This window comes from Pseudoalteromonas sp. 31A1 (assembly GCF_011378815.1).
GTDB classification, from domain to species: Bacteria; Pseudomonadota; Gammaproteobacteria; order Enterobacterales; family Alteromonadaceae; genus Pseudoalteromonas; species Pseudoalteromonas arctica.
Genome location: NZ_WTKY01000002.1, coordinates 77270 through 134940 on the forward strand (window position 1 = coordinate 77270; position 57671 = coordinate 134940).

General features: G+C 38.5%; 54 protein-coding genes (2 of these 54 running past the window's edge). 22 read left to right on the forward strand and 32 right to left on the reverse strand.

The window, feature by feature from the left end:
* Positions 1-218: the 5' portion of a hypothetical protein gene (locus GQR52_RS02795; RefSeq protein WP_165727373.1), read on the reverse strand. 586 nt of this gene lie to the left of the window's left edge; only the first 218 of its 804 coding nucleotides appear in the window; the start codon lies at positions 216-218; the stop codon falls past the left edge of the window.
* 187 nt (positions 219-405) lie between these two features.
* On the opposite strand from GQR52_RS02795, the gene icd reads away from it, so the two are divergent.
* Entirely contained in the window at positions 406-1659 is a 1254-nt protein-coding gene (gene icd, locus GQR52_RS02800) for an NADP-dependent isocitrate dehydrogenase (RefSeq protein WP_165727374.1), read from the forward strand.
* A 12-nt stretch (positions 1660-1671) separates the two neighbouring features.
* Here icd and GQR52_RS02805 read toward each other — a convergent pair whose 3' ends face one another.
* From GQR52_RS02805 to GQR52_RS02830, 6 genes are all read right to left on the reverse strand, one after another.
* The gene (locus GQR52_RS02805) at positions 1672-2103 is read right to left on the reverse strand and encodes a hypothetical protein (RefSeq protein ID WP_165727375.1); all 432 of its coding nucleotides are present in this window, start codon (positions 2101-2103) and stop codon (positions 1672-1674) included.
* A 418-nt stretch (positions 2104-2521) separates the two neighbouring features.
* The gene (locus tag GQR52_RS02810; RefSeq protein ID WP_165727376.1) at positions 2522-2728 is read right to left on the reverse strand and encodes a hypothetical protein; all 207 of its coding nucleotides are present in this window, start codon (positions 2726-2728) and stop codon (positions 2522-2524) included.
* Positions 2729-2757: 29 nt separating this feature from the next.
* Positions 2758-3207 (reverse strand): GNAT family N-acetyltransferase, encoded by a 450-nt coding sequence (locus tag GQR52_RS02815; protein WP_165727377.1) that lies wholly within the window; start codon positions 3205-3207, stop codon positions 2758-2760.
* Positions 3191-3640 (reverse strand): hypothetical protein, encoded by a 450-nt coding sequence (locus GQR52_RS02820; protein ID WP_101163613.1) that lies wholly within the window; start codon positions 3638-3640, stop codon positions 3191-3193. Before GQR52_RS02820 ends, GQR52_RS02815 begins: the two co-directional genes overlap by 17 nt.
* Positions 3641-3727: 87 nt before the next feature.
* Positions 3728-4060 carry a hypothetical protein gene (locus GQR52_RS02825; RefSeq protein WP_139016249.1) on the reverse strand — a complete coding sequence of 111 codons (333 nt, stop codon included), beginning with the start codon at positions 4058-4060 and terminating at the stop codon, positions 3728-3730.
* Between the two features lie 306 nt (positions 4061-4366).
* Positions 4367-5314 carry a LysR family transcriptional regulator gene (locus GQR52_RS02830; protein WP_101216732.1) on the reverse strand — a complete coding sequence of 316 codons (948 nt, stop codon included), beginning with the start codon at positions 5312-5314 and terminating at the stop codon, positions 4367-4369.
* A gap of 428 nt (positions 5315-5742) precedes the next feature.
* Between GQR52_RS02830 and aceK the strand changes: the two genes are divergently transcribed.
* The 3 genes from aceK (at position 5743) to GQR52_RS02845 (ending at position 8856) form a co-directional block, all read left to right on the forward strand.
* Positions 5743-7515 (forward strand): bifunctional isocitrate dehydrogenase kinase/phosphatase, encoded by a 1773-nt coding sequence (aceK, locus tag GQR52_RS02835; protein WP_165727378.1) that lies wholly within the window; start codon positions 5743-5745, stop codon positions 7513-7515.
* A gap of 64 nt (positions 7516-7579) precedes the next feature.
* Positions 7580-8542 (forward strand): zinc-binding dehydrogenase, encoded by a 963-nt coding sequence (locus GQR52_RS02840; protein ID WP_165727379.1) that lies wholly within the window; start codon positions 7580-7582, stop codon positions 8540-8542.
* Positions 8543-8604: 62 nt separating this feature from the next.
* Positions 8605-8856, forward strand: a complete 252-nt coding sequence (locus GQR52_RS02845; RefSeq protein WP_007582532.1) for a DUF2999 family protein — start codon at positions 8605-8607, stop codon at positions 8854-8856.
* 81 nt (positions 8857-8937) lie between these two features.
* Here GQR52_RS02845 and GQR52_RS02850 read toward each other — a convergent pair whose 3' ends face one another.
* The gene (locus GQR52_RS02850) at positions 8938-9438 is read right to left on the reverse strand and encodes a fasciclin domain-containing protein (protein WP_165727380.1); all 501 of its coding nucleotides are present in this window, start codon (positions 9436-9438) and stop codon (positions 8938-8940) included.
* Positions 9439-9621: 183 nt separating this feature from the next.
* On the opposite strand from GQR52_RS02850, the gene lepB reads away from it, so the two are divergent.
* A complete protein-coding gene (gene lepB / locus GQR52_RS02855) occupies positions 9622-10272 on the forward strand; it encodes a signal peptidase I (RefSeq protein ID WP_165727381.1) in 651 nt (216 codons plus the stop codon).
* 81 nt (positions 10273-10353) lie between these two features.
* Here lepB and GQR52_RS02860 read toward each other — a convergent pair whose 3' ends face one another.
* Positions 10354-11001, reverse strand: coding sequence for a bifunctional 4-hydroxy-2-oxoglutarate aldolase/2-dehydro-3-deoxy-phosphogluconate aldolase (locus GQR52_RS02860; protein ID WP_165727382.1), 648 nt, complete (start codon positions 10999-11001; stop codon positions 10354-10356).
* Positions 11002-11122: 121 nt separating this feature from the next.
* Positions 11123-13144, reverse strand: a complete 2022-nt coding sequence (gene metG / locus GQR52_RS02865) for a methionine--tRNA ligase (protein WP_007582537.1) — start codon at positions 13142-13144, stop codon at positions 11123-11125.
* A gap of 187 nt (positions 13145-13331) precedes the next feature.
* Between metG and apbC the strand changes: the two genes are divergently transcribed.
* Both apbC and dcd read left to right on the forward strand, forming a co-directional pair.
* On the forward strand, positions 13332-14408 hold the full coding sequence (gene apbC / locus GQR52_RS02870; RefSeq protein ID WP_165727383.1) for an iron-sulfur cluster carrier protein ApbC: 1077 nt from the start codon (positions 13332-13334) through the stop codon (positions 14406-14408).
* Between the two features lie 6 nt (positions 14409-14414).
* Positions 14415-14999 carry a dCTP deaminase gene (gene dcd / locus GQR52_RS02875; RefSeq protein ID WP_010554233.1) on the forward strand — a complete coding sequence of 195 codons (585 nt, stop codon included), beginning with the start codon at positions 14415-14417 and terminating at the stop codon, positions 14997-14999.
* A gap of 229 nt (positions 15000-15228) precedes the next feature.
* Here dcd and GQR52_RS02880 read toward each other — a convergent pair whose 3' ends face one another.
* On the reverse strand, positions 15229-16152 hold the full coding sequence (locus GQR52_RS02880; RefSeq protein ID WP_165727384.1) for a helix-turn-helix domain-containing protein: 924 nt from the start codon (positions 16150-16152) through the stop codon (positions 15229-15231).
* 99 nt (positions 16153-16251) lie between these two features.
* Between GQR52_RS02880 and GQR52_RS02885 the strand changes: the two genes are divergently transcribed.
* The gene (locus tag GQR52_RS02885) at positions 16252-16815 is read left to right on the forward strand and encodes a cysteine hydrolase family protein (protein ID WP_024592527.1); all 564 of its coding nucleotides are present in this window, start codon (positions 16252-16254) and stop codon (positions 16813-16815) included.
* A gap of 48 nt (positions 16816-16863) precedes the next feature.
* Here the strand turns inward: GQR52_RS02885 and GQR52_RS02890 are convergent, their stop codons facing one another.
* Together GQR52_RS02890 and GQR52_RS02895 are read right to left on the reverse strand one after the other, a co-directional pair.
* On the reverse strand, positions 16864-17646 hold the full coding sequence (locus tag GQR52_RS02890) for a CLCA_X family protein (protein ID WP_165727525.1): 783 nt from the start codon (positions 17644-17646) through the stop codon (positions 16864-16866).
* Positions 17647-17670: 24 nt separating this feature from the next.
* Positions 17671-18267, reverse strand: coding sequence for a tRNA-uridine aminocarboxypropyltransferase (locus GQR52_RS02895; protein WP_024590433.1), 597 nt, complete (start codon positions 18265-18267; stop codon positions 17671-17673).
* A gap of 137 nt (positions 18268-18404) precedes the next feature.
* On the opposite strand from GQR52_RS02895, the gene GQR52_RS02900 reads away from it, so the two are divergent.
* Positions 18405-18749 carry an Hpt domain-containing protein gene (locus GQR52_RS02900; protein ID WP_007582543.1) on the forward strand — a complete coding sequence of 115 codons (345 nt, stop codon included), beginning with the start codon at positions 18405-18407 and terminating at the stop codon, positions 18747-18749.
* 367 nt (positions 18750-19116) lie between these two features.
* Positions 19117-20334 (forward strand): pyridoxal phosphate-dependent aminotransferase, encoded by a 1218-nt coding sequence (locus tag GQR52_RS02905; RefSeq protein WP_010554238.1) that lies wholly within the window; start codon positions 19117-19119, stop codon positions 20332-20334.
* Positions 20335-20582: 248 nt separating this feature from the next.
* Here the strand turns inward: GQR52_RS02905 and GQR52_RS02910 are convergent, their stop codons facing one another.
* The 5 genes from GQR52_RS02910 to GQR52_RS02930 form a co-directional block, all read right to left on the reverse strand.
* On the reverse strand, positions 20583-21854 hold the full coding sequence (locus GQR52_RS02910) for an IS4 family transposase (protein WP_165727385.1): 1272 nt from the start codon (positions 21852-21854) through the stop codon (positions 20583-20585).
* A gap of 272 nt (positions 21855-22126) precedes the next feature.
* Positions 22127-22594 carry a glycine zipper 2TM domain-containing protein gene (locus GQR52_RS02915; RefSeq protein WP_165727386.1) on the reverse strand — a complete coding sequence of 156 codons (468 nt, stop codon included), beginning with the start codon at positions 22592-22594 and terminating at the stop codon, positions 22127-22129.
* Positions 22595-22772: 178 nt separating this feature from the next.
* The gene (gene lpoB, locus GQR52_RS02920; RefSeq protein WP_007375407.1) at positions 22773-23393 is read right to left on the reverse strand and encodes a penicillin-binding protein activator LpoB; all 621 of its coding nucleotides are present in this window, start codon (positions 23391-23393) and stop codon (positions 22773-22775) included.
* A gap of 11 nt (positions 23394-23404) precedes the next feature.
* The gene (locus GQR52_RS02925) at positions 23405-23830 is read right to left on the reverse strand and encodes a YcfL family protein (protein ID WP_007582549.1); all 426 of its coding nucleotides are present in this window, start codon (positions 23828-23830) and stop codon (positions 23405-23407) included.
* 8 nt (positions 23831-23838) lie between these two features.
* Positions 23839-25203: an adenine DNA methylase gene (locus GQR52_RS02930; RefSeq protein WP_165727387.1), complete on the reverse strand. Its 1365-nt coding sequence runs from the start codon at positions 25201-25203 to the stop codon at positions 23839-23841.
* A gap of 511 nt (positions 25204-25714) precedes the next feature.
* On the opposite strand from GQR52_RS02930, the gene GQR52_RS02935 reads away from it, so the two are divergent.
* Positions 25715-26584, forward strand: coding sequence for a DMT family transporter (locus GQR52_RS02935; protein WP_165727388.1), 870 nt, complete (start codon positions 25715-25717; stop codon positions 26582-26584).
* Positions 26585-26607: 23 nt separating this feature from the next.
* Here the strand turns inward: GQR52_RS02935 and GQR52_RS02940 are convergent, their stop codons facing one another.
* The 7 genes from GQR52_RS02940 to GQR52_RS02970 all read right to left on the reverse strand — a co-directional run bounded on the left by GQR52_RS02940 (position 26608) and on the right by GQR52_RS02970 (position 33262).
* Positions 26608-27294, reverse strand: coding sequence for a M15 family metallopeptidase (locus tag GQR52_RS02940; RefSeq protein ID WP_165727389.1), 687 nt, complete (start codon positions 27292-27294; stop codon positions 26608-26610).
* Positions 27294-28424: a succinyl-diaminopimelate desuccinylase gene (dapE, locus tag GQR52_RS02945; protein ID WP_165727390.1), complete on the reverse strand. Its 1131-nt coding sequence runs from the start codon at positions 28422-28424 to the stop codon at positions 27294-27296. The genes GQR52_RS02940 and dapE overlap by 1 nt, the downstream gene beginning before the upstream one ends.
* Positions 28424-28768 carry an ArsC family reductase gene (locus GQR52_RS02950; protein ID WP_165727391.1) on the reverse strand — a complete coding sequence of 115 codons (345 nt, stop codon included), beginning with the start codon at positions 28766-28768 and terminating at the stop codon, positions 28424-28426. Before GQR52_RS02950 ends, dapE begins: the two co-directional genes overlap by 1 nt.
* 4 nt (positions 28769-28772) lie before the next feature.
* Positions 28773-29270, reverse strand: a complete 498-nt coding sequence (locus GQR52_RS02955) for a PTS glucose transporter subunit IIA (RefSeq protein ID WP_165727392.1) — start codon at positions 29268-29270, stop codon at positions 28773-28775.
* 3 nt (positions 29271-29273) lie between these two features.
* Positions 29274-29660, reverse strand: coding sequence for an ACT domain-containing protein (locus GQR52_RS02960; protein WP_007582563.1), 387 nt, complete (start codon positions 29658-29660; stop codon positions 29274-29276).
* 226 nt (positions 29661-29886) lie between these two features.
* A complete protein-coding gene (pta, locus tag GQR52_RS02965; RefSeq protein ID WP_165727393.1) occupies positions 29887-32046 on the reverse strand; it encodes a phosphate acetyltransferase in 2160 nt (719 codons plus the stop codon).
* A gap of 1 nt (position 32047) precedes the next feature.
* Positions 32048-33262, reverse strand: a complete 1215-nt coding sequence (locus GQR52_RS02970) for an acetate kinase (RefSeq protein ID WP_165727394.1) — start codon at positions 33260-33262, stop codon at positions 32048-32050.
* A gap of 284 nt (positions 33263-33546) precedes the next feature.
* Here GQR52_RS02970 and yfbV point away from each other — a divergent pair, with 284 nt between their 5' ends.
* Complete coding sequence (gene yfbV / locus GQR52_RS02975) at positions 33547-33993, forward strand: terminus macrodomain insulation protein YfbV (RefSeq protein ID WP_007582569.1); 447 nt, start codon at positions 33547-33549, stop codon at positions 33991-33993.
* On the opposite strand, the gene GQR52_RS02980 is transcribed toward yfbV, so the two are convergent.
* The 3 genes from GQR52_RS02980 to xthA are packed head-to-tail and all read right to left on the reverse strand — an operon-like array spanning position 33990 to position 36261.
* Positions 33990-34805 (reverse strand): putative RNA methyltransferase, encoded by an 816-nt coding sequence (locus GQR52_RS02980; protein WP_165727395.1) that lies wholly within the window; start codon positions 34803-34805, stop codon positions 33990-33992. The genes yfbV and GQR52_RS02980 overlap by 4 nt on opposite strands.
* Complete coding sequence (locus tag GQR52_RS02985; RefSeq protein WP_165727396.1) at positions 34802-35449, reverse strand: energy-coupling factor ABC transporter permease; 648 nt, start codon at positions 35447-35449, stop codon at positions 34802-34804. The genes GQR52_RS02980 and GQR52_RS02985 overlap by 4 nt, the downstream gene beginning before the upstream one ends.
* A gap of 5 nt (positions 35450-35454) precedes the next feature.
* On the reverse strand, positions 35455-36261 hold the full coding sequence (gene xthA, locus GQR52_RS02990) for an exodeoxyribonuclease III (RefSeq protein ID WP_165727397.1): 807 nt from the start codon (positions 36259-36261) through the stop codon (positions 35455-35457).
* A 240-nt stretch (positions 36262-36501) separates the two neighbouring features.
* Here xthA and GQR52_RS02995 point away from each other — a divergent pair, with 240 nt between their 5' ends.
* The 4 genes from GQR52_RS02995 to rluB all read left to right on the forward strand — a co-directional run bounded on the left by GQR52_RS02995 (position 36502) and on the right by rluB (position 39296).
* Positions 36502-36933 (forward strand): hypothetical protein, encoded by a 432-nt coding sequence (locus tag GQR52_RS02995; protein WP_007582577.1) that lies wholly within the window; start codon positions 36502-36504, stop codon positions 36931-36933.
* Between the two features lie 230 nt (positions 36934-37163).
* The gene (locus GQR52_RS03000; RefSeq protein ID WP_165721507.1) at positions 37164-37685 is read left to right on the forward strand and encodes an EF-hand domain-containing protein; all 522 of its coding nucleotides are present in this window, start codon (positions 37164-37166) and stop codon (positions 37683-37685) included.
* A gap of 151 nt (positions 37686-37836) precedes the next feature.
* Positions 37837-38427, forward strand: coding sequence for an SMC-Scp complex subunit ScpB (gene scpB / locus GQR52_RS03005; RefSeq protein ID WP_024590449.1), 591 nt, complete (start codon positions 37837-37839; stop codon positions 38425-38427).
* Entirely contained in the window at positions 38424-39296 is an 873-nt protein-coding gene (gene rluB / locus GQR52_RS03010; protein WP_007582584.1) for a 23S rRNA pseudouridine(2605) synthase RluB, read from the forward strand. Before scpB ends, rluB begins: the two co-directional genes overlap by 4 nt.
* 83 nt (positions 39297-39379) lie before the next feature.
* On the opposite strand, the gene GQR52_RS03015 is transcribed toward rluB, so the two are convergent.
* Entirely contained in the window at positions 39380-40126 is a 747-nt protein-coding gene (locus GQR52_RS03015) for a YciK family oxidoreductase (RefSeq protein WP_165727398.1), read from the reverse strand.
* Between the two features lie 206 nt (positions 40127-40332).
* On the opposite strand from GQR52_RS03015, the gene GQR52_RS03020 reads away from it, so the two are divergent.
* Both GQR52_RS03020 and sohB read left to right on the forward strand, forming a co-directional pair.
* Entirely contained in the window at positions 40333-42762 is a 2430-nt protein-coding gene (locus tag GQR52_RS03020) for a VolA/Pla-1 family phospholipase (RefSeq protein WP_165727399.1), read from the forward strand.
* A 100-nt stretch (positions 42763-42862) separates the two neighbouring features.
* The gene (sohB, locus tag GQR52_RS03025; protein ID WP_165727400.1) at positions 42863-43879 is read left to right on the forward strand and encodes a protease SohB; all 1017 of its coding nucleotides are present in this window, start codon (positions 42863-42865) and stop codon (positions 43877-43879) included.
* A gap of 96 nt (positions 43880-43975) precedes the next feature.
* Here sohB and GQR52_RS03030 read toward each other — a convergent pair whose 3' ends face one another.
* Entirely contained in the window at positions 43976-45310 is a 1335-nt protein-coding gene (locus tag GQR52_RS03030; RefSeq protein WP_007582590.1) for a dicarboxylate/amino acid:cation symporter, read from the reverse strand.
* 193 nt (positions 45311-45503) lie between these two features.
* Between GQR52_RS03030 and GQR52_RS03035 the strand changes: the two genes are divergently transcribed.
* Positions 45504-48827 (forward strand): hypothetical protein, encoded by a 3324-nt coding sequence (locus GQR52_RS03035; protein WP_165727401.1) that lies wholly within the window; start codon positions 45504-45506, stop codon positions 48825-48827.
* Positions 48828-49075: 248 nt separating this feature from the next.
* Complete coding sequence (topA, locus tag GQR52_RS03040; RefSeq protein WP_165727402.1) at positions 49076-51784, forward strand: type I DNA topoisomerase; 2709 nt, start codon at positions 49076-49078, stop codon at positions 51782-51784.
* Positions 51785-52100: 316 nt separating this feature from the next.
* Here topA and GQR52_RS03045 read toward each other — a convergent pair whose 3' ends face one another.
* On the reverse strand, positions 52101-52343 hold the full coding sequence (locus tag GQR52_RS03045) for a hypothetical protein (RefSeq protein WP_007582596.1): 243 nt from the start codon (positions 52341-52343) through the stop codon (positions 52101-52103).
* Positions 52344-52582: 239 nt separating this feature from the next.
* Here GQR52_RS03045 and GQR52_RS03050 point away from each other — a divergent pair, with 239 nt between their 5' ends.
* Positions 52583-53128, forward strand: a complete 546-nt coding sequence (locus GQR52_RS03050; RefSeq protein ID WP_007582598.1) for a TIGR00645 family protein — start codon at positions 52583-52585, stop codon at positions 53126-53128.
* Between the two features lie 92 nt (positions 53129-53220).
* Here GQR52_RS03050 and GQR52_RS03055 read toward each other — a convergent pair whose 3' ends face one another.
* Positions 53221-54843, reverse strand: coding sequence for an alpha-glucosidase family protein (locus GQR52_RS03055; RefSeq protein WP_165727403.1), 1623 nt, complete (start codon positions 54841-54843; stop codon positions 53221-53223).
* A 662-nt stretch (positions 54844-55505) separates the two neighbouring features.
* Between GQR52_RS03055 and GQR52_RS03060 the strand changes: the two genes are divergently transcribed.
* Positions 55506-57671: the 5' portion of a TonB-dependent receptor gene (locus GQR52_RS03060; protein WP_165727404.1), read on the forward strand. The gene runs 618 nt beyond the window's last position; the window shows 2166 of its 2784 coding nt (coding positions 1-2166); its start codon is at positions 55506-55508; its stop codon lies off the right edge, out of view.

A 57671-nucleotide genomic window follows, 5' to 3' on the forward strand; every position in this document is an offset into this window, starting at 1 on the left:
GGCTCAAAAGCAAAGTATTGCGGTTTTAAATAAATAGGCAATGTGGTTTGTTTTAAAGGTCCCAGTGTATTTTGTGTTTTTTCAGCACTTTGATTAACCCATGTAGACACCGTATTTTGAGCATTACTTGAGAGCGAGCTAAGGTTATGTATGACTACTTCAACGGCTAATGCGTTAAAAGAGCTGATTAATAGTAGCAGTACAAAAAAGAATTTCATTAAAATGCTCCACTGTAATTTAATAACTGGTACGAAAATTCTAATATACAAGACCAACTAAATGGATAAATAATCACGCCTAATTCTTTATTTTTTAAAATGATAGTAACTATAAAAGTACAAATACAGACACTCCTAGCTAAGCATGGTTTAATCAATTAATCGTTATTTTAAGTTAGGTTTAGCCATGACGTATCAGCATATTCAAGTTCCTGAGCACGGCCAAAATATCACTATTGATGCACAAGGACACTGGCAAATACCGTTAGAACCTATCATTGCTTTTATTGATGGCGATGGCGTGGGGCTAGATGTTATGCCGGTAATGCGCCATGTTGTTGATAGTGCAATTGAACATTGTTATAAAAGCGCACGGAAAATTCATTGGATGCAGGTTTATAATGGCGAGCAGGCCGCAAAGCTGTATGACGGTGATTGGTTTCCACAAGAAACAATTAACGCGGTACGTGCCTGTAAAATTGCCATAAAAGGGCCGTTAACCACACCGCTGGGTGGTGGCTTTCGATCTCTTAATGTTGCACTCAGGCAAGAAATGGATTTGTTTGTAAATATGCGCACTATAAAAGGCTTTAGTGCGCTCCCTTCTCCTTTAAAAAACCCTTTTTTAACAAACATAACAGTGCTTCGTGATAGCAGCGAAGACGTGTACTCAGGTATTGAGTGGCAAGCAGGCAGTGTAGAAAGCGAAAAAATGCTCGATTTTTTATGTGAGGAAATGGGCGTAACCCGCCTAAGGTTTTCACAAGAGTGCGGAATTGGTATTAAAAATATATCTAAAGAAGGCTCTGAGCGACTAATGTGTTTTGCAATTAACTATGCACTTAAAAACGATAGTGAATCATTAACGCTAGTACACAAAGGTAATGTACTTAAATTTACCGATGGGGCATTTAAGCGTTGGGGGTTTGCACTTGCACAAAACGAGTTTAATGCCACTGCACATGAAAATGGGCGTTGGTTGCAAATAGAGCGAGCACACCAATCGCCCTTAATTATTAAAGAAGTCATAGCTGACAACATGCTGCAACAATGTTTAATGCATCCAGAGCAATTTGATGTAGTGGTGACGACTAATCAAAATGGTGACTTTTTAGCGGATATGCTCAGTGCACAAGTTGGTGGTGTTGGCATAATGCCTGCTGCAAATTTAAATAACGATGTCGCATTTTTTGAGCCTACACACGGCACGTTTGAACGTATAGCAGGGCAAAATAAAGCAAACCCCAGCAGTAGTATTTTAAGTGCGGTATTAATGCTTAAATTTATGGGGTGGGACGAAGCCGCATTACTCATAGAAAATGCGTTAGAGCAAACATTTAAAAGCGGTGAAGTAACCTTTGATTTAGCGCAAGAGCAGAGCGATAACTCAACAACCTTAACTTGTACTGGCTTTGCAAAGAAGGTTATCGAGCACTTTTAAATACATCCATTATTAAGCTGCTGAGGCAGTTTTTATTCTGTGCATACAAGGGCGGTTGGTTAACTGCGCTGCACGATGGTAAATCTCGTGTGCTTGGGGTTCATCGCACTGTGTACCACTAAGCGTATCCATTAACGCAACAACAATAATTGCAGGAACCTGGCAGCAATACTCGTCTAAAACGGCTTCCGTAGTTTGTGCATCAACATGGCAAAGTGGATGATTTTTAAGTTGGTATGCATTTAATAATGTATCAACTTCTAATACATCATCTGGTTGATGCTTTGTTTTACGGCATTTACAACCAAACTCGTCAACTAAAGTAGCTAACGCTTGGTAAGTTTCAGTGGTGTTAGCCTTAGTGCATAACTGCTCTTCAATGAACTGATGCAAGTTAACATCGATGAATAATCCGTCTTGGCGTGTGAAAGAAGTTGTTGTCATAATAATTACTCTTAGTTTGTTGGCTTAACTTCACTCTAGCGCTAAGTGTATTATTAATAAAATTGTTGTTTTCAATAACTGATATTGATTTTATCAATAGTAAGTTTTAAAACTAAATAAAAAATAGAAAACATATCTAAATAATACTAATTAATTTGGTGCAATGCGGTGAAAGTGTGCACAAAACTGGAACAAGGGGAGGAGTTGAGGAATAAAGAAGGAATTTTAGTTAATTGTTTTTATTGAATTTTAATTATTTTATGAAGTTGGTACTAAGCTTGCTAATAATACGCTGTAGGTAGATTCCTATATCGACGATTTCCAAAAGCGCCACGGTATTTTCCCAAAGTTGAATACCGTGGCGCTTTTTTATTTTTCGCGTGTATTTTATTTAGCCGTCACAATAGCAATAACAATGTTAAATTTTAATAAAGTAGGGAACAGCCACTAAAATAGCGCCTACAATCAACAGCATGCTAACACTGGTCATAAAGTACGGAAAAACCAATAATGACAAACCAATACAAAGTGGCACTACGGCTTTTTTTCTTCGCCCGTAAGTAAGGTAGCCAATACCTATGCCGCCAAACAAAACACTCCACGCAATTATTGATGCACTATCCATTTATAAATTACCTATTTTGAAATACTGATTTAAATTACGACCGACATAGCCAGTTTTTCAATACCATGTGAAGGAGTCCATCTTTTGAATTCCACGAAACCATGCTTTTTATATAAACTTATTGCAGGAGTATTAGCAACTGCAGTCTCAACTCTTGCATGAGATAAATCACCGATTGCTAGAACATAATTTATTAGCTTACTTGCGATACCTTTTTTAAAATAGCTAGGATCAACGGTTAAACTACAAATATCTAAACACTCGTTGTTTGTATCTACTTCAATAACAGCTACTAAACATTCATTTTCGCTGTAGCCATAAAAGGTTGTTTCTGATTTTTTAATATCTTCAGTATTACGTGTTAAAGGAGGGAAGTTATGCGCGCCGATCAGTTTAGCCTCAATAGCATAGGATTTTTGAAAGACAGCAAAAATTTTATTTGCAGTATCGTTATTCTTATTATTAAGTTTGTTTATCATTGTCTTCTTTTTTAGAAAATAAAGCATGAATACCATATGCCGTAATAAAACCTCCGGCACTAATTGTGAAAAAAAGAAATAAATAAAACTTTTTCGGGTTATTTTCTAAAGATGCCACTGCCGGCTCATTGTATCTCTTATAAATAACACCACTTTCGTAATTAAAATAGCTGCGCAAAAGAATAAACAAACCTAGAACAATACACAGGAGCGCTTTACTTGTTTTCTTAGTGTTCTTTTTAGCTATTACTATTTGTTGCGCAGCTTTTGGCTCAGTACGACTTGGTTTAGCTAATTCATCTTTAAGGCGTTTGTAGTTCTCTGGATATTTATGTGAGTCAATACTTTCAATTGCTTCGTTTAATTCACTAAGTGAATAAGCAGAGTAATCAATATTTATAATAATCTTCCTTAAAAGGCTCTTAAATAACACTTACACAGCAAGGTTTTTAAATTGTTGTTATTTAATGGTATTTTTATAATCCGATTAAGTTTATTTTAATGTAGCAAAGACTTGAGGTTAGTCACTTTTACTTTCATATTTAAACTCGAATGAAACTATTGCAGCCAATATACCTCCAGTCGCTAATATAGCAGCGCTAAATAACATCTCCCATAATAATTTTTTCAACAGTAGAGTCTGATGAATATTTGTAAATATTACGCTCCAAGTTTGTTCAAAGTTGTATAAATTAACAACTTCATGAACATCATATAAAAAAGTACCTAACCCATTCAAAAAGTATGCAAGAGCTATATAAACAAAAAGTCGTGCAGTAAATAAGAGGGTTTTTAAATTATCAGTTTCAACTTTAGAGAAAGGAAGAAAGCTAATTTTGGTGACCTTGCTCATTATAAGTGAACACTTCAAATATAGGTATTGGTACATAAAATTCCATTTTTTAATATGTCTTAGGTTATTGATAACGAGTATCTAAAGTTATTGACTTTATATTACTAATTAAGAATAACGCAGTACCTATTTTGATTCAATTCTTCAGCGAACATTGTATTTGAGTTCTAGCTTTTTCATTAGGTAGTTTTTAACTCAATGTATTTAAAATGCTAACCAAGCTATTAGCTCAAAATAAGATGATTCAGTACATAGCACAGGCACTCTCATTAGGCTCTTGAGTACTAATCAAAGGTTTGCTCTTAATTACCTATCTGCAATCGTTTTAGCAAACGCTAATAATTCACGCCTTAACCATTGGTGTGCAGGCGCGTGGTGTAGTAGCGGGCTCCATATCATTTTTACCTCAATAGGCACTATTTGAAATGGCACAGGGCTGATTACTAAATCAGTATGAGAAGTTAATAACTTAGCTTGCCTGCGCGGTAGGGTGGCAATAAGTTGCTCTGATTGGCAAAGCAGGCTTGCGACCATGTAGTGGCGAGTAAAAACACGTATTTTACGGGTTTGCTCTAGTTGCCAAAGCGCTTCGTCTACCCAGCCTAATTTTTGCTTACCTGATTTATTAGTAACAGCGGCCTCTGGTCCCCAGCCTGCACGGTTTACCCAAATATGTTCTTTTTGTAAGTAGTCGTCTAACCCTGAATGTTGTAAAAATGTATTTTTAGGATGCGTTAAACAACAGTAGTTATCGCGCCAAACACTGGCCTGATGAAACGAGCGAGGGAGACCGTTAAAGCGGTTTATAGCTAAATCTATAGTGCCTTTTTCCATGTCTTGTAGGTTTACGTCGCTTGGGCTCAATACATCAAAATTAATACCGGGGTTTTTACTAAGCTGCGCCGTTATAAAAGGGGCTATTAAGGTCGACTCTATATAGTCGTTTGCCATTATTCTAAAGGTAACTTCAGCGGTTGTAGGGTTAAACTGCTCACTAGGCTGCGTAATAGCTTCAGCCATTTTTAATAGGGCCTCAACTTCAGGCTTTAATGCAAGTGCCTTTGCCGTTGGCGTCATAGAGCCTGCGGCACGCACAAGTAGCGGGTCGTCAAATAAATCGCGCAAACGTTTTAGCGCATTACTCATAGCCGGTTGCGTAAGAGCAAGTTTATTTGCAGCTTTTGACACACTTTTTTCATCTATTAACACATTTAAATAAACGAGAAGGTTAAGATCGACATTTCTTATATTCATATGGGCGTGTTGGCCTTTCAGGGTTGAAATTTGTTCAATCTAGGGGCGATTTAATCGCGGCGCGAGGTTTGCCACCTAGTGGGCTAAGTAAAAATCGAGCAAAGCTTCCGCGTCCTGCTCACGCCCCTTACCTACATCCATGTAGGCAACAAAGAGTTAATTGTCCCTAGAAAGAACCCTATGGGCAGTGTGTATTTGGCCTTTATATAGCGTTAAAGTACATTTATGGGGAGTCACAACACTACATGTACTTTGCCTTGCTTAAAAACCAAATACACGGCTGCAAAATTAACCTCGAAAGGTCAATACGCCCAATAAATTCTATTTATATGCTTTATTAATTATCTAAATTAAAGCCTGCTTGCTAAGGTGTAAACCATTAATAAAAAATAACCGCCATAACTGGCATCAATATAAGTGCTGTATTTATGCAAAATAAGCTAACAAATCAATCTAATAATGCGCTACAACACGTTGTAGCCAGTAAGCTTGCACGATCTGTTTTTGCTGGATTTGAGGCGATGTTTTCGCAATTTTTAAATATTACACTGGGTGCACAAAGCCGGTTTGAGCAACGACAGTATCACAGTGTACAAAGTGCTATGCGTGAACGTTTACAGGTGTATGAGCGCGAAGTTAAAAACGTGAGTGAAGCCGTCAGAGTTATTGCTTATGCTGAACTTACTTGCCCGCAAACGTGGCAGTTAGCTAAAAATATTTATGGCGATATGGTAGAAAATCACGAAAATAAACCTATTGCGCATACCTTTTTTAACTCAACGTTTGGCGCAATTTGGGACGATAAAAAAATTCGTACTGTGCATTTGTTTGTATTAAAAGCAAAGTATCGTAGTGAGCCACGCTCTTATGAAAGCTTAGTGAGCAGGGTATCGCTACATAATGGGTTTAATAACGCCGTTAAAACGCTTATCACTAATCAAGTATTTAGAGTGCCGTTTAGTCATTTAGAACGCGATGTAGCCACATTACAAAGTACGTTAATGCAAGGCTCTAAGCAGCAATGCAAACAGGTGTACGAACTTATAAATTTAAACGATGGGTATATTGAATACGCCAACTCATTATTTTTTAGAAACAAAGCCTGTTATTTAATTGGGCGCTGCATTGCTAAAAATGGCGACAATATGCCTTTTGCTATCGCTATTTTAAATACCGATGAGGGACTAAAGCTTGATGCTGTAATGATGGGCGCCGATCAATTAAGTTTATTATTTGGTTTTGCACGCACCTATTTTATGGTTGATACCGATAAGCCCGCTCGTTATGTAGATTACTTAAGTGTGTTAATGCCACATAAACAACGCTTTGAGTTATTTAACGCCATTGGTTTTATAAAGCACGCCAAAACTGAGTTTTATCGACACAAGGTTGATACGACTAAAAATAGTCCAGCCAACTTTAAGTATGTTACAGCACCAGGGACGCCAGGTATGGTAATGCTGGTATTTACTATTGAAGGGCTAGATTACGTTTATAAAGTAATTAAAGACAAATTTAGTGCGCCAAAAACAGCCACCAAAGCACAAGTGAAAGAAAAGTATAACTTTGTAAAACAAGCCGATAGGGTTGGTCGTTTGGTAGACACACACGAATTTAGATATTTAGCGTTTGATTTAAGCCGTTTTAGCGACGAGCTGCTTGAGCAGATGAAAAGCCAAATTGGTAGCAGTATGGTTATATCGGGCAAGGCACTTATTTTAAAGCACGTTTACGTTGAGCGTAAAATGACCCCACTTAATTTGTATATTAACCAATGCGATAACAAAACCTTAGAAAGAGTGATGCATGATTACGGTAAAGCAATTAAAGAGTTAGTCGGCGCTAATATATTTCCGGGCGACATGCTAATGAAAAATTTTGGCGTAACGCGATGGGGGCGAGTGGTATTTTACGACTTTGACGAAATTTGCCCACTGACCGATTGCAACTTTAGAGAGGTGCCACAAACCCAAAATGCACTTGAAGAGCTAAGTAGTCACTCGTATTTTGATATAGCCGAAAATGATATATTTCCGAGCCAATTTAAGGTGTTTTTTAGTGCTAACGAACTTGCGTTTAACTATTTTAATAACGAGCACAGTCATTTGTTTTTAGCGCCATTTTGGCAAGGCTGCCAGCAACAAATACATAATGGCTATCTACCCGATGTTTATCCTTATAAACAAAGTTGGCGATTTTGAGGTTGTTTGAATCTGTGTTCATCCCCATCTATATGTTATTACAGTTTTTAAACTTGGAGCAACAATGAAATATATTTCTCATGAAGATGGTAATCTTGCATTTAGTGAAACCGAAAAACCGGTTTTAAAGAGCCATGAAGTACTTGTTAAAGTTGCAGCAATAGGTGTAAACCGTGCAGATAGCATGCAGCGTCAAGGAAAATACCCGGCTCCTGCGGGAGATAGTCCAATTTTAGGTTTAGAATGCGCTGGTGTAGTTAGTGATATTGGCGGTAAAGTTGATAGAGTTTGGCTTAATAAACGTGTTTTTACCTTGTGCTCAGGCGGCGCTTACAGTGAATATGTAGCCGTTGATGCAAAGCAGCTTATGGAATTACCCGATGATGTAACAATGGCAGAGGGGGCTGCAATAAGCGAAGTGTACCTAACAGCATTTGGCGCTTTATTTGAGCTTGGTAAATTGCAAAAAGGGCAAACAGCACTTATTCATGCAGGTGCTAGTGGTGTGGGCGGTGCAGCAATTCAAATGGCTAAAAGCGCAGGTGCAACCGTTGTTATTACTGCCGGTACGGATGATAAATGCCAACACGCAAAGGAACTCGGTGCCGATCATGCAATTAACTACAAAACCACTGACTTTGTAGAATATATGAAAGCAAATGAGTTAACAGCGAATGCAATTGTAGATCCTGTTTCGGGGAGTTACTTAAATAAAAATGCCGCTATTGCAGCGATGGATTGCCAAATTGTAATGCTTGCATTTTTAGATGGACGTTTTGCAGAAGTTGATTTTGCCGCGCTTTTACGCAAACGTATTTCGTTTCATGCCTCAACGCTTAGAAATCGTAGTATTGAGTTTAAACGCCAGGTGCGCGACGACTTTGTAGCGCGTTTTTACAATGATATTGCCACTAAAAAGTACGACTTTAACCTGTATAAAACATTGCCTTGGAGCGACGCAAACGAAGCTCATGCTATTTTAGAGCGTAATGAAAATGCTGGTAAAGTTGTTTTACTTGTAGAGTAACTCTTTAATTTTAGGGTTTAGCCCATATACTAAGCCCTATAAAAAACACTTAAGGTTTAATAATGAATCCAATACTAGCAATACTTAAAGAGCACAATGTAAGCGACGAAAAAGTAAAAGCATTGTTTGAAGCGTTTACTCAAAACCCAATGATGGCAATGGCGCTTGTTCAAGAGCTTGGTATTCCGCCAGAAAAACTACAGCAACTAATGGCAGTCGTAATGACTCAACCGCACCTTATTAAAGAAGCGACTGACGAACTTGGTTTAGATTTTGAAAAAGTAAAAGAAGCGAAAGAAAAACTAAATCAATAATTTTTTATGTGATGAAACAAAAATAAATAAAAGAGCATAAGTATTTACTTATGCTTTTTTATTTGACTTATTCTTTTATGACTACTCTTTTGGAAGTAGTACGGTGTCGATAACATGAATTACGCCGTTGCTTGCTTTTACATCAGCTTTTACAACTTTAGCATCATTTATCATTACGCCCATGCTGTCGGCTTTAACCATAACTGATTGGCCTTGTAGTGTTTTCGCACTGTCTACCTTCATTACATCGGCTCCCATCACTTTTCCAGACACTACGTGATAAGTTAATACCGCCGTTAGCTTGTCTTTGTTTTCAGGCTTGAGTAGCATTTCAACAGTGCCTTCAGGTAATTTAGAAAATGCAGCATCTGTTGGTGCAAAAATAGTAAATGGTCCTTTACCTTGCAGTGTTTCAACTAAACCTGCGGCTTTAACAGCAGCAACAAGAGTAGTGAACGAACCATTTTCAACGGCTACTTCAACAACGTCTTTTTTCATACCATGATGATCAGCATAAGCCATTGTAGTAAATCCAAGGCTTGCAGTTGTAAACAATAATGCAGTAGTAATTTTCTTAAACATTTTATTTTCCTTTAAGTTAATACCCGTTGGTTTCGTTAAATGTTACGACGCTCTAAATTTAATCGATCAATTAAAATTAGTAGTCAACATGTTTTGTTACATCATTGATTGAACTGCAGCTAGTTAGCAAAGTCATATAAATAGTTACTCAATTAAAGACTTGTTCAATTGAAGGGAATAGGCATGAAATTAGTTTATAAGTTTTGGAAAAATAACCGCTCTCTTATCGTATTTATTGCACTGATGAGCGTATTTAGAAGCGCTGTTGCCGATTGGTACGAAGTGCCAACAGGCTCAATGAAACCGACAATTCAAGAAGGTGACAGAATACTTACCGATAAAATGGCCTACGATATTCGCGTCCCATTTACGCACATAAAATTACTTAAATTAGCGGATCCACAAGCTGGTGATATTATTGTTTTTGACTCACAAGCTGCCGATAACCGTTTAATTAAACGTGTAATTGGTGTGCCAGGAGACACCGTTGCGCTTGAAAATAATGAGCTCATTATTAATGGTAAAAAACTTAATTATGCAGATCAGCGAAGCAACATAGACTCGCTTGATAAAATTGAAAATTTAAACGGATTAGAGCATTCGATAAGAGTGGCAAATATTCCTTCACGTTTATCGGGGTTTGATGCAATTACAATTCCTGATGATTATTACTTAGCAATGGGCGATAACCGCGACAATAGCGCTGACTCGCGTGTAATAGGTTTAATTCCGCGTAACGAGTTATTAGGAAAAGCAGAACGCGTTATAGTGTCACTTGATTACGATAATTATTACCTACCAAGAAAAGATCGCGTATTGAAAAAGCTGAATTAATTAGTAGTAATTAATTTTGTATAGCGCCCAATCAAATTTTATGAGCACACATTTGGCTATTTTATAAATAAAATAAACTGCCTATTTAGGCAGTTTACTTATATAGTTTTTTACAAGCTTGGTAAGGTGGCTACGCTCTTGTTCGGTATTTAATACCTTACAAAAATCGCCACTTACTGCCGCGCCACAAGCACCTGCTTCAAACCATTGTGATAAATTATCTAAATTCACACCACCAACAGGTATTAATTGTGCTTCTGAAAATGGACCTGTTAATGCTTTAAAGTAACCAACGCCCATACTGCCCGCAGGAAATACCTTAATAATATCTGCCTTATATTCAATTGCATTTGCTACATCGGTAGGTGTTAGCGCGCCCATTAATACCGGCAACCCGTGCTGGTGGGCAAGTTCGACAACCGATTTGTTGGTATTTGGCGTTACAATAAACTGCGCGCCTGCATCAATTGCTTGCTGAGCAAGGGTGGTGTTAATTATTGTGCCTGCACCAATAAGTGCGTTTTTATGAGCTGCGCGTGCTTTTGTTATTTCTTGCTCAAAGCCAGGCGTGTTTGAAGTGATTTCGAGTGCGTTTATGCCTGCATTAACTAAGCAATCAATTAATGGAGCTACGTCGCTTTGTTGTTTTAAGCGTAAGATTGCGAGTAACTTATATTGCTTGATTAGCGCACTGGTATTTAGTCTTTGGGTATCAAGGTTGCTGGTCATGGTTGTTGATCTAAAAAATATTTTAATACACTGATATTATTTAAATAATGCTTATAAAGCAAATAGGGAAGCCCATAAAAAAACCGCTGATGTATCAGCGGTTTTTATTGTATGAGTAATATTACATTACGCGCATACCAGGCTCTGAGCCGTCATCTGGGTTAAGAATATAAATTTCTTTTCCGCCAGGACCTGCTGCTAATACCATGCCCTCAGACATACCAAAGCGCATTTTACGAGGCTTAAGGTTAGCGACCATAACGGTTAACTTACCTTCGAGGTCCTCTGGTGCGTAAGCTGATTTAATACCTGCAAACACTTGGCGAGTTTCGCCGCCTAAATCAAGTGTTAGCTTAAGTAGTTTATCAGCGCCTTCTACGTGCTCTGCTTTAGCGATTTTAGCTACGCGTAAGTCTACTTTTGCAAAGTCATCAAATTCTATTTCGTCGCTAATCGGCTCTTTTGCAAGTGGGCTGTTAGGGTCAATAGTTACTTTTGGCGCTAAGCTTTCTTTAGATTCTTCAACCATTTTATTTACTTTATCCATTTCAACACGCTGCATTAACGGTTTAAATTTATTGATAGGGTGGCTTACGAGAGCATTTTGAACGCCGTCCCATGCAAGGTCGTCATTTAAAAATGCTTGTACGTTGTCGGCCATTTCTGGTAGCACTGGTTTTAAGTAAGTAATTAAAACGCGGAACAAGTTAAGACCAAGAGAACACACTTCGTGTGCTTCTTGTTGCTTAGTTTCGTCTTTAATTAATACCCAAGGTGCTGCGCCATCAATAAATTGGTTTGCTTTGTCGGCAAGCGCCATTATTTCGCGAATTGCGCGGCTGTAATCGCGGTTCTCATAGTGTGTTGTAATGCTAGGTGCAGCCGCTTGAAACTCTGCTAACAGCTCTGGTTGCATAATAGTGCTGCTTAGCTTGCCATCAAACTTTTTAGTAATAAAGCCAGCACAACGGCTCGCTATGTTTACTACTTTACCTACTAGGTCTGAATTTACGCGTTGTGCAAAGTCTTCTAGGTTTAAATCAAGATCAACAATACCGCTGCTTAATTTTGCTGCGTAGTAGTAACGTAAGTACTCTGGGTTTAAGTTATCTAAATAAGTACGCGCTTTAATAAACGTACCCTTTGATTTAGACATTTTTTCGCCATTTACAGTAACAAAACCATGAGCGAATACGTTAGTTGGCTTTCTAAAATTAGCGCCTTCTAACATTGCTGGCCAAAATAAGCTGTGGAAATAAATGATGTCTTTACCAATAAAGTGATAAAGCTCAGCGTCTGAACCTTCAGCCCAAAACTCATCAAAGTTGATGCCTTTTTTATCACATAGGTTTTTAAAGCTCGCCATGTAACCAATAGGTGCATCTAACCAAACGTAAAAATATTTGCCCGGTGCATTTGGAATTTCAAAACCAAAGTAAGGCGCATCACGGCTAATATCCCACTGCTGCAGGCCATCGGTAAACCATTCGTCTAGCTTGTTAGCCATTTCTTGTTGAATAGTGCCCGAGTGTAACCACTCTTTTAGCATGCCTTCAAATGCTGGCAGGTCAAAAAAGTAATGTTCAGAATCTTTAAGTACAGGCTCTGCACCTGACATTACAGAACGCGGATTAATGAGTTCGGTAGGGCTGTATGTAGCACCACACGAATCACAACTGTCGCCGTTTTGGTTTTCAGATTTACACGTTGGGCAAGTACCAGTTACAAAACGATCGGGTAAGAAAATACCTTTTTCTGGATCGAATAATTGCGAAATAGTGTGCTTTTTAATATGACCGGCATCGTTTAGGCGGTTATAAATAAGTTCGCTTAATTCTTTGTTTTCTTGGCTGTGCGTGCTGTGGTAGTTATCAAATTTGATATTAAAGTCAGCAAAGTCGCGTTGACGCTCTATGCTCACTTGTTTTACCATTTCTTCAGGCGTGATCCCTTGCTTTTGCGCATTAAGCATAATTGGCGTGCCGTGGGCATCGTCTGCGCAAACATAATAAGCTTCGTGGCCCTGTAGTTTTTGAAAACGTGACCAAATATCAGTTTGAATATATTCCAATAAATGACCTAAGTGAGTAGGGCCATTTGCATAAGGTAATGCGCTGGTAATCAGGATCTTTCGCTGCGTCATAATCATTCCGAATTGAGGATAAAACGCCGTTTTTATTATACAAACGGCAATTATCATTAATTTATCTACAAGCTATTTGCTTAGAGTGCACACAGCTTATGGATTTTTATTAATTGACTGGTGTTAATGCCCTGAATGTTACATAATTCCGTGGCACTTTTCATCAAAGAAACGCTATTTAATTGCTATGTTTGGACTGTCGAAACTATTCTCTTCTAAATCGGTGCAAAAACAACCGATTATTACTGCCTTAGCGGCATATCGCAGTGCGGCTTTTGCCGTGGGTATTGACGAAAGCTTCATTAATACTATTACTCAAAATGACGATAAATCACTACAAATCAAATTAACTCTGCCATTTGCTGGGCAATCAGAAATGCCTTTAGTTGAGCAACACGTATGTGAAAGCTTAAATGTGCCTGTAACTATTAGCGCCAAGGTTATCATTAAAGAGGCGGCTAAGTTTAAAGCGATTAAACATATTGTACTTATTGCCTCAGGCAAAGGTGGGGTAGGTAAGTCGACTACTGCTGTTAACTTGGCAGGCGCGCTTAAAAATGAAGGCGCAAAGGTGGGTATTTTAGATGCTGACATTTATGGCCCATCTATCCCAATGCTTTTAGGATTAGTGGGCGCAGAGCCCGTCACTAAAGATAACAAACAGCTACAGCCTTTTGATGCCAATGGCATTAAAGCGCAGTCAATTGGCTTTTTAGTCCCAAGCGATGATGCCACCGTATGGCGCGGGCCAATGGCGTCAGGCGCGCTTAGCCAATTGCTTAACGAGACTGATTGGGGCGAGCTTGATTACTTAATTGTAGATATGCCACCGGGCACTGGTGATATTCAACTTACAATGAGCCAAAAAGTACCAGCGAGCGGCACTGTTATTGTCACTACGCCGCAAGACTTAGCCCTTGCCGATGCGCAAAAAGGCATTGCCATGTTTAATAAAGTAAACGTGCCAGTGCTGGGCTTAATTGAAAACATGAGTTATTACATTTGCAGCCATTGCGGCGAAGCTAACCACGTATTTGGTAAAGACGGCGCACAAAAATTGGCGCACAAGCACGGCGTACCCGTACTTAGCCATATTCCTCTTGCTATAGATATTCGAGAATACTCTGAGCAGGGCAAACTTATTGCTAACGATAACGACGCCGCAATAAGCAAAACATACAGCGCAGCAGCGAGGCTTATAGCCAGCACGCTCTATTATCAACAGCATCACAATCCGATTGAAATTGTGATTACAGAAGATTAATAAATAATGAGACTTTCAGACACACATATTAATGAATACTTAAGCGATGGCCGCATTGTTATTGAGCCTGCACCTACAAGCGATATGATTTCAGGTGTTACTGCCGATTTACGCTTAGGTAATAAATTTAGAACCTTTAATGCGCACAACGCGGCATACGTCGATTTGAGTGGTCCAAAAGATCAGCTAAATAAAGCCATGGAATCAATCATGAGTGAAGAAATAGTGCTGGATGAAGGTGAAGCATTTTTTTTACACCCAGGTGAACTTGCTCTAGCTATTACACACGAAAAAGTAACTCTGCCAGCAGACATAGTAGGGTGGCTAGATGGACGCTCATCGCTTGCGCGTTTAGGTTTAATGGTGCATGTAACTGCGCACCGAATCGACCCAGGCTGGAGCGGTAATATTGTGTTAGAGTTTTACAACTCAGGTAAATTACCACTGGCGCTTCGCCCACTGATGAAAATTGGTGCTATGAGCTTTGAAATGCTATCGGGCCCGTGTGCAAACCCATACAATATTCGTAAAGACGCAAAATATAAAGATCAAAACAGCGCAGTAGCAAGTCGCATTAGTGACGATAAGTAACCACTAAATAAAGCTTTTATTCGTCCATTTTATGAAGCGCATAACCCAGTAGTGCAAAATACTGGTTAAGCGCTTCATTTGCTTTATTAAGTGGGTGCAACAAGTTTGCTAAGTATAAAGATGAAAGCTTTATACCTTTAATTCAATATTTACAATAATAGCCATTTATTTTAATAGTGAAGTGAGAATACAACGGTAATTAATGATTCTTCCCTTTGGTACTATCTATTCAAACAAATCTTTCTTTAAACGCCGTAGGGCTTAATCCGATTATCTTAATAAATACTTTGCGAAAACTGTTTACATCGTCATAGCCAATATTCAGAGCCACTCGCTCAAAACTGTGAGTGGTCGATTCTAATAGCTCACATGCCTTTTGCACTCTTATTTTTTGAATATACTGTATCGGCTTTAATGTTGTGGCATTGGTAAATTGTCGAAGAAATGTTCGCTCGCTCATACAGGCCAAAGCTGCTAGTACAGAAACATTCAGTGTTTTACTATAATTTGCTTGAATGAAATGCTGAACTAGTAATATTTGTTTATTCCCGTGATTAAGTTTTGGCGAAAAACTACCGTAATAGCGTTGTTCTCTTCTACCCGTATCAACGATAAGAAACTTTCCAAGTGTACGCATAACGTGTGGTTTTGTGAATTGAGCCACGATTTCTAGCCCTAGATCAATCCATGACATCAGCCCACCTGCGCTAATAATATCACCGTCATTAATTAGTAAACTTTCAATCTCAAGAGATACTTTAGGGAATGCCTCATGAAATTCATCAGCTAATTGCCAATGTGTTGTAGCAACACGATTATTTAATAAGCCTGTTTTGGCAAGTATAAATGCACCAGCGCAAGCAGAGCATAATATAGTCCCTTTTTGATGAGCCTCGTTGAGGTATTGCAACAACTTGGGTTGAGGCGTGAAGAAATAATCACCATCTAAGTTTGGTGGGAGAATAATAATATCATTTTGGCTCATCCCATCTAAATCTATATCGGGCTGAATGACCTTTACAGAGAACTGAACTTCAAGCTGGCTTTCTATAACTATCCTGTTTGCCAAAAAAAATAACTCTTTAAAGCCTTGTACTGCACTTTGTAGGGCGTTGGGGTAGTCGATAATTGTGATCTGAACATGCTTTGTCATTTTTAAACTGATTTATGGCTATTTCGCCATCGGTGTAATGAGTTGATGTTTTGCATAATAGTCTCAACAGATAACCTAAACAACATAAGAGAGATTATTATGTCTAACATAGCATTACTACTTATTGATTTACAAAACGATTATTACTCTACATTCGAAGGAGCTAAATGGCCTCTGTCTGGAACTGAAAAAGCCTCAGAAAATGCAGCAATACTACTAGCTCAATTTCGTGATAATGGTATGCCTGTAGTTCATGTTCGTCATGAGTTTCCTTCTGACGAGGCTCCGTTCTTTGTGCCTAACTCTGATGGTGCGAAAATCCATCCTACGGTTACTCCAATTGAAGGTGAGCCGGTCGTTTTAAAGCATCAAATAAATAGTTTTCGCGATACAGATTTACAAAGAGTACTAGAAGAGCTCAACGTTGAAAGGTTGATTATTGTTGGTGCTATGAGCCATATGTGTATTGATGCTGTCACTCGTGCTGCAGTAGATTTTGGCTATGAATGTCATGTAGCACATGATGCTTGTGCTACATTAGATCTTGAATTTAATGGGGTGGTAGTATCTGCACATAATGTTCATCATGCATTTATGGCTGCATTGAGCTTTGGTTATTGTAATGTTCAGAGCACAGACAAATTACTAGATTTAGTTCGCTAACCATTAGTACAGGTAATGGTTTAGCTAAGCATCACTTTAAGAGCTGATTTAATCCATTTTATGAAGCGCATAACCCAGTAGTTCAAAGTACTGGTTAAGCGCTTCATTTGCTTTATTAATATGCCCAATATTTGGGTATATTAAATTACTACTTTGTAAGCCCCCCACTAAAAAGCTATTTTTTATATTTGAATGCTGCTCAATACAGGCTTCAAAACACCGTGCTGCAAGCTCTTCTGGCATGCTCATATAATTCATATTGTGGGCTTTATCGTGTTCTATACACGTTTGTACAAAGTTATTTGCATCAACGCCGTGCTCATCTAAAAATACATGTTTATAAAAACTGTTCAAAGCATTATTAAGTGGATGCGATAAATTAGGCGTGTTTGAAAGCCATAATTTTGAGGCAAAACCAAATCGTGGTTTTGCTGCAAATAAATGCTCGCTTATATGATGGTCAAACGCATGAAACCATTCGTGAGCAAGTGCACCACCGCCTGCATTTTTTGCAAGGGCAAGCGTTTGAGAAGCTGCATTATAATGCGCTTGTACACCTTTTTGACCGCCATGCCCAAATGCAAAATTAAGTTTGCCACGAAGACCAATAGCTTTGGGCGGTAAATGCAGTATTTGTGCAAGGTCGGCCAGTGCATCGTAAATTAAATTAGCGCTAATGTAGCGCTCTTCTTTAGTTACCCATTTACCGACGACCATTGATCTAAAGCCAAAGGTATCTCTTATATCGCTAAAGTCGACTTGGTCGTCAAAGCGATAGTCGGGGCCTTGGCGAGTAAAGCCACGTTTTAGCCTGTTAGGGTAGTTACGCATTGCAAGTTTCATATAGTAACGAATTTAATCTAAGTAACGTGCTTTTACGTGCTCGGGCATGTGTTGGGTTTGTTTTTGTATTAATTCATCAAGCACATTATAAAGTGGTGCAGGATTTAGCTGCTCTATTAAAAACAAACTATGCGCTACAGCTTCAAGTGTGGATAGGCTGTCAGCCCTAGGGGCTTTACGAATAGCATAACGATTTTTAGGTAACTGTTTAAAACTGACCGTTTTGAATTGATTTAGCAATGTGGTGAGCTGCAAAATTTTGTAGGCTTTTTTCCATGTACCATCAACCACGATTAAATGGGTGATGTTTTTTATATTAGATTGCTCAGCGCTATCGTCTAAATTAATAGCGTTTTCGTTAGGGTAGAGCAAAACAGTTGAGCTTACGGGCAGTGATTTAAGAATAGAAAAGTCGTCATTATTTTCGCCTTTGACTATTTGGCAATCAGTTAGACACAAATTGAGTAGTTTAGCGGTATTTTTTGCTATTTTTTCTTCGCTTGGGTGCTGTAGAATAATAACCTTAACTTTGTTGTTTATATTTGTAATTGCGCTGCAAATACAGGTGTTAAGTGCAAAGTTACAATGATTACAAAGTGTGCGTGCCATTTAATAAACTTTTTGTTGCCAGTATGATCCTCGCAATTATACATTTATGAGGTAATTAAGTTGGTTTTTTTTACGCATCAATATAAAGTAGTACTATTAAACTGTAATTTACATGGATTGTTTTAAGGGCTTAAAATATGACAGAAATAAATATTGATACATCAGCATTAGAGAGTATGGAATCGTTATTGGGTGAGCAGTTTGCTGATACACTTGATTTTTGCTGCTCGGAGTTTGAGCGTTTAGGCTCTGAAGTTTTAGCAACCATTGGAAAAGACAGAGAAGCGGCGATTCGTCATTCTCATAGCTTAAAATCTAACGCTGCTCAGTTTGGTGCTTCAAGCCTTGCTGAAGTATCTCGCGTTATTGAACAAAATTTAAACCTAGATAACTTAGCTGAAGCCATCGACGCATCTAATAGCTTAATGGCTCAAGTAACAGGCTCTCAAGCTAAGCTAAATGAATGGTTAGCATCTCGTTAATTATTGAAACTGAAACGTGAATTTATTTCAGTATTAAGCGTTTAAATAGGCTGGCATTTTACGCCTTTACTAGGTTAGTCTAAAGACTCACTAGGGCGTGTTGATCTTTCGGGATTGAATTTGCAACGAGTGTTTGGTTTTTAGGTTAGGCAGAGCCTATGCAGTGTGGTTTTCCCACATAAATAGGCGATAACAACACATAAAATCCAAACACGCATTGCCCAGAGGGTTCTTCCTAGGGGCTATTTTCTCTTTGTTACTCAATTTTTACTTAGCCCACTAGGTTACAAATCTCGCGCCGCGATTAAATCGCCCCTAGGTTGAACAAATTTAATCCATAAAGTCAATACGCCCTAAAGAGGTAAAAATGTCTGATATTAAAAAGAGTCACAAATTAGAAGGTGTATGTTATGACATTCGTGGGCCGGTTTTAGCGCAAGCTAAAAAAATGGAAGACGAAGGTCAAAAAGTATTAAAATTGAATATAGGTAATCCGGCTGCTTTTGGTTTTGATATGCCAGAAGATATGCACCGAGATATTATCCGCAACTTATATTCAGCCCAAGGTTACTGTGACTCTAAAGGCCTCTATTCTGCCCGCGTGGCTATTTATCAACACTATCAACAACGTGGATTACATAATTTAGATGTAGATAACATTTATATTGGTAATGGCGTAAGCGAACTTATTCAGATGATCACCCAAGCGCTATTAAATAATGGCGACGAAGTGCTTATTCCTGCTCCAGATTATCCACTTTGGACTGCTTCGGTCACGTTATCGGGTGGTAATCCCGTGCATTATTTATGTGATGAAGAGCAAGATTGGTTTCCGGACATTGCAGATATAAAAAGTAAAATCACGTCTAAAACTAAAGCTCTGGTATTAATTAATCCTAATAATCCTACTGGTGCGGTTTACAGTGATGATTTGTTAATGCAATTAATTGATATAGCGCGTGAACATAAACTGCTGTTATTGAGCGATGAGATTTACGAAAAGATTTTATACGATGGTATAACGCATACTTCAATCGGCTCACTTTGCGACGATGTGCCTATTATTACTTTTAATGGTTTAGCAAAAACATACCGTGCAGCGGGGCTGAGAATGGGGTGGATGGTTCTAAGCGGTCGTACCTCGGTAATGGATGATTTACGCAAAGGCCTAGAAATACTTTCATCTATGCGTTTGTGCGCCAATGTACCTGCGCAGTATGCGATTCAACAAGCACTTGGCGGCGTGCAATCAATTGATAGTCTAATAAACCCGGGTGGGCGCTTATATGAGCAGCGTGATATTGCATGGCGTGGATTAAATGATATTGAAGGCATTAGTTGTAAAAAACCTAAAGGCGCACTCTATGCGTTTGCCAAAGTAGATACAGCACTTTTTAACGTCAAAGATGATGAAAAGATGATGTACGATTTGCTAAAAGCCGAAAAAATATTACTTGTGCATGGCAGGGCGTTTAATTGGCCAGATCCTGATCATTTTAGGTTGGTCTTTTTACCAAGCAAAGATGATTTATCGGATGCGATGTTAAAAATGAAGCGCTTTTTTAAAGATTATCGCCAAGTATAGTTATTAAAAAATAATAAAAAAACGAGCCAAATTTGGCTCGTTTTTTACTTTAGTCATGAATATATTAACAGGGCGTGTTGATCTTTGTGGATTGAAATTTGTTCAATCTAGGGGCGATTAAATCGCGACGCGAGGTTTGTAACCTAGTGGGCTAAGTAAAAACCGAGCAAAGCTTCCGCGTCCTGCTCACGCCCCTTACCTACATCCATGTCATAGGTAGGTACTTAAGAAAAATATTTAGTACAGCCTTAAAAATTTGGCTCTACCCCATATTGCAATACTCCTGTTTTTCGATCGCGTTTGGGGTGCGCCCTAGCTGCATTTTTCCTCAGAAAGTCAAATGCTCCATTAACTGCATTTAACAATCCTTTCCTATGCTTCCTAATAATCGCTGTTAATATGCCAATCCACCAAACACCCGTTGTTTTTGCTACTGTCATTGTAGACATTTCAGTTTTGAATATCTTTTCAATACAGCCAGTTAAAAACCTTTTAAGCGTGGTTACTATTAAACTTACATAAATTAGCGCCTCTTGTAAGGTTGCGTTTGATGTTTGAAAGCCGCGTAAATTATTATAAGACTTACACTCCTTAAAAAGTAATTCAACCTGCCAGCGTAACCTATATAATTTGCCTATTTCAGTCGCTGTAAATTCATCAATAGATAAATTAGTGACTAAAAATGTATATTGTTTTTCTTTTTTTGACCAATACCCAACGACTCTTGTTAGCTTGTTTTTTATGCTAACATTCATATCAATAAGATCATTTTTAGGTAATTCGGGGAGCAATTCACATAACTTTGGGGAATGACTTCCTGTTAATTCCTGACCATTTTGCTTAAAAGCATTATGTACTCTTACTGCTTTTAATCCCTTCGCTCTTAATACGTAAAATCCTCCTGCTTTATCTAATTCATGAATATAACTACCTGAATAATACCCTCTATCAGCAAGTAACAACTGTCCTTTCAACTCTTTAAATGTTGGAAGTTCTTCACGTTCAGAGTAACTGTCTGGTGTTATAGCTGCTTTTTCAAAGCAACCTTGCGTTAAATTTAAAGTCGCATGCAATTCAATCGCTGCTGGACACGTATTTGAAAATCGCCCAGGAAAAACATCTTTTAAAGAACGATGAAGCATAATAGAGCTACCGTCCTGAATTAAAATATTCTCAAACTTGAACAAATCTTTTTTCGTGTACTTAAGCGCATCATTTATCCAACAATTAAAAACTCTATTTGTTACCTCTCGCATTAGTTCAGCTAGTTCAGGTTTAACTAACTGGTTATGAAAAGGCTTATACTTAATAGACTGCCCTGTTAGCTGATTATAAACTCTTAATATTTCGGATAAATAGATCGTTTTTTTATCCCCAAGCGCAGCAACAAGACTAACAACCATATGAAATGCGGTAATATTTCTTTCTCTTTTAGTAAATGCTACTTGTTTACCAAGTCGGTTCAGTTTTTTTTCACTTAGGATACTTTTTAACTTATTAATAAAAATGTTAGCATTCATTTGAAGCTCTTTTCTTGATTCTGTGGTTTGTGTGGTAACAACCATTTGATCATGAATTGAGCTTCAACTCAATTTCTTAAGATCTTACCTATGACATCCATGTAGGCAACAAAGAGTTAATTGCCGCTAGGCAGAACCCTTCGGGCAGCGCATGTTTGGCATTTATGCTGCGTTATCGCCTATTTATAGGGAACAACCACAGTTCATAGGCTCTGCCTTGTCTAAATACCAAACATTCTGCTGCAAATTCAACCACCAAAGTTCAGCACGTCCTAGTACGCTTTATCTACACGCACTGTGTTGTCGTTCAAGTACACTAATCTTACGTTATCGCCTTTGCTAAAACGCATTGATTGGTCCTGATCTTGAACAACCATAAACTGGTCGCCATTTTCAACTTGTATTAATAACTCTACAAAGTAATTTTGCTGATAATGACTTTGCTGCTGCCTATTATGTGCAACACTGCCGCCAATTACCGAACCTAATATTGTTGCTACTGTGCGGCCGCTACCACCACCAAACTGGTTGCCTACTACGCCACCGAGTAATGCACCGCCGAAGGTTTTCCAGCCGTTATTTTTGTCTTGAATGATTTCTTGTTCGGTAATATTGCGTACCGATTTTACGTCACCAAATAAAACTTGCTGCACAGGGACTGCTTTATTGCGCTCGTATTTAGCAAACGTAGGCGCGCTTATTGTAAGTAAAGCGCACATAATTACAGCAATTGCTTTCATAACTTGCTCCTTTTATACCAACCTGCATAAAACTTTGATCAATTTAACGAATTAAATTGTGCTATAACGTCGTTAAAAATTTTTTATTTAGAACAACTAAATACAAAAATTTTTGCCTAGTACTAGCGTAATTTTCTTAACGTTAAATAGACCCCATATATAAGCAGATTGGTATTAGCTACCAGCCAAAGGTTGATTTTTCTTTCGTTTTACGAATTTCAGTTTCGTCTGCCCATTCAACTAGGCCGCTTTCCATATCCATTAAACGCATCGTAAATTTATAGTATACGTCTGATTTGTCGGCATTTGATTTAACGATGCTTGATAAGTTTCCGTATAACATATATTGCGCGCCAATTTGTTTACCAAATGCAACGGCTGTTGCAGGGTTAACAAGGGCATCTTCGTTTTGAAACGTTAATTGCTCACGTACTGACTCAACACGGGTCATATCTACAAAACGGAACTTACCGCTGCGTAGCATTTGTGTTGAGATTGAATCGGTGATTGATTCTGTATCAATGTGCTCGCTGGTTTTATTTTTAATACGCTCAACAAATACTACAGGGCGTTTATTAGCGGTCATTGTGCCAACAACAGGTGAGCTGAGTAATGAGTCGGTCATTTGGCTCGCTACTTTTTGTAAGTCGGTAGAACCAAAATTAATATCGGTTGTTTCTACTGCTTGTGCATCGCCATAACTTACTACGGCTTTATTAGCACAGCCACTTAATACTAAAGCGCTCAAGCCAACTAAAGCGTAAGTTGATGCTGTTTTAAATTTGTTACTGATGATCATGGTTGTTTCCTTTAATCTTTAAATTCTTGTGATTCGGTAGACACTTCTCTTACTGCTAAAGAAAAGGTAACCGCATCAGAGCTAGGTGCTAAGCCCGGTAATTGTGTTTTTGCAAAACCAAATAAGGTAAGTGCTTGCCAAGGTGAATGATTGCCTTTAATAACAAAGCCGTCTTTATCAAACCAATTAAATTGATACTGCAAATACTGTGATTTTTTATACTGGCTCGAAAGTGTCACTACTACATCGGTCAACTGGTTGGTTTGACGTGTTTTAACATCAGTAATGGCCAGCTTTTTACCGAGCTCTGGGTTATCTACACGTAATTGCTCATTAAACTGGTTTTTATTTTGTTCAACAGAAATACCCGATGTAACCGGTTTGCTGGAACATGCACTGAGCATTAAGACTGCTAATAATGGCGCTATGTATTTCATGATGGCTCCTAAAGTTGAACTACGTGGTAATTAAAGTAGTTATTAACGGAGGTTAAGTAAATTAACGTTAACCCTTGCTTACTAACGGTAAAATTTATAGGTGCTTGTGTGCCTATATGCAGAGAATGCTCACCTGTATTTAGGCTTTGCCTTGCAACACTTATTTGATTTGGAAGTGTAAGCCAGCTACGTGTATCAGCTTGCTCAGACGCCAAATTATAAATATTAGCAAGTATGTTACCTACATCACCGGCACTGCGAGCAAGTTCTGCACGCACTTTCTCTTTAGCTACTAATCTGAGTACTTGGCGAGCTACTTTTGCAGGTATTTGATCTTCTAATGTTTTTGCTGCAAGTGCTTCAATGTGTACTAATGGGCTCAGCTCTATGCTTTGTGCATCTATGTTTATATTATTAAGGCGGCGCACATAGGCATTATCTTTATACACTGGCATTGCAAGGCTGTAAAAGCGTGCATCGCCGCGTGATGAATAAATTGGTAAGCGCAGTTTAAATTCATCTTGTTTTGGTACTAAGCCTTGTTCAAATAAAACAATTACTTCGCCTTGCGTTGCAGAAATTGTGGGTGCATCACTAAAACGTTTTTTAAATTCACTTAGGTCTTGGTCAAACCCTTGTTTTTTAGCAAGGCGCATTACGTCCTGCTGTAAATAAATATTGTTAGGTTGTATAGCCAGTGCTTTTTTATAATCAATATAAGCATCGTCATACTGTTTAGCACTTTGATAAAGCAAAGCAGATAAATAAAATGTGTAGGCATTTTGAAAGCCATTTTTTACATCTCTGGTTACATTGCCCATGCTAGGGTAGTGCTGCTGCGCTTCTTTAACTGTTGAGTCGCCATCTGTTTTATTTTCGCTTAGTGCATCAACTTGTACTTTATTAGCGCGGCGAATTTCGACCAAAGCGCCTTCTACATCATTTTTATACACGTAGTTAAGTGCTTTATAACTATGAAGCATACTCATTTCGTAAGCCGGTGGCACATAAGTTATGGCTGAGTCGTTAGTAAATAACGCATTGCTTTGCTCAAGCCCCGCACTTACTTGTATTTTGGCGGCTTCACGTTTTTTTTGCATTTGCGTATACACGTTCTCAAATTTACCTTGTGCCTCTTGTGGCATATTGGCTAAGTCGTTTAAGCGAGCTTGCTCAAGTTGGTTGAGTAAGTAGCTGCTGTGCATGGTGCTATTATCGGCAATAAGGGATTGCGCTTCTTCGATATTGTTTTTCTCGATCGCATTTCTTATTGGTGTCATTTGCGTGGCATAGTCATTAAATAGGTCATTAAAGCCCATTGTGCTACACCCACTTAAAATACAACAAAAGCTTAAAATTATACTTAGGCGCACTGCGCACTCCTCTAAATTCACCTGTATACATTAACATATTATTTTTAGCTAAATGTGTGAAATATTGTAAAAAATCGTAGAGTAAAACTGCCTGCTAATAAAGAAATATAAAATGACATTGGTGAACAAAGTGTGAATTTTCTTGTTGGGTAACAATATTGAAATACTTAAGGTACTTTATTGGTCTTATTGAATACAATGATCCCTAAAGCGTAATGATAAATGAATTTTTTAAATGAAGTAATTGATATTCACTAAGTCGTATACGAAAAATACTAAAAGGATATCTTGTGTTGTAGACACCGTATTTTGCAAATGCGGCTAAGATTTTAGTATAAATAATCTAATTTATTAAAACTAAATACTCCCTTTGCACAGTTATACCAATCCTGTTTAAATGTGCTGCTCAGTAAGCGGTTTTATAGGCGCTTATGACAATGTTTTTAGCTTAGTAGGTTAATTAATTAATTGAAATAACGCTGTAATTTGTTTTTATTGCTAAGGAATTTTTTTGAAAGCTACGTTGTACACAATAATTGCTTTAATTGCGTTTGCTGCAAACTCTCTTTTTTGCAGAATGGCTTTAGCCGAAGGCTATATAGATGCTTGGAACTTTACAGTTATTCGCTTACTCAGTGGTGCTGCGTGTTTGGGCATTATAATGGCTATTTATACTCATAATTTAAAACGAAAAGGCACTTTTAACCCCGCTATTTTAAGCGATAAAGGAAGCTGGCGAAGCAGTATAAGCCTATTAGTTTATGCACTTTGTTTTTCGATTGCATACGTAGAGCTGGATACAGGCACCGGTGCACTGATTTTGTTTTCAGCCGTGCAACTCACTATGATTGGCTGGGGTATATATCAAAAAGAGCAGTTGAGTGTGCTTCAGTGGTGCGCGTTTATAGTGGCGCTAGGTGGGTTTGTATATTTAATGCTGCCATCTGCTGCTGTACCTTCATTATTAGGTGCATCACTTATGGCACTCAGTGGTGTGGCATGGGGTATTTACAGTATTCGCGGTAAAGTGTGCGTATCGCCACTGCGTACTACGGGGTTTAACTTTATAAGAAGCTTAGTGGCTATCCCTGTTTTATTACTTGTTGGTATGAGTTATTTAAAAAATATGAGTATTGAAGGGGTGTTACTTGCATGTGCCTCGGGTGCGATAGCGTCTGGAATTGGTTACAGTGTTTGGTATGTGGCTATGCCACTGCTTAAAAGTACACAAGCTGCTGTTGTGCAGCTTTGTGTACCTGTACTTGCAGCCATTGCTGGTGTCTTGTTTTTATCAGAGCAGGTAACAATGGAGTTTGTAATAGCAAGCTCGTTAATATTAGGCGCGGTGCTGGTATTTATCTTAAATAAAAAGAAGGCTTAATATTATTTAAGTTAATTTTCTTTTTAAGGGGGACTCACGTTTGTTACAAAGCGTGTATAAATAGCGGGTAAGTTATCAAGTATTGCCTGCTTGCCCTGTAGTTTACTATTTTTTATGCACTCAAAAAGTACTTGCTCGCTCAGCGTATTCACTAATAATTGTGATTGCTTAATATGGCTTATATGCCAAAGCTCCGGTGCTACGCCGCCTAAATCATGCTGGTAAGGACGATAAAAACCAAATTTAGCTAGGTGAGTATCAAGCCAATTACTTAAAGGCGCAAACGGACCACCTTGCTGATATTCATCAGGTGTTAGCTGCAGCTTATAGTCATCACTCACTGCTGCTTTATCAAACACATCTAAATCGGTCCCTAAGTGATGCCTGCTTGCCCCTGGTAATGCAGAGTAGAGCATGATCGCTATACACTTATCACTATCGCTTAGCTTAGTTAAATCGACAATCTCTTGCTGTTTATTAAAAACAGGGCGAATACCTAAAAACTTATTATCCCAAATAATTGATTGACGATTAAAATCACGAAAACTTGAGGCAATAGTAAGCTCAAATCCTGCTTTTTTGGCTGCACTTTGTAGTTCTAAAAAGTCGCTGGTAATAGCGCTGTGCAAGCGATGATTTTGTATATCAGCTAAATGTGTATCACTTTGGCCAGTAATACACATTATTGGTGTTGGTTGAGTGACATCCATTATGTTAAAAGTTGCTCTAATATTTGCTCGTAAATGTCGGTAAGGGCTATTAAATCATCGGTACTTACGCATTCATCTACTTTATGGATAGTGGCGTTACGTGGTCCAAGTTCAATTACTTTAGCCCCTGTTTGTGCAATAAAACGACCATCTGATGTACCACCCGTGGTTTCTAGATTAGTGGTTAAACCGGTTACTGATTTAATAGCTGTAACAGTGGCATCAACAAGCGGCCCGTGCTCGGTAATAAAAGGTAAGCCATTTACTATCCAACTTAATTCATAATTTAAGTTATGCTTTTGTAGAATGTCATTTACACGCTGTTGGAGTTGCTCATGTGTTACTTGCGTGCTAAATCTAAAGTTAAACTGTACTTCTAGATCACCCGGAATAACATTACCAGCACCTGTGCCGCCATTAATATTCGAAATTTGAAAGCTGGTAGCAGGGAAGTATTCATTTCCGTTATCCCACACAGTTTGGCTAAGCTCAGTAAGGGCAGGCGTTGCTAGATGAATTGGGTTTTGTGCTAAATGTGGGTAGGCGACATGACCTTGTACGCCTTTAACCGTTAGGTAAGCGGTAAGTGAACCTCTTCGGCCATTTTTAACAACATCACCTAATACATCTCGTGATGAGGGTTCGCCTACTAGGCACATATCAATTTTTTCACCGCGTGCTTCTAATGTATCAATTACGCGAGTAGTCCCGTTTACAAACGGGCCTTCTTCGTCAGAAGTAATTAAAAAAGAAATCGAACCTTTATGATCAGGATTTTTAGTAACAAAGCGCTCGGTTGCTACAAGCATTGCAGCTAACGAGCCTTTCATATCGGCAGCGCCACGCCCATGTAATAGGCCATCTTTTATTAATCCTGAAAACGGCGGATGTTGCCAATTTTTTTCAGGACCTGTTGGTACAACGTCGGTGTGACCAGCAAAACAAAAGTGCGGCGATTGTGTGCCTTTTCGAGCCCAAGTATTAAGTGTGTCGGTAAAAAATAATGATTCTATATTAAAACCAACCGCAGCAAGGCGATCGTTTATCATTTGTTGGCAGCCAGCATCTTCGGGCGTTACCGATTCACGTTGGATTAGCGCTTGGGCGAGTTGAATTACGTCATTAGTCATTATTTAAAAATCTCGTCGTATTGGGCTGCTTTAAAACCTAAATGGTAACTGCCATTATTTACCAGTACTGGACGTTTGATCATGGCAGGTTGTTCAACCAACAATGGGATAGCACTTTCTTTAGTTAGACTCTGTTTTTGCTCATCAGTTAATGCGCGATAAGTTGTTCCACGTTTATTAACGATTTGTTCCCAATCGAGCTTGTCTGCAAATTCACTCACCATTTGCTCATTTACACCATCTTTGCGGTAGTCATGAAACGTAAATTCGATGTTGTTATCAGTTAAATGTTTTTTAGCTTTTTTTATCGTATCGCAGTTGCTAATGCCGTATAGAGTGATCATAAATCTAGTTCTTCTTAATAATAGTTAATAGTGTGTCTTCACCCGCATTTACATGCGAGTGCGAGTAATGAAATGTGCCAAGGTTATGGCCGTTTAGTAAAATTAAACTAGCAAGCATTGGAGTATCAAGTTCTCGTAAATCAAAATAAGCAAGGCGTTGACCTTTGCATATTTTGCTACCATTGAGTTGCGCAATATGGGTATGCGTAATTGATTGCGAATCAAAAATAGTTAAGTTAATCAAGACTTTTAGACCATTATTAGCTTGTAGAATAAACTCAGTACCTGCATTTTTTACTTGTAATAAAGTTCCATCAAACGGTGCTAAAATTTTATGACTTGTTAGTTGCACCATAATACCAGGGCCCAGAGTGCCAAAACGAAAAAAAGGTTCTGGATGCTCTTTCAGTTCAATTACTTTACCTGTAAATGGGCTGGTAATATTTATTGCATTAAGAGGCGCTTTATTTTGAGCTAAATAGTCAATTTTTTGAGCTTTCATAAGTTAGTTTACCACCACGTTATAACCCTCTTTTTTTAAAGCGGAAATAGCATTTTCTGCAGTGTGTTTTTTTATGAGAATATAATCAGTATCGTAGGTTGAGATTGAAAAGATAGAAATTTTAGCGCGCGCTAATACCCCTGAAATATTAGCCATAATTCCGGTTAACGAAAAGCCAAGTGGACCTACAACCTCTAAAGCTTGCCAGTCGGGTTCGGTATCCAGGCTTTTTACTTCAAAATCGCTTGGGCATACAATTGAAAGTTCATCATGGGTTTTAGAAATAAAAAACAAAGATTGCTTTAAAAGTGCCGCAGGTATGTCGGCATCTACATCTAAACTGTGTATAGATAAAATGGTGCTGTGTAATTGTAATGTTTGTTTTGACATTAAAAGCCTGCGAACAGCAATATTGATAGCTTTATAGTATAGATTATTGGCTTTAAATTAAAGGTGTAACAACGACTAACTCAGCAGTAAATAAGTAGATAAAAGAAGGGAGTAAAAACTTACCCACAATTTCTGTGGATAAGTATGGGGGTTGCAGGGTATAAATAACCTAACTAGTTAATTATTAAATAAATAATAGCTAGGCTATAAAAAGCACACGTTACGTTTAATGAGTAATTAGCGCTTCTGTTTGAGCTGCCTGAATGGCAGTTAAGGCGATTGTATACACAATATCATCAACTAATGCACCACGGCTTAAATCGTTTACAGGTTTACGCATACCTTGCAGCATAGGGCCAATACTTATCAAGTCGGCACTACGTTGTACTGCTTTATACGTGGTATTACCCGTATTTAAATCTGGGAATATAAATACGGTCGCTTTACCGGCTACAGGGCTGTTAGGTGCTTTTTTAAGTGCTACGTTTTCCATTATAGCTGCATCGTATTGTAGTGGGCCGTCGATAATTAGATCAGGACGTTTTTGTTTTGCTATTTTTGTGGCTTCACGTACTTTTTCAACATCGGCACCTGTACCAGAAGTGCCCGTGCTGTAGCTGATCATGGCAACACGCGGCTCTATGCCAAATGCAGCTGCAGAGTCGGCAGATTGAATCGCTATGTCTGCAAGTTGTTCAGCATTAGGGTCTGGGTTAATCGCACAGTCACCGTAAACTAACACTTGGTCAGGCAGTAGCATAAAAAATACAGATGATACTAGTGATGACCCTGGTGCTGTTTTAATCAATTGCAGTGGTGGGCGAATTGTGTTTGCCGTAGTGTTTACTGCACCCGATACTAAACCGTCTACTTTACCTTGCTCAAGCATCATTGTACCCAGTACGACGTTATCTTGTAGTTGCTCTTGTGCTACTACGGCAGTTAGGCCTTTGCTTTTACGAATTTCGACCATAGGCGCAATATAATCATTAATAATGCTTTGAGGCTCGATAATACTTACATGTTCGTTTAGCTCAATACCTTGCTGCTGTGCAATGCGCATTATTTCTTCGCGATCGCCTAGTAATATAGTTTTAGCAATTCCGCGTTGACCACAAATAGCAGCCGCTTTAATTGTACGAGGTTCATTACCTTCTGGTAGAACCACGGTTTTACCTGCTTTACGCGCTTTAGTGGTAAGTAAGTAACGAAATGCGGGTGGTGATAACTTACGAGTTTTACCTACACTTTTAGCTAGAGTATCTAGCCAGCTTGAATTGATATGCTCTGCGTTGTGATCTTTTACTTTTTCAATACGCTGGTCATCATCATTTGGTACTTCCATATTAAAGTTATGCAGTAGTAATGATGTACGCCACGTGTCTGCATCGGTTGCGAGTATTGGTAAGCCGGTTTGCATGGCTTGCTCACACAAGGCCATAATACGTGGCTCTGGCTCAAAACCACCGGTGAGTAATATAGCACCAAGTTTAGTGCCGTTCATAGCAGATAAGCACGCAGCAACAAGTATGTCAGAGCGATCGCCCGGTGTTACTAATAAAGCGCCTGGCGTAAAATAATTTAAAATATTTGAAACCGTACGAGCACAAAAAGTAATACGGCGCAGACGACGATGAAGCATATCGCCTTCGTTAATAATCGTGGCTTTTAAGTATGCGCTTAAGTCTTTTACGCGCGGCGCTACTAAGTCAAAATCCCACGGGATTGCACCAAGTAACATAAACGGATTTTTTTTAAAAATAGGCAGGGAGGCTAAACGATTTAACTCGTTTTCAAGCTCTTCAGGTTTATAGGCATCGACTAAATCGGCGCGTGCACGACCTTCTTCATCAAGTGGCGCATTTACTTTATTAAAAATACAGCCCAGTACGCGAGGATGATCGATACCACCGTAGTTACCTGCTGCAATTTCAAGGCGGTCTTCTATTTGAGTAATGGTGTAATTACCTGGGGTAAGTACAAATACAATTTCGGCGCCGAGTGTTTGCGCAATTTCGCGGTTTACACGCCCAGCATAAGGTTGGCGACGAGTAGGTACCATACCTTCAATAATAGCGACTTCGTTATCGTTTATTTTACTTTCAAAGCGTTCAACAATTTCCTCTAGGAGGTCATCACCTTTACCGTCGCCAATCATTTGCTCAGCATAATCAAGTGCAAAAGGCATTGGTGGGTTGATAGGTGAGCCTTGAGTAACTATTTGCGTTGATTTTTCAGGGCCTGTTTCACCAGAACGTGGCTGAGCTATTGGTTTAAAAAAGTTAACTTTAACTGTTTTTTGTTCAAGTGCACGCACTAAACCAACTGATACCGACGTCAAACCCACACCGGTAGAAACAGGAATTAACATAATACGACGTGCCATATTAAAGCTCCTTTACAATATTTGCAGCATCAAGGGCAATAACCCATTCTTCATTGGTTGGCATTACAACTGCTTTGACGTGTGAATTTTTACAGCTAATAACGCCTTCTTGACCAAAGCGCGCATTGAGGTTGGCTTGCGGATTACAATTAATGCCTAAAAAGGCAAGTTGTGTAATTACTTTTTCACGAATAATATCTGAGTTTTCACCAATACCACCAGTAAATATAACAGCATCAAGGCGCTGTAATGGCACCATATACGCCGCGATTTGTTTTGAAAGTCGGTAGCAAAACATTTCAATTGCGAGTATCGCTTTTTTATCACCGGCTATAGCGGCTTCTTCAATGGTACGGCAATCGTTAGAAAGCTCGCTAATACCTAACAAGCCACTTTTTTGATTTAGTAGGTTATCTATTTGCTGGGCTGTGTAATCAAGTTGAGTGGTTAAAAAGTTAAATAAACCAGGGTCAATATCGCCGCTACGTGTGCCCATTATCAGCCCCTCTAGAGGCGTTAGTCCCATGCTGGTATCAACACTCTTACCATTCTTAATAGCGCATACAGAACAGCCGTTGCCTAAGTGGGCACTAATAAAATTGCTTTGCTCGATAGGTTGCTCAAGTAACTTTGCTGTTTGCCCTGCAACATAAAAATGACTTGTGCCGTGAAAACCATAACGCCTAACACCAAACTCGGTGTACAACTTATATGGAAGAGCGTAAAGAAAGGCAACTTCATTCATAGTTTGGTGAAATGCAGTATCAAACACCGCGACTTGTGGCAAACCTTCAAACGATGCCTGCGCCGACGATATACCTAGTAAATTAGCGTGCCCATGAAGCGGCGCAAGCGTTGCCGACTGTGTAATGCCTGCAATTACTTTTTCGTCAATCAATACCGATCGCGTAAAGTGCTCGCCGCCATGTACAACACGATGGCCCACTGCGATAAGTTGCTCGTCTAAGTTGTGATCTTTTATTAAGCTTACAAGCGTATTTATAGCCTTAGCATGTGCTTGATTAGCCGCTAAGTCGATAACTGTTTTAGTACCATTAAATTTGTATTTAATAGAGGGTGCTTTAGCGCCTAAGCGTTCAGCAAGGCCTGAAATAATTTCGTGACCATCGTTCGCATCAATAATGGCAAACTTTAAGCTAGAGCTACCACAATTTAAAACTAAAACGTGTTGTGATTCAGGAGAGGTTGTTGGCATAGATTCAATTTCCATAAACAAATTTAGTAAGTAAACGTTAATTCGTAATCGTTACACTTACGGTATTAAGTAAAGCTAAAACAATTGAATGTTCAATTGCAAAGTGGTTAACGCAATGTTAAATACCTTACCTTAATTGAGATGTTTAAGTTAGGATTGTCCGCCATTAAAAGGTAAATTTAAGCTGTTTTACTGAGAAAGTGTAACTCTTTCATTTTGTGTTACACTTTGCGTATAGCTCGTTTTTCCATTGTATTTAAAAGCAGTATCTGTGAGGAGTCATGATGCAAAAAAGTGTGATGTCACAACTACAAACTGGCCGTTTGTATGGTAAAAAATGGCCAATGCGCAAAGAGCTTGCGCCCTTATTTTTAGAGTTTAGAGTAATTAGAGCGACTGAGCTTGCCATTACAGTAATGCCAATCTTAGCCATGCTAACATTGTTTTTTCAGCTAAATTACTTGGGTTCTGATTTTTTACCGCAAGCCATTGCAAGTGCATTATTTTTTATATCGCTACCATTACAAGGTTTATTTTGGTTGGGTAAGCGAGCGCAAACGCCTTTAGAGCCTGCGATGCAAAAATGGTATAACGAGCTGTACACTAAAATGGCAGCTAATGGATATCAAACGCAGTTAAGTGAAAACAAGCCCCGTTATATGGAGCTTGCCAATTTACTTAAAGATATGTTTGATAAAATGGACAGGGCGTTTACTAAAGAGCAGTTTTAGAGAGTTACATCATTATCTATTTTGGTAAACTGAGTAATATAAAACGATAAGGTGACAGTGTGTTCACCTTTTTCTTCGAGTGCTGTCCAGTGCTCGGGTCTAAATTTCCATGCAAATGGCGTCATCATTATTAAGTTTTTAATATCAGTAAAGCTAAGCGCTACATGCTCTGTTAAAAGGATCTGCTCTGATTTTTGAAACCCTTTTGGAGTGGCTATTTCAGTATGCTCGTTTACTTCTGAATATATATACGATTTTAGCTCTTTTAAATGACAGGGTCCTGGGCTTGCAACCACTAATGTTGCGTTTTGATTTGCTAGGCGTTCAAGCTCTTGCTCAAATAAAGGTGCAAATACGCTAACAAGTACATCAGCAAATTGGCTTTTAAAGGGAGCTTGGCTGATTGATGCCACACTAAAATGGCAATTAGGGTAGCGCTTTGCTGCATATTTAACCGCTGATTTTGAAATATCGACACCGTATACAACAGCATTTGTTTTATTCGCTATTGCTTGGGTATAAAACCCTTCACCGCATCCTAAATCAATAATAGTTTTTGCACTTATATTACTGATTATATCACTAAGGCTTTGCTGTAAAAAACGATAATACCCACGCTCTAAAAATGCACGTCTGGCTTGTACCATTTCAAGTGAATCACCCGGCTGTTTTGAATTTTTCTGTTGCACAGGCAGTAAATTAACATAGCCTTCTTTAGCAAAATCAAAGCTGTGGTTGTTAGCACAACGAAGTGTTGAATCAGTTTTCAAAAGTGCTAGGTTACACAGCGGGCATTGATATTCAAGACTCATGAGCCTAGGTAGTCCTTATCGTAAAAAGTTTTTACCCAATGCGGGCGATAGGTGATCATAATTGTTATAGCCATGCCGTTGAGCATTGCTTCAGGAAACCAAATTATGGCACTTAAATAAACGTAGTTATCTGCAAGTTCTTGCCAATTGTATTGCCCTATAGCTAAGTAAAATAAAGCACCTAGGCTTATTTTTATACAGGCTATAAATCCTGCGGTTATAAACGCACAAACAAATATATAGACAAAAAAATGACGAGGTAAATATTGGTAACTAATTATAAAGCCAAGATAGCTCAATAAAATAGGAATAAACGCACCAATAAGCAGTTGTACTGGTAACAGCTCAAGTTCAATTTGACCAAAGGCAGCGAGTAGGGCTGTGGCAAGTAGGCTACTTAAAATAGTCAACCGCCAGCCTAAAATTAATGTAGCAGCCGTAACACCTAGTATGTGTAAATCAAGGCCAGTTAAAATGCCAGCCTTTATTCGCCAAAGCACTGCAAACACTAACGCACACGCAAGTACGCCAGTTTGACGGACTGGCGTATTAAGCAATGTTTTATATGTTTTTTTATCAAAGCTTAATAGAGCAATAATAATTACAAGAGCCCAAAGTAGCCCCTGCATTGTTAGGCTGAGCATAATAATTACTTAAATGTTGACCATATAGGGGCATGATCTGACGGTTTTTCAATACCGCGAAGTTCGTAATCAATACCTGTATCTATGCAGCGTGCTGCAAGCTCATTGGTTGCAAGCACTACATCTATACGAAGTCCTCGATTATCTACAAACCCTTTAGAGCGATAGTCAAACCATGAGTATTGATCGTCTGTTTCGGGGTTTTGCTCTCTAAAGGTGTCTTTAAAACCCCAATTAAGTAATGTTGCAAGCCATTCACGCTCTACCGGTTGAAAAGAACATTTACCCGTTTTTAACCAACGTTTAGCATTTACTTCGCCAATACCAATATCTAAATCGGTAGGTGATATGTTGATATCACCCATAACGATGACGTCTTGATCGGGTGTGTGATTGGTTTCAAGGTGTGTCATTAAATCTTTATAAAATTGACGTTTATAAGGGAATTTAGTTTCGTGATTAATATTATCACCTTGTGGGAAATAGCCATTCATGACAGTAAGGTCGCGACCGTTTTCTTGTTCAACAGTGACGCTTATCATGCGTTTTTGCGATTCATCTGTATCGGTGGCAAAACCTTTTAAGACCGATTTAGGCTCTTTTTTGCATAACATAGCTACGCCATAATGCGCTTTTTGACCATGAAAGTAGACGTGATATCCCATTTTTTGAACATCTTCTAATGGGAATGCTTCGTCGTGAACTTTAATCTCTTGCAAGCCAATAACGTCTGGTTGATGTTTGTCGATAATTGCTTGTAATTGGTGAAGACGAGCACGCAGACCATTGATATTGAAAGAAATCACTTTCATAAAATTTACCTTAAAATTGGTTCTATTTAATAGATTAAATTGTATCAGTAAATACGCGCACATAACATGACTGAATTGAGATAATAGCTGCGCAAATGTTGATCAAATGGTGGGTAAAGTTTAAACATTGTGAATACAATATTAATTATTTAAATAAATAAAAAATTCAATTGAACTTAACTTTATTGAATATATAATGCGCGAAATTCACTTGTTTAGCTCGTTCAAATAGGATCTCTCATGAAAACTCAACTACTTTTAGCCACTGCTTTACTAGCATCTGCAACTGCGTCAGCTCAAAGCAATACTTACTTTAGCCAAGATAACAAAATTGAGTCTAAGTTATGTGTACTAAGTGCAAACGAAGGCTTTAGCGTTGCTCGTAAAGAAGCTGCCCAGCACGGTGTTTACCTATCTCGTTTTTCTAAAAGCATTTTATGTAATGGTGAAGATATTCGTGATATTGCTAAAAAAACGACATTAAGCAACGCATCAGTTGAGAAAGTAGAAGTATTTGCAAAAGACGCTCAACAAGAAACTCAATTATGTATGACGGCTTTAAAACAAGGTTTAGCACCTGTTCGTCAAAAAATTGGTAACCTAAACTCATTAAAATGTAATGGTCAAAACGTTACTGAGTTTGTTAAACGCTACCAAAACGCAGCAATCTAATTATTAGCTTAACTATAATAATAAGTAAATTTGAAATGCCTGGTTTTTACCGGGTATTTTTTTGCAAAAATTACAAGGTTGTTTGCAAAGCTTGCAAGCTTAACTTATTGAAACTGTTTAATAAATATACCGATCGAGATTAAGTTATTGATTATTATAAGTTAACTATTATTGGCATTGGATTTGTATTAGTTAAAGTGACATTTAATTAATTACGAAGGATACGTCTTATGAAAAAGTTAACATTAGCAGCCACTATTTTAGCATCATTAAGCCTAGCGGCTTGTTCATCTAATCAAGGTCTTGAAAGAATAGACAGTGACTTTGCAAGTTTAGATAATGATAGCGATGGCTACATCTCAAAAGTTGAAGCTGATGACGATAGCATTTGGGGCCATTTTTCAAATATTGATACCAATATGGATAACGAAATTAGCCGCAAAGAATTTAACACTTATATGAAGCTTAATAATGGCAAAGTAGCCACTGATTCTGAAGTAAGTGAGTCGGCATTTAAAGCTGAAATTGCTAAATTCGATAAAATTGAAAGCAGCTTTGCAAGTCTAGATAACGACAGCAATGGCTATATCTCGGTAGTTGAAGGTAACGATGATGATATTTCAAATCATTTTGGTTACATGGATAAAAACCAAGATAAGCGCATCAGTAAAAGCGAGTTTATGGGTTACATTAAAAAATACGGTAACGCAGTAGCTGAAGATGATGCATTAGAAGCTTTTAAAAGTAACTAATAGTTACCATTTTAGTAAGTAAGATTAAAGCCAGTGCTAGGCACTGGCTTTTTTGTGTTTTAAATTTAGTTATTTGATAGATATATTTTCCTAGTTTGGTGTTGTTCTGTCATAATAGATGGCTGTGTATTTTTATTTGTTAAGAGTGTGTATGGCGGGTCGGCGAATTAGTGATGAACAACTAGTTGAGATCATTGAAGCAGCTATTTTTGTTGCAGATAAGCCTGTTAGTAAACGCCACCTTAAAGACATCGTATTAATAGATTTAGCTATTTCTATGGCACGAATAAATGACGCAATAGATACAATACAAGAGCATTTTCAAACTCGTGGTATTCGCTTAGTTGAAGTTGGTAGTGGGTATCGGTTTCAGGCATGCAGTAGTTTAAGCCCTTGGTTAAATAACTTGTGGCAAGAACGCGCACCAAAATACTCGCGTGCTTTACTGGAAACATTATCACTTATTGCATACAGGCAGCCCATTACACGCGGCGAAATTGAGCAAGTAAGGGGTGTTACTACGGGTTCGAATATTATTAAAACCTTACTCGAAAGAGAGTGGGTTAAAGTGGTAGGGCATAAAGAGGTTCCGGGAAAGCCGGCTTTATATGCAACTACTAAGCAATTTTTAGATTATTTTTCGTTAACTGGACTTGAAAATTTACCTGCGTTGCCAACGGAGCAGCAAAGTAAAATTAACCAGTTATTGAGCGATCCTTCTGTGAGAGAACCATCCGAATGAGTATTATACAAGGTGAAAAGTTACAAAAAGTCTTAGCCCGTGCAGGCGTAGGCTCACGCCGTGAAATGGAAAAATACATTGACGCAAACCGCGTTAGTGTAAACGGTAAAGTGGCAAAGTTAGGTGACCGTGTTGAAGAAACCGATTTGATTCGTGTTGACGGACACAGTGTAAAAATCGAAGAAAAAGCAGACCGAATCTGTCGTGTGATTATGTATAACAAACCAGAAGGTGAGTTAAGCACACGTAAAGATCCTGAAGGGCGTCGTACTGTATTTGACCGACTTCCTCGTATTGATGGCGATCGCTGGATTGCGGTTGGTCGACTAGACGTTAATACATCGGGTTTAATGCTTTTTACAAACGATGGTGAACTGGCAAACCGTTTAATGCACCCAAGCTATGAAGTAGAGCGTGAATACTCTGCACGTGTATTTGGTGAAGTAACCAACGAGACGGTTAAAAACTTACTACGTGGTGTTGAGCTTGAAGATGGTCCAGCCAAATTCACGACTGTAACCCCTATGGGTGGCGAAGGCGTTAACCGTTGGTTTAACGTAACGTTAAATGAAGGGCGTAACCGTGAAGTTCGTCGTTTATGGCAGTCTCAAGATGCGGAAGTATCTCGTCTTATTCGTATTCGTTACGGTAAACTAGAGCTTGATAAGCGCGTGCCACAAGGTGGTTGGATGGAGTATGATTTAGAAACAGTAAACTACTTGCGTAAAACCGTTAAATTAGGCCGCGAAACACAAACTAAGCTTTCTGTTATGCCTGAAAAACGCAAAGATAAACGCGCTAAAATCAACCAAATTCGTAAAGCAGTTAAAAAACACAATCAGCGTGTTAAGCCGACTAAACGTAAATAATCAATTAGTTATTTATTGAACACAAAAAAGCCGCTAATTGCGGCTTTTTTAATGTGAGTTGTTTAAACTATTTAAACTCCAAACTACTTTTTTACTTGAGCATCTAACGATTTGCCATTCACTTCACTAGAATCATCGCTCATCAAGTATAAGTAGGTTGGCATTAAATCCTCTGGTGTAGCAAGGGTATCTCTATCTTCGCCAGGATATGCAGCTGCACGCATAGATGTACGCGTTGCACCTGGATTAATACAGTTTATACGAATATTCGTTTTACCTACTTCACATGCCCATGTTTGCATCATACCTTCTACTGCAAATTTTGAGATGGCATAAGGCCCCCAAAATTCACGACCTTTGCGGCCTACACCTGATGACGTGAATACTATCGATGCATTATCAGATTTACGAAGAACGGGAAAAAGTGCTTTAGTGATCATAGCTTGTGCAGTGACGTTTACTTTCATTATGTTTTCGAACGTAGATGAGCAAAAATGTTCAAGTGGACCAAGCGACCCTAAAATACCTGCATTATTAAGCAACCCATCAAGGCGTCCAAACTGATATTCGATTGTTGCAGCAAGGTCACGGTAGTTTTGCTTCGTTGCGCCTTTTAAATCCATAGGGACTATTGCAGGTTTAGGGTAGCCAGCATTAACAATTTCATCGTAAACACATTCAAGTTTATTAGTTGTTTTTCCTAATAAGATAACTGTAGCGCCGTATTTTGCATACGTAATTGCTGCAACTCGGCCAATACCATCACCGGCGCCTGTTATTAAAATAACTTTATCTTTAAGTGCGTTTTCAGCTGCTTGATATGTGTGCATAAAAGTACCAATTCATATAATTTTTTTGATTTTAACATAGCGAAACGTGAAGTAATCGAATTTATTGTAAAATTAGGTGGCGAAAATAGAAACTTTACGTTAAGTTTAACTGGTCTAATGTCTCATTAATAACCTGATTACATTGTTTTAACTTAATACACTGATTAAACACACTATAAAAATAAAATACGTGCGGAGCCAACAATATGAAAAAAATGCTACTTTCACTCTCGGTTACAGCTGCTTTAGCAGGTTGTGGCGGTGGAGAAACGTTAACAGATGTCAAGAACGACACAGCACCAGTTATCCCAACAGCAACAGTTACATTTGATCCAGCAGCAGGTATCTTATCGGTACCTAATGATTTATTAATGAGTGGAACTCAAGACGGTACACTTAATATTCCTGGTGAATTAGATGACAACAATGTGTCTATTTCGCGCGCAGCTTATGCAAACCCTCAACTTGCACTAGGTGCACTTGATGGTTGGTCTTCGCAGGTTCCTTATAAAATCGATTTAACATTCCCACCAAATGTGAGTTTAGATGAAGCGTCTGCTGGGACCCCTGGTACAGTAAGAATTTTTGAAGTTGTAATGGGTGCAAGTTTAACTGATGCAGAATGTTCAGTTGTAGCTGCCGGTACTGCTTGTAAATTGGTCGGTGAGCTTACTTTTGGTGTTGACTTTGTTACTCAAGCTTCAGGTGATGGCGTTGCAATTATTCCTTTAAAACCATTTACGGCAGGTAGCTCATACATCAATGTATTAACTACTGGTCTTAAAGATTCATTAGGGCGTTCTATTGAGCCTTCTTCTACTTATGGGCTGGTTAAACAAGAAGCGCCATTAATTACAGAAGCTCAACTTGGTTTGCAGGGTGCTGTTAACAGTTACGAAAATGTAGTTGTAAGTTCAGGAGATATCGCAAAAGAAGATATTATTTTTTCTAGTGCGATGACTATTCAATCAGCAGGCCCGGTACTCGGGACAATTAAAAAATTGCTAGCTGCAAGCTTGCAACAGCCTGCGTTACCAACTCCTGCGCTTCAAGTTCCTGAACAGCCTATGGTAAATGTACAACAAGTATTTGCTTCTCAGGGTGTAGAAGTCTCTGCTGCTTTCTCTGGTGTGCAATATCAAAAAGGTAGCATTATGTTACCGATGTATTTAGGTACGCCAACGGGTACTGATATTAGTGATTTAAGTGATACATATTGGCAAGGTATGTGTGATAACGCGGTGGCAATAATTGGTTATAAGGCCGTTGCAGGCGATGCATTTCCGACAGATCCTATTAGTGAAAATGATGGTTTATGTTCTGCATTAAGTGACGGACAATTACGTGACTTAGGACTAGACAGCACACGTCATTTAACAAAATACAACTCAATTCCAAAAGTACAAAGCATGGCAAATGTGCCAGTGCAAGTTACTAAACCTATTTTACCGATAATTAATGGTGTCCGTGCACAGTTACAATTAGATCCTATCGCTATGCCTGAAGGTGGATGGCCTGTTGTGATTATGCAGCACGGTATTACAACACAAAAAGAAAGTATGCTTGCTTTAACTGCGCAGCTTTCTATTCAAGGCTTTGCAACGGTTGCTATTGACCATCCAAGACATGGTGAGCGCGGGATAGATGTTGATGGTGATGGAACAGACGACTTTAATGCAACAACAGGTTCTGTGCTTAGTTACATGAACTTAAGTTCATTACTTGTTGCACGTGATAGCTTACGTCAATCGGCTGCTGATTTATTAGGCCTTCGTTTAGGCTTAAACTTTATTAACGATACAACTATTAATAGTAAAGACGTTACCTACATTGGGCATTCGCTAGGTTCTATTGTTGCTCCAGCATTTATTGCTCAAGCTAATACGCCAATGGCAGAAACGCTTGATCCGCTATTTAATGTAAACACAGTAGCTCTTGCAAGTGGTGGTGGCGGTATAGCAAGCTTCTTACTTGAATCTGCTGCGTTTGGTCCATTTATTCAAGGTTCAGTACTTTCACAAGCGGGTACAACAGAAGCTGATGAATTTACTGCATACTTACAAGGAGATGCAGTTTCTAACTGTGGCTCATTAATACCAGACATGGAAGCTTACTTGACGTGTGGTTACAACGAATATATTGCATCACTTACCACTGCGGGTGAAACGACTAAACTTACTAACATTCAAGGTGTATTTACACAGTTTGCTTTTGCGGCGCAAACAGCGCTAGATAGTGGTGATCCAACGAACTACGCAGCCACTGTGAAAGCATTAGGTACTCCTGTTTATACTAATGTTGTTGTGGGTGATGGTGTTGATAACAAGCCTGACCAAGTGATACCACCAATGGCAGCTAATAATCCTATTTCTGGCACAATTCCATTAGCTAACTTGATGGGTCTTGAAACAGTAAGTACTTCGCAAGCATTGAGTGAAACACCAGCAAGCTACTTAGTTAAATTTACTAAAGGGCATCATGGTTCTATATTAACACCAGCTCAAGATGCTGCACAGGCTGCAACTGTTGAAGGCAGTGCTGCCGCTAATGCAGAAATGCAGTTGCAAGTAGCTACTTACTTAGCTGCTCGCGGACGGATGTTATTAGTTTCCAACCCTGAGGTTGTGACTGATTAATAACCAGTAAAATAATTAACCTTTAAAAGCCACTGAAAAGTGGCTTTTTTTTGCTTTAAAGCATGCTAAATTAGCTGAAATTTATAAATGGAGAAACCAGTTGGAATTTTTATACGAATACGGTTTGTTTTTTGCTAAAACAGTTACTTTTGTTATCGCTATAGCAGTTATTTTAATGCTAATAGTTGGCGCTGCAGTTAAGCCAAAGGCCAAAAAAGGTGAAATACAAATTGACGATATATCAGAGCAGTTAGTTGAACTTAAAGAAAGTTTTTTACAAAATACGTTGGGTAAAAAAGAGCTTAAAGCGCATCAAAAACAGCTTAAATCAAAAAGTAAAAAAGCAGATAAAGATGAGCCTAAACCTCGTTTATATGTAATTGACTTTGTGGGTAGTATGGACGCTCACGAAGTAGAAAGCTTACGAGAAGAAATAACGGCTATTATCTCTATTGCCGATCCAAGTAAAGACAAAGTACTTATTCGTTTAGAAAGTGGTGGCGGTGTTGTACATGGCTACGGACTTGCTGCATCTCAGTTACAGCGTATTAAAAGTGCGGGTATTCCTCTAAGTGTTGCAATTGATAAAGTGGCAGCAAGTGGTGGTTACATGATGGCGTGTGTCGCGGACGAGATACTTGCAGCGCCTTTTGCAATAGTTGGATCTATTGGTGTGATAGCTCAAATACCTAACTTTAATAAAATATTAAAGAAAAATGATGTTGAATTTGAGCAAATAACAGCAGGTGAATTTAAACGCACACTTACTTTATTTGGTGAAAACACAGATAAGGCCCGTGAAAAATTTCGTGAAGAAATTGAACAAACACATGGTTTATTTAAAACGTTTGTAAGCACTCAACGTCCAAGCTTAGATATAAACTTAGTTGCGACAGGTGAGCATTGGTTTGCAACTCAAGCAATTGATAAAGGCTTGGTAGATGTTATAAAAACAAGTGATGATGCATTGCTAGAGCAGCAACATGAGCGCCAAATTTATAAGATTAAATACAAAGTTAAAAAAGGGTTGAGCGATAAGCTAGCTCTTGGCTTGAGTAGTGGTGTAAATAAAGTGGGAATAAACTTACTTTCTAAGTTTAAGTTGTTAAATCCTTAGATTAGAATCTTTTTCAGGATTCAGTTAAATTATTTTTACTCGAAAAAAACCTTGATGGATTGCATCAAGGTTTTTTTATAGCTGTATAAATGTAGCTTATGAGTCAATAGATTTATGATAATCTTCTAAGTCTTTAGCTGCATTAGGGTCGTTAAAAATGCTCTCATCTAGCTCACCTTCAGACTTGGCAACAACACAGGTAACCATACAATCGCCGGTTACATTAACTGCTGTACGTGTCATATCAAGTAATCTATCTACACCGATAATAATTGCAATCCCTTCTACAGGTAAGCCAACTTGGTTAAGTACCATTGCCAGCATTATTAAACCAACACCAGGTACGCCTGCTGTACCTACAGAGGCAAGTGTTGCTGTTAATATAACCATTAAATAATCAGATATTGTCAAATCGACACTAAACACTTGTGCAATGAACACGGTAGCCACACCTTGCATGATGGCAGTGCCATCCATGTTAATGGTAGCACCCAGTGGGATAGTAAATGAGGCAACCGAGTTATTAGCACCTAACTTTTTAGTAGCAGTTTCAAGTGTAATAGGCATAGTTGCGCTTGAGCTCGAGGTACTAAATGCAAATAAGCATGTGTGCTTCATTTTTGCTAAGAAAATAAGCGGGTTTAAGCCCGTTAATATTTTTAAAAGCAATGTGTAGTTTACAAAAGCATGTAATAACAGTGCAAGCACTACAACGCCAAAGTACTTCGCTAAGCTCACAATTAAGTTAAGCTCAATTGTTGTAAACAGTTTTGCCATTAAAAAGAACACGCCATAAGGGGCAATATTCATTAAAAGCGTAACTAGTTTTAAAATCACAGTGTTTAAATCTTCAAATACGGTAGCAACACGTTTTCCGGCTTTACCACTTAATGCCATTGCTACACCAAATAAAAGTGCAAACACAATAACTTGAAGCATATTGCCTTTGGCCATTGCTTCAAAAGGATTTGTAGGAAACATATCTATAATTACACGTGCAAGGGTAGGTGCTTCTTTAGCATCGTAGGTTGCATTAGATGGCAAGCTTATACCTTCACCCGGGCTAAATAATAAGGCAAGTGTAATCGCCACTGTTATAGCAATAGCTGTAGTTAATAAATATAAACCAATAGATTTACCACCTAGGCGGCCTAGTTTTTTAGGGTCACTTAAGCTACAGGTACCACAAACAAGCGATACAAAAACAAGAGGCACAACTAACATTTTCAAGCTGGCAATGAATATTTGACCACCAACATGGAAAATACCATCAACAAAAAAGGCTTTAATTGGCAAAGAGAATAACCCAAGTGGTATTAGATAATCGTCTTCACCAGCTAATATAGCCTGAAATATAAAACCTACTGTAACCCCAAGCGCCATACCAATCATGATGCGAGTGGTTAAACTCATTGAACGGATTTTTGACATATTTCCTGATCTACATTTTATAAATTTGCCATAGACTACCAGCAAGGAAATATTTACTACAGAAAAAGTTAGTATTTATTTAAAAATATTTTGCACAAAAAAGTAATAAAAAACTGTGATTTTAGACTAAGTTATAGGTTAATATTAAGTGTAAATTAATTTTAATTATAATAACAACGCTAGGGAGAGGTTCATGCCTTTAATGCGACTGCTCGGCATTTCATTGCTAAGTTTTTTACTCACAGCCTGTGGTGGCGGTGGGTCACTTGAAAAAGACGGTTCTATAAGTGATGGTGATTCCACTACAGAGGCTGCTACATACTCGGTTTCATTAAAGGGGTATTCTCAAACAGACGCAACAGAGTTAAATTCTGTTACCGCTACCTCCTCTTTAGATTTACGCGCAATTCTTACTCAAGACGGTGTAATTGTTGCGGGTAAGCGCATTACGTTTACATTAGAAGATGAGATTGGTGAACTGTCTCCATCAAGTGCATTAACTCAAAACGATGGTATTGCAACGGTTGAACTTACAGCCGGTGCTCAAGCCGGTGCTGGAGAAGTAGCCGCTACCTATTCAGTCGATGGTGAATCTTATACAAGTACTTTTGCTTTTCAATCAAGCGGTGGGCAGGGTGATGATACTGGTGTTAGTGGGTCAACAACTCTAACAGTAAATATTGTCGATGAAAATGGTGCTAAGTATTCGGATACAAACCCGGTTACAACTGACAACTTAGGCACGGTTACAGCGACTTTAAAAAATGATGGAGTTGCACTTAGCGAGCAGCTTGTTACTTTTACTACAAACTTCACAGGTAAAATAACGCCAGACTTAGGAACTGCAATTACAAACTCAGCGGGTGAAGCAAAAGTAACTCTCTCTAGTGGTAGTTTTAAAGGCGCAGGTCAAGTTGTTGCAACTTATAATCCTACTAACTCAACAGAAGTGAGTAATACAGCTGTATTTTATTCATCAGGTGATTCTGCACCAGTTGATCTGGCACAATTCTCTATATCAGTAAAGCTCTTAACAGGCTGTAACGCAGGCTGGGACGATAATCGTTCTAGCGTAAAACTTGACCCTACACAAGCAGCATCGGGTTGTACGGTAGCTAATACTATCTCTTCATCAGAACTAGGTGAATTATTTGTTGAAGTCATTGATGAGCAAAGTGGTGAAGGTAGTAAAAATTCGCTAGTTAATATTTCAACAAATTTAGGTTCTGTTCTCCCTTCATCTGGGACAGCCCTTACTGATAACTTTGGTATTGCTTTACTAAAATTGCAACCTGGTAATACTGGTGGCGCAGGTACTGTTACTGTAACGTCTGTAGGTGAAAGTAATTCAACTAATTTTGCTGTAGGTATTGCTGATTTAACCCTAGAGGTTGATAACGGGCTAAATAAAGATTCTTCAGGAAATGTTATTCCTTTAAAAGCAGGTGGTAGTACAGTTATTGAAGTAACACTTTTAGATGAAGATGGTAATTTATACTTAACTCCAACAGATGTTGAGTTCAGCTCAACGTGTGTAATTAGCGGCGACTCAGTAATTGATGCATCAGTAAAATCATCAAGTGGTATCGCAACATCAACATACCGAGCTACAGGTTGTAGTATTGACGATGATATTAATATCACGGTTGAGACAGGCGGTAAAAACTTTACTGCTACTACGATTATTCCTGTGGAAACATCAGCGGTACAATCAATACAGTTTGTTGATGTCAGTGAAACATTTATTGCATTACCTCCAGGTGAAGGCGGCGCCCCGACTCAATCGATCGTTAGATTTAAGCTAATAGATGCGGATGGTCTTGCATCTACGCAGCAACGTATTGATTTCAAGTTAACAGATTCAGTGGGGGCAGCTAAACTGTCACTTAGAACAAGTGATACAAATAATGAAGGCTTTGTTCAGACAACGGTTGAATCTGGCATAGTGCCTGGTCCATTAGTGGTAAAAGCGTGTTTTATTTCTAAAGAAGATGTTAATAATTTACCTGAAGGTGATGATTTAACGTGTTGGGTTGATGATGTAGAACTGTGTACATCAGAACCAAGCAATGAAATTTGTCCAGACGGAACACTTACTTTAGTACCATTGAGCGAGCAGATAAGTTCTGTATCGGCTCAATTAACGCTCGCTTCAGGCGTAACAGACCAAAACAGTTTTGATGCAAGCCCAAATACGTTCAATACTAACTCACTTAATTATAACGGTGTTTTAAATGATATTACGGTATATTTTGGTGACCAATTTAATAATTATAACGGTGACGGTGTAGAGGCAACTATTTTAGCTGAAGCTGGTGTCATTGGCTCATCTAGCAATGAAGTTACTTGTAAAACTGACGATGCTACTTGTGTTGTAACCTGGCGCTCTCAAGGAGACCGTCCATTTTATGATTACAAATGGGGTAACCGAATTGGCGATATTGACGGGGACGCAACAACTACAGAAGGTATTAATCCAAAAACAGGTATTATAAATTGTGACCCATATTTTGGTATTGCAGCTCCTTGTATAAATGGTATTACACGCGCTAAAAATAATGCTGATGGCGTTGTTATGGGAGGACGTGTAAGTGTTCTCGCTGTCACTAAAGGACAAGAGAACTTTGTAGATGAGCAAACCACTGATGATGTTAAACGCACCAATGGCTTGTTTGATGTTGGTGAGTATTATACTAGTTACGATTTACCTGAAGCATTTATAGATCACAATGAAAATGCAGCCTTCGATAAAGCAAACTGTAGTGATGCAGATGCTTCAAATTATGACCCGTCTACGGATGAATGTTCTGAGTTAATTTCACGAGGTGGTCATAATGAAACATGGCGAGACCTAGATAATGACGGTATTTATGACTTTGCTGATGGTAAATATAATGGCTTATTATGTAGCGAAGCCGCTGAAAATGCAGGTGAGTGTTCTCGAGAGCTAATTGAAGTGCGTAAACAAATTGAATTGGTTATGTCTGGAGATAATCCATATGTTCGTTTTTCTGTGTTGAAAACAACGGATATTCTTGATGCACCGTATCCTGTTTATGTACCAGCAGATTGCTCTGTTTCAGTTACAGCAGTACTTGAGCCATCCGATGTATCTGAGCGTTGTGATATATCAGCAGTTGATTTATCAAATGTTTTTGCAGATAACCCTGAATATGATGAAACGGATCCAGATGAAACTGATCCTCAACTATTGGAAGTTGGCTTATCTGGTATTACAGTTCGTATTCACTACACAGATGAGTTTGGTAATCCACTACCAGCGGGTACAACTGTATCTATAGCCTCTACAAATGGCGACTTATCTATTATCGAAAATAACGCTATTATTCCAAGTACGAATACGGATAAACCAATGTATTCAGATGTTCGTATTTCTCGTGAAGCGGATGGTAATGATAAATTTGACGGTGTACTTTCAATAACATTTGAGTTTACTACTCAGGCTGGTGGCACTAAAACAGTCTCCAAAGGAATCGAAATTTACGATAGTAAATAAGGCTTTATTTTAAAAATGCCAACCTTTAGGTTGGCATTTTTGTTTCTGTTCTATATATTCCACATCAATTAATCTAAAAACACTAGTTTGTTTAATTTAACGACAAAAATTGTTCGTTTATTCAGTAAATACTGAAAAGTTTGTATTAAAAGCTTGTAACAACTAGTGTTTGTAGATATACCTATAAATATTCGCGCCGCTTATGTCGGCAAAACACATTTTCAATATTTGGTTAGAAATAGGCAACTATGGGCAAATCGCTAGTAATTGTAGAGTCTCCTGCTAAGGCTAAAACAATTAATAAATATTTAGGTAATGACTTCATCGTAAAGTCCAGTATTGGGCATGTACGAGATTTACCTACTTCAGGTTCGAGCAAAGCTAAAGTGCCGGCAACTAAAACGCCAGCAGAAGTTCGTAAAATGGAACCTGAAGAGAAAGCAGCGTATAAAAAGCAACGAGATTATACAAACTTAGTCGCGCGTATGGGTATAGACCCAAACCAAGGCTGGGATCCGCATTACGAAATACTGCCTGGTAAAGAAAAAGTTGTTCAAGAATTACAAAAGCTGGCTGAAAATGCAGACCAAATATATCTCGCAACGGATTTGGATAGAGAAGGGGAAGCAATTGCTTGGCACCTTCAAGAAATCATTGGTGGTGATCCTGCTAAATATAAGCGCGTAGTTTTTAACGAAATTACTAAAAACGCAATACAGCAAGCGTTTGAAACACCTGGCGAGCTTAATACTGATATGGTTTACGCTCAGCAAACACGTCGCTTTTTAGACCGTGTTGTTGGCTTTATGGTATCACCTTTATTGTGGGCTAAAGTGGCCCGCGGACTTTCTGCAGGACGAGTTCAGTCTGTTGCTGTACGTTTATTAGTAGAGCGTGAACGTGAAATTAAAGCATTTATTCCAGAAGAATTTTGGGATATTCACGCTGACGTTAAAAATACTGAGTCTGAGTTACGCTTAGAAGTAGCCAAACAAGCAGGAAAGCCATTTAAGCCTGTAAATGAAGCTCAGGCTAGCGCAGCGGTTAAAAGCCTTGAGAATGCAGAATATAAAGTAATTAGCGTTGAAGAAAAACCAAGTAAAAGTCGCCCAAGTGCGCCATTAATTACTTCAACCATGCAGCAAGCGGCAAGTACACGTTTAGGTTATGGCGTTAAAAAGACCATGATGCTTGCTCAGCGTTTGTATGAAGGCGGTTATATTACGTATATGCGTACCGATTCAACTAATCTTTCAAAAGACGCGGTTGAAATGTGTCGTGAGTATGTAACAAACGAGTTTGGTGCTAAATATTTACCAAAAGATCCAATTAGCTACAGCTCTAAAGGTAATGCACAAGAAGCGCATGAAGCAATACGTCCTTCAAGCGTTACCGTGTTATCTGGGCATGTTGAAGGTGTAGATGCTGATGCTAAAAAACTGTACGAGCTAATTTGGCGTCAGTTTGTAGCGTGCCAAATGGTACCTGCTGAATACGATTTAACAACACTAACTGTTGCAGCTAACGACTTCCAGCTTAAAGCGAAAGGCCGTGTGCTCCGCTTTGATGGTTGGACAAAAGTACAACCTGCGATACGTAAGAAAAACGAAGAAGATCAATCACTACCGGCTGTTAAAGAAGGTGAAGTCCTTACTTTAATCGAACTTGATCCTAAGCAACATTTTACTAAACCGCCAGCGCGCTTTAGTGAAGCAAGTTTAGTAAAAGAGCTTGAAAAACGCGGTATTGGTCGTCCATCTACTTATGCGTCAATTATATCAACGATTCAAGATCGTGGTTATGTACGTGTAGAAAATCGCCGTTTCTTTGCTGAAAAAATGGGTGAAATAGTTACCGATCGTTTGGTTGAAAACTTCACTGATTTAATGAATTTTGATTTTACAGCAAAAATGGAAGGCCGTTTAGATGACATCGCTGAAGGCGAGCGAGTATGGACTGAAGTTCTTGATAAATTTTATGCTGATTTTTCAACGCAATTAACTGTCGCTAAAGATGAGCCAGAAAATGGCGGTATGCGTCTCAACGAGATGGTTGAAACGGATATTGAATGTCCTACGTGTAGCCGAAAAATGGGTATACGCACAGCATCAACTGGTGTTTTCTTAGGGTGTACTGGCTATAGCTTACCACCTAAAGAGCGTTGTACAACGACAATGAACTTAGTGTCGGGCGATGAAGCGGTTGCAGCCGATGTCGAAGACGAAGAAACTGAAAAGCTAATGCAGATGAAACGTTGCCCGATTTGTGAAACGGCAATGGATTCATACCTAATTGACGAAACCCGTAAATTACATGTGTGTGGTAATAATCCAGCATGTAAAGGGCATATAGTTGAAGAAGGTACCTTTAAAATTAAAGGCTATGACGGACCAATTATCGAATGTGATAAATGTGGCTCTGACATGGAGCTTAAATCTGGTCGCTTTGGTAAGTACTTTGGCTGTAATAATGACGAGTGTAAAAATACACGTAAACTACTTAAAAGTGGCGAAGCTGCTCCACCAAAAGAAGACCCTGTTCACATTACTGAATTAGAATGTGAAAAGTCAGATGCGTATTTTGTATTACGTGATGGCGCCGCGGGTATATTTTTAGCTGCAAATACTTTTCCTAAGTCTCGTGAAACACGTGCACCTAAAGTAGAAGAGTTAAAACGCTTTAGAGACCGTATTTCGCCTAAGTTTTATTACTTAGCAGATGCACCTGCTAAAGATCCTGATGGTAATCTTGCTGTTGTACGCTATAGCCGTAAAAATAAAGCTCAGTATGTTATGACTGAAGTTGACGGTAAAGCTACTGGCTGGACTGCTCATTATGAAGCAGGTAAATGGACAGAAGAAGCGAAGAAAAAGGCAGCACCTAAAAAGAAAGCTGCTGCAAAAAAGGCACCAGCTAAAGCAAAGCCTAAAGCGAAAGCTAAAAAAGAAGATGAATAAGCACGTTATCGCTTATTCATAACTTTTTATAGGTTTTAAAAAACCATAAAAAAACCGGAACGCACAGCTTGTGTCTATTCCGGTTTTTTTGTGCTTAGTTGAATGTTTTCGCAACGGCTTTATTAGCAGTACATTCAACTAAGCGTATTGGAGATACCAATTTTATTAAAAAATGGTCATTATATTGCACTAAATAACCCACTCACTGCGTTAAAAAACATTCATATAAAACAACTATACGTCATGCTATTTCACTTGCTATTGAGCTATTTTCTTAGCGGTATAATAGAACATTAATTTAATGCAATTGGTATGATTAAATCTTAACAGAAGATACTTTTTTATAGCCTTCAGATTCAAGCTCATCATTTACGCATTTTAATACGTAGGCATTTAGCTCTTCATTGCTTACGTCATCATCTTTAGCCCAGTTAACACACATTTCTGTGTATTCTTTTACCATTTCGGCTGAAGCTGTTGGCGCATCGTCTGCTACCGCGTAAGTCGCAGATACTGCAAATAGTGGAGCTACGATTAATGCTAGCAATGCTTTTTTCATTCGTTTATTCCTAAAAAAATGGTGTGATGACTGATTTACCCAGTTTAAGATTAGGTTTAAACCAGTAGTGCCCAATCCAGAACAACTCTGTTGGTATACTGATTTTTAAACGAAAACGAAATAAAAGATAACGAAATTTTTTTATCGTGAGGATGAGTAATTTACTTGTCAGGATTTCGCAGCATTGTGTTGCAGTGGTTTATAAGCTAAGGTCGCTTTTTTAATTAAAAGACAAATCAATGTCATCACACACCCCTAATAAAAAACCACGCCAAGCTAATAAAGTAGAGCATGCATTAGAATCTTTTATTTTTAAAGGGCGTTGGCTACTAGCCCCATTTTTTGTGGGTTTACTATTTGCAGTTGTACTGTTGTTAATAAAGTTTTTTAAGCAGCTTTATTTAATGGGTATTGCGACATTTACAGCAACCAATCAAGAGTTACTTGTCGGTATTCTAACTTTAGTTGATACAGCATTATTAGCGGGGTTATTGCTGATCATTACATTTAGTGGTTACGAGAACTTTGTTTCTAAGCTTAATATTGATAATCACGAAGACAGACCATCTTGGATGGGAAAGGTTGGTTTTTCAGGTCTAAAGATGAAATTAATAAGTGCGATAGTCGCTATTTCTGCTGTTGAGTTATTAAAAGTATTTATAAACTCAGGCGCATATCCAAGTGATGAGCTACTTTGGAAAGTGACTATTCATGTCACGTTTGTAATGTCAGGCGTTTTATTTGCTTTAACTGACTACTTAAACAGTAAAACCCAAAGTCATTAGAAAAATTAAATGCACAAAAAAGCCCAAGTAATTTACTTGGGCTTTTTATGTTTAGAACTTAGCTGTAATATTAAGTGTAATTCTTGATGTCATTAACACTTTGCATAAAAGCAAGCGAAAGGCTCAAGCGTAAGTGTGTCTTGGCTTAATTTTGCGCTGTGGTGGCTAAGCTCATTGTATTCTTTAACGATTGATGTTGGCATATCAATACTTGTTTGTTGAGAGTTTAGATTAAATATGCACAGCATTTTTTGCGGTCCAAGCGTTCTATAAAAAGCAAGCACAGGCTCAGGCGTTTCAATAAACTCAATATCACCCTCAAGTAAAACAGTTTGGCTCTTGCGCCACGCCATAAACTCACGGTAGGCGTTTAAAATTGAGTTGCTATCATTAGTTTGCACAGCGACTGATTGCTGTTTGTGTGCATCATCAACAGGTAGCCAAGGTTTTACGTCACTAAAACCCGCATGAGGTGAATCAGCTTGCTCCCAAGGCATTGGCGTTCTACAGCCATCACGCCCTTTAAAATTAGGCCAAAATGTTATGCCATATGGGTCTTGTAAGTCTTCAAAGGCAACACTTGCCTCACCTAAACCTAATTCTTCACCTTGGTACATACATACACTGCCACGAAGGGAAGCAAGTAGGGCGGTTAGCATTTTACATTGCTGAGGGTTTATTTCGCCATTTTCACTCCAGCGACTTGCTACGCGCTCTACATCATGGTTGCTAAATGCCCAACACGGCCAACCCTCAGTCATACGTTGTTCAAGAGTTTGAACCGTAGTTCTAATATATTCACTTGAATAATCATTTGTTAAGAGCTCAAAGCTATATCCCATGTGCAGCTTATCGCCACCTTGGGTGTACTGCGCCATTGTCGCCAATGAATCCTCTGATGAGATTTCGCCAAGCGATACAGTACCTGGGTATTTATTAAGTAATGTGCGAATGTCTTGCATAAACTCAATATTTTCTGGCTGAGTGTTGTTGTAGTAATGATACTGAAATGCGTATGGGTTATCTTCACTAAAACCACGACCCTGGCGCTTATCTTTTGGTTTAGCTGGGTTATCGCGAAGTTGTGCATCGTGATAACAAAAGTTAATAGCATCTAATCTAAAGCCATCAACGCCTTTTTTAAGCCAAAACTCTACGTTATCAAGTACAGCTTGTCTTACGTCAGGATTATGAAAGTTTAAATCGGGTTGTTCGGTTAAAAAGTTATGCAAATAATATTGCCCACGGCGAGGTTCCCACTGCCACGCGCCACCACCAAAAATAGACAGCCAATTATTAGGTGCTGTGCCGTCATCTTTAGCTTCAGCCCAAACATACCAATCCGCTTTATCGTTATTTTGATTTTCGCGGCTATCTGTAAACCATTGGTGTTGATCTGATGTATGGCTTAGTACTTGGTCAATTATAATTTTAATGTTGCGATCGTGGGCTTGGCTAATAAGTTCATCAAAATCGTTTAAATCACCAAAAAGCGGGTCAATGTCACGGTAGTCACTAATATCGTAGCCAAAGTCTTTCATCGGCGATTTGAAAAAAGGTGAAATCCAAATTGCATCAACGCCTAAGCTTTTAATGTAATCAATACGATTAATAATCCCTTTTAAGTCACCAATACCATCGTTGTTGCTATCTTGAAAGCTACGCGGATAAACTTGATAAATAACCGCACCTTTATACCACTGCTTTTGGGTCATGCTTTTCTCCGTCATTCCACACAGTATTTAGACTATTCTTTATTGTGATTACGATTAATCACGTTATTTTCAAAAAGCATACGTGAAGCCTGTAATTCTGTAAAAAGTCTGCATACGTATGCACTAAAAATAATGCAATAAAATTATTTAAAATAAGCGCTTAGCGCATCTTTAGCGGTGTTCGTTTTGTGTGTTTAATGTTTACCAATTATGTTATTCATTCATATTTTAGTTAAATTTCACCTAACAGTTTGTACTATAAAGGAAATATACCCTTGGTTTTACTAGAAATGGTCTGACCAATTTAACACTTAGTGAGTGTGCAATTATTTAAACGTTATATAACAGCGCTAATTAATTTCATCTTGTTTACATTCAAGTAGGGAGGCTATTAGTTTTCTACAGAATAGATTTAATATATCATTCCCTTTCAGTGTTTTTTGTTTTGTTTATTTTTAATAAAATCATATGGTTAAAATTATATTCGTGTAATGTATGTTAATGTTAGGCTATATTGAGATTGTTGAATACGTATGCATAAAGTTGTTAATAAAATAAATCTGGCGTTAATATTCATCCTGACAACAAAATTAGCTCGCCTTGTTTAACTATCACTTAAGCATTGAACGCGGGTATCACAATATGGGTAACGGGAAAACATTATGTCTATGTTCAAACCAAGTATATTAACTTTGGCATTAACAGCTGCAGGCTTATCAAGCTTTGCTACACAGGCTGCTCAAGAAGATACAATAAAAAAAGATGATGTAGAAGTTATCGAAGTTAAAGGCTTTCGTGGCAGTGTGGTTGAGTCTATTAACACAAAACGCTTCTCTACACAGGTTGTAGAATCTATATCGGCTGAAGACATTGGCAAATTGCCAGATTCTTCAATTGCTGAATCAATTGCACGTTTACCAGGCTTAACAGCTCAGCGCTTAGACGGGCGAGCAAGTCGTGTCTCTATTCGTGGTTTTGGCGAGAATGAAAGTGGCACAACGTTTAACGGTCGTGAGCAGGTATCGATTGGTGATAACCGTGGTGTAGAGTTTGACCTTTATCCATCAGAAATAATGAGCGGTGTAACCGTTTATAAAACGCCAAATGCAAGTATTGATGCTGAAGGTATTGCCGGTGTTATTAATATGCAAACCGTGCGCCCTTTAAGTAAAGGCGAGCGTGTTGTGCAAGTAAATGGGCAGTATGAGCAAACCAGCTTTGGTAAATTAAATCCAGACGGTAATGATGACGGCTATCGAGGCACTATCTCATACATTGATCAGTTTGCTGACGATACAATTGGCGTTGCATTTGCTTTAAATACAATGAGTTCACCAAATCAAGAAAAACGTTGGAATTCATGGGGCTACCCAGAATTCACCGAAAATGGTAACGATTATTCAATTTTAGGCGGCGCTAAACCATTTGTACGTTCATCAACCCTTGAGCGTGATTCGGCAATGCTAGTACTTGAAGCAGCCCCTACTGACAAATTAAACATGACGTTTGATGCGTTATATGTAGATTTTACAGATGAAAAAATTCTACGCGGTATTGAAGTTCCATTTGCATGGGGTCAAGGTAGTATTGATGCAAATAGTGTTGTAGTTGATGAAGCATCTGGCTTTATAACAAGTGCAGTAACACAAGGCCAACGTGTAGTAGTTCGAAACGATTATGAAGAACGCGAAGCGGAACTTACAGCTTTTGGTTTTAATACTAAATATGATATTGACGATTCGTGGTCAGTAGAGTTTGATGCAAGTTATTCACAAGTAGACCGTAAAATCTGGAGTGTTGAAAGCTATTCAGGCACTGGCCGTGGCGATGCTCGCGGTGTGGCAGATAACTTAGGTTACACATTTAATGGTGGTAACACTGGAGCTACTTTTTCACATGATTTAGATTATAGCGATTATGGTTTAATTCAGTTAGGTGGCCCGCTTTCGTGGGGTGCAAGCTCTGCACTTAACGATAAATATGGTTTAACTGGTACTGAATATGAAAACCAAGCGCAAGATGGTTTTATTAATGCACCGACCATTGAAGATGAGCTATCAACATTAAAAATAGCCGCTTCAAAGGTATTAGAAAACGAGTACATAAGCTCTATTGAATTTGGTATGTCTTACAAAGAACGTGAGAAAACAAAAGATTCAGAAGGTTACTTCATGACGTTATCTAGTTTCTCATTAGATAACCCAGGCATGCTTAGCGTGCCAGAGCAGTACCGCAACGGAAGTGTTGATTTAGGCTTTATTGGCATGGGCGACATGATTGCTTATGACGTAAATGGCTTAGTTAACGATGGTTATTATGACTTACTGGCAGAGAGCTTAACAAATACAAGTCATGCGACTAAATCGTGGACTGTAAAAGAAGAAATCACTTCTGCATTTGTTCAAGCAAATATTAATGCTGAAGTAAGAGGTCTTGCACTAACGGGTAATGTTGGCGTGCGCTATGTACAAACTGATCAATCATCACAAGGTAATGCATTTAGTACTGTTGATGGTGTCGTTGTTACATCACCTACAGACATAAGTCATGATTACTCACACGTATTACCTAGCTTAAATCTATCTCTTGCGATTGATGAGCAACAAACAATACGCTTTGGTGCTGCTAAAACAATTTCTCGTGCACGTTTAGATGAAATGAATTCATCAGTTAATGCGTCATATAATCAAACGCCAGATGAAAATGGTAACTACTGGTCTGTATCGGGTGGTAATCCAAATTTAGAGCCTAAAGAAGCAACCGGTTACGACTTTACTTACGAGAATTACTTTAGCGATGAAGGTTACTTCTCTGCTGCGTTTTTCTAT

What these genes read in the sequence shown, in the direction of transcription:
- icd (WP_165727374.1), top strand. Translation starts at nt 406, where the DNA reads ATGACGTATCAGCATATTCAAGTTCCTGAGCACGGCCAAAATATCACT.
- GQR52_RS02805 (WP_165727375.1), bottom strand. Translation starts at nt 2,103, where the DNA reads ATGACAACAACTTCTTTCACACGCCAAGACGGATTATTCATCGATGTT.
- GQR52_RS02810 (WP_165727376.1), bottom strand. Translation starts at nt 2,728, where the DNA reads ATGGATAGTGCATCAATAATTGCGTGGAGTGTTTTGTTTGGCGGCATA.
- GQR52_RS02815 (WP_165727377.1), bottom strand. Translation starts at nt 3,207, where the DNA reads ATGATAAACAAACTTAATAATAAGAATAACGATACTGCAAATAAAATT.
- GQR52_RS02825 (WP_139016249.1), bottom strand. Translation starts at nt 4,060, where the DNA reads ATGAGCAAGGTCACCAAAATTAGCTTTCTTCCTTTCTCTAAAGTTGAA.
- GQR52_RS02830 (WP_101216732.1), bottom strand. Translation starts at nt 5,314, where the DNA reads ATGAATATAAGAAATGTCGATCTTAACCTTCTCGTTTATTTAAATGTG.
- aceK (WP_165727378.1), top strand. Translation starts at nt 5,743, where the DNA reads ATGCAAAATAAGCTAACAAATCAATCTAATAATGCGCTACAACACGTT.
- GQR52_RS02840 (WP_165727379.1), top strand. Translation starts at nt 7,580, where the DNA reads ATGAAATATATTTCTCATGAAGATGGTAATCTTGCATTTAGTGAAACC.
- GQR52_RS02845 (WP_007582532.1), top strand. Translation starts at nt 8,605, where the DNA reads ATGAATCCAATACTAGCAATACTTAAAGAGCACAATGTAAGCGACGAA.
- GQR52_RS02850 (WP_165727380.1), bottom strand. Translation starts at nt 9,438, where the DNA reads ATGTTTAAGAAAATTACTACTGCATTATTGTTTACAACTGCAAGCCTT.
- lepB (WP_165727381.1), top strand. Translation starts at nt 9,622, where the DNA reads ATGAAATTAGTTTATAAGTTTTGGAAAAATAACCGCTCTCTTATCGTA.
- GQR52_RS02860 (WP_165727382.1), bottom strand. Translation starts at nt 11,001, where the DNA reads ATGACCAGCAACCTTGATACCCAAAGACTAAATACCAGTGCGCTAATC.
- metG (WP_007582537.1), bottom strand. Translation starts at nt 13,144, where the DNA reads ATGACGCAGCGAAAGATCCTGATTACCAGCGCATTACCTTATGCAAAT.
- apbC (WP_165727383.1), top strand. Translation starts at nt 13,332, where the DNA reads ATGTTTGGACTGTCGAAACTATTCTCTTCTAAATCGGTGCAAAAACAA.
- dcd (WP_010554233.1), top strand. Translation starts at nt 14,415, where the DNA reads ATGAGACTTTCAGACACACATATTAATGAATACTTAAGCGATGGCCGC.
- GQR52_RS02880 (WP_165727384.1), bottom strand. Translation starts at nt 16,152, where the DNA reads ATGACAAAGCATGTTCAGATCACAATTATCGACTACCCCAACGCCCTA.
- GQR52_RS02885 (WP_024592527.1), top strand. Translation starts at nt 16,252, where the DNA reads ATGTCTAACATAGCATTACTACTTATTGATTTACAAAACGATTATTAC.
- GQR52_RS02890 (WP_165727525.1), bottom strand. Translation starts at nt 17,646, where the DNA reads ATGCGTAACTACCCTAACAGGCTAAAACGTGGCTTTACTCGCCAAGGC.
- GQR52_RS02895 (WP_024590433.1), bottom strand. Translation starts at nt 18,267, where the DNA reads ATGGCACGCACACTTTGTAATCATTGTAACTTTGCACTTAACACCTGT.
- GQR52_RS02900 (WP_007582543.1), top strand. Translation starts at nt 18,405, where the DNA reads ATGACAGAAATAAATATTGATACATCAGCATTAGAGAGTATGGAATCG.
- GQR52_RS02905 (WP_010554238.1), top strand. Translation starts at nt 19,117, where the DNA reads ATGTCTGATATTAAAAAGAGTCACAAATTAGAAGGTGTATGTTATGAC.
- GQR52_RS02910 (WP_165727385.1), bottom strand. Translation starts at nt 21,854, where the DNA reads ATGAATGCTAACATTTTTATTAATAAGTTAAAAAGTATCCTAAGTGAA.
- GQR52_RS02915 (WP_165727386.1), bottom strand. Translation starts at nt 22,594, where the DNA reads ATGAAAGCAATTGCTGTAATTATGTGCGCTTTACTTACAATAAGCGCG.
- lpoB (WP_007375407.1), bottom strand. Translation starts at nt 23,393, where the DNA reads ATGATCATCAGTAACAAATTTAAAACAGCATCAACTTACGCTTTAGTT.
- GQR52_RS02925 (WP_007582549.1), bottom strand. Translation starts at nt 23,830, where the DNA reads ATGAAATACATAGCGCCATTATTAGCAGTCTTAATGCTCAGTGCATGT.
- GQR52_RS02940 (WP_165727389.1), bottom strand. Translation starts at nt 27,294, where the DNA reads ATGGATGTCACTCAACCAACACCAATAATGTGTATTACTGGCCAAAGT.
- dapE (WP_165727390.1), bottom strand. Translation starts at nt 28,424, where the DNA reads ATGACTAATGACGTAATTCAACTCGCCCAAGCGCTAATCCAACGTGAA.
- GQR52_RS02950 (WP_165727391.1), bottom strand. Translation starts at nt 28,768, where the DNA reads ATGATCACTCTATACGGCATTAGCAACTGCGATACGATAAAAAAAGCT.
- GQR52_RS02955 (WP_165727392.1), bottom strand. Translation starts at nt 29,270, where the DNA reads ATGAAAGCTCAAAAAATTGACTATTTAGCTCAAAATAAAGCGCCTCTT.
- GQR52_RS02960 (WP_007582563.1), bottom strand. Translation starts at nt 29,660, where the DNA reads ATGTCAAAACAAACATTACAATTACACAGCACCATTTTATCTATACAC.
- pta (WP_165727393.1), bottom strand. Translation starts at nt 32,046, where the DNA reads ATGGCACGTCGTATTATGTTAATTCCTGTTTCTACCGGTGTGGGTTTG.
- GQR52_RS02970 (WP_165727394.1), bottom strand. Translation starts at nt 33,262, where the DNA reads ATGCCAACAACCTCTCCTGAATCACAACACGTTTTAGTTTTAAATTGT.
- yfbV (WP_007582569.1), top strand. Translation starts at nt 33,547, where the DNA reads ATGCAAAAAAGTGTGATGTCACAACTACAAACTGGCCGTTTGTATGGT.
- GQR52_RS02980 (WP_165727395.1), bottom strand. Translation starts at nt 34,805, where the DNA reads ATGAGTCTTGAATATCAATGCCCGCTGTGTAACCTAGCACTTTTGAAA.
- GQR52_RS02985 (WP_165727396.1), bottom strand. Translation starts at nt 35,449, where the DNA reads ATGCTCAGCCTAACAATGCAGGGGCTACTTTGGGCTCTTGTAATTATT.
- xthA (WP_165727397.1), bottom strand. Translation starts at nt 36,261, where the DNA reads ATGAAAGTGATTTCTTTCAATATCAATGGTCTGCGTGCTCGTCTTCAC.
- GQR52_RS02995 (WP_007582577.1), top strand. Translation starts at nt 36,502, where the DNA reads ATGAAAACTCAACTACTTTTAGCCACTGCTTTACTAGCATCTGCAACT.
- GQR52_RS03000 (WP_165721507.1), top strand. Translation starts at nt 37,164, where the DNA reads ATGAAAAAGTTAACATTAGCAGCCACTATTTTAGCATCATTAAGCCTA.
- scpB (WP_024590449.1), top strand. Translation starts at nt 37,837, where the DNA reads ATGGCGGGTCGGCGAATTAGTGATGAACAACTAGTTGAGATCATTGAA.
- rluB (WP_007582584.1), top strand. Translation starts at nt 38,424, where the DNA reads ATGAGTATTATACAAGGTGAAAAGTTACAAAAAGTCTTAGCCCGTGCA.
- GQR52_RS03015 (WP_165727398.1), bottom strand. Translation starts at nt 40,126, where the DNA reads ATGCACACATATCAAGCAGCTGAAAACGCACTTAAAGATAAAGTTATT.
- GQR52_RS03020 (WP_165727399.1), top strand. Translation starts at nt 40,333, where the DNA reads ATGAAAAAAATGCTACTTTCACTCTCGGTTACAGCTGCTTTAGCAGGT.
- GQR52_RS03030 (WP_007582590.1), bottom strand. Translation starts at nt 45,310, where the DNA reads ATGTCAAAAATCCGTTCAATGAGTTTAACCACTCGCATCATGATTGGT.
- GQR52_RS03035 (WP_165727401.1), top strand. Translation starts at nt 45,504, where the DNA reads ATGCCTTTAATGCGACTGCTCGGCATTTCATTGCTAAGTTTTTTACTC.
- topA (WP_165727402.1), top strand. Translation starts at nt 49,076, where the DNA reads ATGGGCAAATCGCTAGTAATTGTAGAGTCTCCTGCTAAGGCTAAAACA.
- GQR52_RS03045 (WP_007582596.1), bottom strand. Translation starts at nt 52,343, where the DNA reads ATGAAAAAAGCATTGCTAGCATTAATCGTAGCTCCACTATTTGCAGTA.
- GQR52_RS03050 (WP_007582598.1), top strand. Translation starts at nt 52,583, where the DNA reads ATGTCATCACACACCCCTAATAAAAAACCACGCCAAGCTAATAAAGTA.
- GQR52_RS03055 (WP_165727403.1), bottom strand. Translation starts at nt 54,843, where the DNA reads ATGACCCAAAAGCAGTGGTATAAAGGTGCGGTTATTTATCAAGTTTAT.